Here is a 56,030-nt window from a genome sequence, read left to right on the forward strand (position 1 = left end):
CCTTGCCGCTCTGGTGCGGGACCTCGCCGCGCGCGATCCGCAGCCCGATCAGCGAGGCGGGACCCGCGCCGCCGCTCGCCTCGACGGCGCCGGGGCGCTCGTCCGGGAAGCCGGCCAGGATCCGGGCCGTCTCCTTGTACGTGCACAGCGGCGCGCCCCGGGTCGGCTGCACCGGGCGGCCCGCGAGCAGGTCGTCGACCAGGGCCTTCGCGGACTCGGGGGTCTGGTTGTCGAAGAACTCCCAGTTCACCATCACCACGGGGGCGAAGTCGCAGGCCGCGTTGCACTCGATGTGCTCCAGCGTCACCTTGCCGTCGCCGGTGGTCTCGTTGTTGCCGACGCCCAGGTGCTGCTTCAGCTCGTCGAAGATGGCGTCGCCGCCCATGACCGCGCACAGGGTGTTCGTACAGACGCCGACCTGGTAGTCGCCCGAGGGCTTGCGCCGGTACATCGTGTAGAAGGTGGCCACCGCGGTGACCTCGGCGGTGGTCAGGCCCAGCATCTCGGCGCAGAACCGGATCGCGGTGCGCGAGACGTACCCCTCCTCCGACTGCGTGAGGTGCAGCAGCGGCAGCAGCGCGGAGCGGCTGTCGGGGTAGCGGGCGATGACCTCCTGCGCGTCCGCCGCGAGCCGGGCGTGCACCTCGGCCGGGTAGTCGGGGGCCGGCAGTCGGGGCATCCCCAGGGAGAGGGGGGCCTGGGGGGTGTCCCCTCCGGAAAGTGCGGTCGTCATCGGTCGACGCCTCCCATCACGGGGTCGATGGAGGCGACGGCCACGATGACGTCGGCGACCTGGCCGCCCTCGCACATCGCCGCCATGGCCTGCAGGTTGGTGAAGGACGGGTCGCGGAAGTGGACCCGGTAGGGGCGGGTGCCGCCGTCGGAGACGAGGTGGACGCCCAGTTCGCCCTTGGGGGACTCGACGGCCGCGTACGCCTGGCCGGCCGGTACCCGGAAGCCCTCGGTCACCAGCTTGAAGTGGTGGATGAGGGCCTCCATCGAGGTGCCCATGATGTTCTTGATGTGGTCGAGCGAGTTGCCGAGGCCGTCCGGTCCCATCGCGAGCTGCGCGGGCCAGGCGATCTTCTTGTCGGCGACCATGACCGGCCCGGGCTCCAGCCGGTCCAGGCACTGCTCGACGATCCGCAGCGACTGCCGCATCTCTTCGAGGCGGATCAGGAACCGGCCGTAGGAGTCGCAGGACTCGGTGGTCGGTACGTCGAACTCGTACTCCTCGTACCCGCAGTACGGGTCCGTCTTGCGCAGGTCGTGCGGCAGGCCCGCCGAGCGCAGGACGGGGCCGGTGGCGCCGAGCGCCATGCAGCCGGTGAGGTCGAGGTAGCCGACGTCCTGCATGCGGGCCTTGAAGATGGGGTTGCCGGTGGCGAGCTTGTCGTACTCCGGCAGGTTCTTCTTCATGGTCTTCACGAAGTCGCGCAGCTGGTCCATCGCGCCCGGGGGCAGGTCCTGGGCGAGGCCGCCGGGGCGGATGAACGCGTGGTTCATGCGCAGACCGGTGATCAGCTCGAAGATGTCGAGGATCAGCTCGCGGTCCCGGAAGCCGTAGATCATGATCGTGGTCGCGCCCAGCTCCATGCCGCCGGTGGCGATGCACACCAGGTGCGAGGAGATCCGGTTCAGCTCCATCAGCAGGACGCGGATGGCGGTGGCGCGGTCGGGGACCTGGTCCGTGATGCCGAGGAGCTTCTCGACGCCCAGGCAGTACGCCGTCTCGTTGAAGAACGGCGTCAGGTAGTCCATCCGCGTCACGAAGGTGGTGCCCTGCGTCCAGTTGCGGAATTCGAGGTTCTTCTCGATCCCGGTGTGCAGGTAGCCGATTCCGCAGCGGGCCTCGGTGACCGTCTCGCCGTCGATCTCCAGGATCAGCCGCAGCACGCCGTGCGTGGACGGGTGCTGGGGACCCATGTTGACGATGATCCGCTCGTCGTCGGCGCGGGCGGCCGACTGCACGACCTCGTCCCAGTCGCCGCCGGTGACGGTGTAGACGGTGCCCTCGGTGGTCTCGCGGGAGGAGGCGTGGGAGGTCTCGGGTGAAGTGGACATCAGCTGTACGACCTCCGCTGGTCGGGAGCCGGGATCTGGGCGCCCTTGTACTCGACGGCGATGCCGCCGAGCGGGTAGTCCTTGCGCTGCGGGAAGCCCTGCCAGTCGTCCGGCATCATGATCCGCGTGAGGGCCGGGTGCCCGTCGAAGACCAGGCCGAAGAAGTCGTACGTCTCGCGCTCGTGCCAGTCGTTGGTCGGATAGACCGACACCAGCGACGGGAGGTGCGGATCGCGGTCCGGGACCGACACCTCCAGCCGCAGCACCCGACCGTGGGTGAGCGAGCGCAGGTGGTAGACGGCGTGCAGCTCGCGGCCCTTGTCGTCCGGGAAGTGGACGCCGGAGACCCCGGTGCACAGCTCGAAGCGCAGGGCCGGGTCGTCGCGCAGGGTGGAGGCCACCGTCACGAGGTGCTCGCGCGCGATGTGGAAGGTGAGTTCGCCGCGGTCCACGACCGTCTTCTCGATGGCGTTCTCCGGCACCAGGTCCTGCTCCTCCAGGGCGCCTTCGAGCTCGTCCGCGACCTCGTCGAAGTACGAGCCGTACGGTCGGCTGCTGGCGCCCGGGAAGGCCACGGTGCGCACGAGGCCGCCGTAGCCGCTGGTGTCGGCGCCCTTGGTGGCCCCGAACATGCCCTTGCGGACGCCGATGACCTCGCCCGCGGCGCCGCCACGGGGTGCGGGAACGTTCCCGTCCCCCTCCGGCCCTTCGTGCGCGCGGCCATTGGTCGCGTCGTTCGTCGCGCTCACCGGAGCAGACCCTTCATCTCAATGGTGGGGAGCGCCTTGAGGGCCGCCTCCTCCGCCTCGCGGGCCGCCTCCTGCTGGTTCACACCGAGCTTGGAACCCTGGATCTTCTGGTGGAGCTTGAGGATCGCGTCCATCAGCATTTCGGGGCGGGGCGGGCAACCGGGCAGATAGATGTCCACGGGGACGATGTGGTCGACGCCCTGGACAATTGCATAGTTATTGAACATTCCACCCGATGATGCGCAAACCCCCATGGAAATGACCCATTTGGGAGAAGGCATCTGGTCATACACCTGCCGCAGTACGGGCGCCATCTTCTGGCTCACCCGGCCGGCCACGATCATCAGGTCGGCCTGGCGCGGCGAACCACGGAAGACCTCCATGCCGAAGCGGGCCAGGTCGTACCGGCCCGCTCCGGTGGTCATCATCTCGATGGCGCAGCAGGCGAGGCCGAACGTGGCCGGGAAGACGGATGACTTGCGCACCCAGCCCGCGGCCTGTTCGACGGTGGTCAGCAGGAAGCCGCTCGGCAGCTTCTCTTCCAGTCCCATGAAGAATTCAGCCCCTCAGTCCCATTCCAGGCCGCCCCGCCGCCATACGTACGCGTAGGCGACGAAGACGGTGAGCACGAAGAGCAGCATCTCGACGAGCCCGAAGATCCCCAGGGAGTCGAAGGTGACGGCCCAGGGGTAGAGGAAGACAACCTCGATGTCGAAGACGATGAAGAGCATCGCCGTCAGGTAGTACTTGATCTGGAAGCGACCACCGCCGGCCGGAACCGGGGTCGGTTCGATACCGCATTCATAGGCGTCAAGCTTTGCCCGGTTGTACCGCTTTGGGCCGATCAGCGTGGCCATGACCACGGAGAAGATCGCAAACCCTGCGCCGAGGGCGCCGAGCACGAGGATGGGCGCGTACGCATTCACGCTCCTCGCTCCTTCCAGTCGTCCTTGACCGTTGGACCGCTGCACCGGCGCGCTGTACCGCCTCGCGAAGATCACGCACTCAATCGAACGCTCGCATGTGAGGCAGTTCACAAGCCGGACTGGTGCGCATCTTATGCCCGGCGGTCTGTGATCTGCGACACGGGTAACAACAACGAGTTTGTGATCTCCACCACCTGACGAACGATCATGAAGTCCGATGAGTGGTGATCTTCGTACGCGAAGCATCCACATGATCACCAAAGGTGACATCCGGGCCCGTCATCGCAGGTGGAAGGGGTGTCGCTCTATCAAATGCTGCGCACTGCATGCAAATTGGCGGAGCGTCTGCGCGGGTGATAAAGGGAAGCCGTGTAGCCCGCCCGGGGGACCCCCCGAGGACGGGGGTGGACGCGTGCTTTCGTTCACGAACTTCACGGAGGCATCACAGGCGGGTCACAACGTCCGCATCACGTGACGGTTCTGTGACCTGCGCCACACTAGAATTCCCCCGCCGGAAAGGGGGCTTGGCCATCTGGTCGGGTGGATGGTAGCCACCTGATCAATTCGGACTTTTTACAGAAACCCTATGATCACAGCCTTGCGGCCGCGTGTCCGGTTCGCCCGTTACGGCGTCAATAAGGCCCGCGACGCGCCCGGTTAAACCTCATCTGAAGCAACTGTGGCGCAGACCACGTTTCTTGAAGCGACCCGCAACCCCCTGATACCGGTTGTCCCTATGTCCCACACCGCTCACATACCCAGCCACCGGAAGCCGCGCCGTAGCGCCTCGAAGCTCGCGGTCCGCGCCGGAGTTGCCGGTGGCGTTCTCAGCACGCTGGCGATGGCCGGCACGGCGAGCGCGTCCCCCGCCGCCGAACCCGCCACCGAGACCACCCTCGAGATGCCGGTCCTCAACATGGACCTCGGCTCCCAGGTGTCCTCCGCCGTCATCAAGGCCGCGGACAACACCCGGGCGCAGGCCCTCGTGGGCGAGCTGAACGCCCAGGAGGAGACCGCCCGTACGGGCGCCGCCGCCGAGGCCAAGCTCGCCAAGGCCGACGCACAGGCGAAGGCCGACGCGGAGAAGAAGGCCTCCGACGAGGCGAAGCGCCAGGCCGACGCCGACCGCGCCAACCGCGGCGACGGCCGCACGCAGCTCGCGAGCGCCAAGGGCTCCTCCGGCTCCGGCTCCTCCGCCGGCTCCGCGGCCTCCGACGACGACTCCGGCGTCCGCGCCCCGGCCACCGGCTCCGCCTCGGCCATCATCAACTTCGCCCGCAACCAGGTCGGCAAGGCGTACGTCCTGGGCGGCACCGGCCCGTCCTCCTTCGACTGCTCCGGTCTCGTGCAGGCCGCGTACCGTCAGGCGGGGATCTCCCTGCCGCGCATGTCGCAGGACCAGTCCTCCGAGGGCACGTCCGTCTCGCTGAGCAACCTCCAGCCGGGCGACGTCCTGTACTGGGGCAGCCGCGGCAGCGCCTACCACGTCGCCATCTACTCCGGCGGCGGCAAGTTCATCGGTGCGCAGAACTCCGGCACCGGCATCGTCGAGCGCTCGCTGAGCTACGACCCGCCGTCGGGCGCCGTCCGCATCCTCTGATCCCACCCGGATCAGGACCTCCGCAGGCCGGTACTCCCCCGCTCGGGGGGCGAGTACCGGCCCTCGCGCACCGTCCTGCCACCGCGCCGCCGCGCACGAGGGCCGCCGACGGCCCCTGTGCGCGCCCGCCGCGCCCCCGGGGGACTTCCCGCACCACGCACCCGCCCTGACGGCCCCACGGGCCCCAGGGCCGCTTCGGCGACCCCGCGTACGGAGCCGGACCCGACCCGGGCGCCGAACTGCCCCGGAACCGGCGGCTCCGATGCGTGCCCCCGAGCCCTACCATCGTGGGCAGGAGGTGGCCGGATTGAGCACGCACCACGACGCGCACCACAGCGAGCACGACGGACCCCGCGAGCCGTACCGGCGGCGCGGGCAGCACGGGCAGTACGACCGCGCGTCCGTCCCCGACGCGACGGCGCTCGCGGCCGCCGCCGGCCTCGGCCTCCTCGCCCTCGGCGGCTGGCTGCTGACCACCACGCGCCCCTGGACCCGCCCCGACGGCCCCGCCGTCCTGGCCCTGTACTGGGGTTCCTCGCTCGCCGTCCTGCTGTGCGGGCTGTTGCTGATCCGCCGCGGCGTCCACGCCGTCCACGGACCCGACGCCGCGACGCTGGACGACGTACCCACCGGGAACGGCGCCGTCGCGTCCTTCCCGCAGCTCGCCCCGCCGGACCCCCCGGCGTAACCGAGGAGTTCAGTGAAGCGTCACACGGCCCCCGTCCTGCTCGGCTTACTCGGCGCCGTCATCGCCACCGCGTGCCTCACCGCGTGCGGGAGCGATCAGGACGGCGCACTGCCCCCGGCCCGGACGGGACCCGTCGCGGCGCCCGTGGCCACGCCCTCGCCCCCGCCGGAACCGGGCAAGAACGGCAAGTCGCCCGATCCCAGGGCGAAGACGCCCCCGCCGTTGCCGGACGCGGAGACCCAGGCGAAGTACCTCGCGGCCCTCACGGCCATCGACGCGGACATCGTCCACAACAAGCCCGACAAGGCCGTCGAGCACGGCCGCAGCCTGTGCCAGACGATCGCGCGCTCCCCCGACGACCGCAAGCGACAGGACGACATCGCGGCCGTCCGCTTCACCTCCCCCGCCCACCCGGACGGCTTCGGCCCCACCAAAGCGGCCCGCATCCGCGACACGGTCCACACCCACCTCTGCCCGACCTACTGACGGCCGTACGCGTTCACCGGCGCAGCATCGGGCACCATCCGCCCGCCGCGGCGGCGGGCGGATCGGTGTCCGGTCGGGGGGCTCGGGCGGTCAGGCCTTCGGGGCGACCTTGGTAACTCCTCGTTAGAGATACTGCGGGTAGTCCAAGGGGGAACCATGAGCCTGAGCAGGGAGTACGGAGCGCACGGCACGCGTGACTTGAAGGGTTTGCGCGGGGGTCGGTACGCACGCAAGTCGGAGTACCGCGGGAAGACGCGGCAGAAGGGGCGGTCAGTCCGCGAGCAGCTCGACGCAACGCAGATCGACGCGGACCGCCACAGCGTCGTGATCGTCGAGACGTTCATCGACGATGACCGCTCGGCCTCGCGCCATGCTGGCGGGCGCGAGCGCGAAGAGTTTGAGCGCATGATCGAGTGGATCGAACAGGGGCTGCTCGACATCGTGTACGCGTACGCCTCGACTCGCCTACAGCGCGATCTCGCTGTCTACGCGCGCCTTCGCGATGCCTGCTCAAGGAACGGCGTGCTGTGGTGCTACGGCGGCAAGATCTACGATCTTAGCGATAAAGACGACCGGTTTCGCACTGGCCTCGACGCTCTCATGGGCGAGCGTGAAGTCGATGAGATGCGCGACAACGTATTGCGATCACTTCGCGCAAATGCGGTGAATGGCCAGCCGCACGGCCAGCACGCCTACGGATATCGGCGTGTTTATGATCCGAAGACTCGGGCCTACCTGCGTACGGAATCCGAGGAGTGCGAGGCTGAGATCGTCGAGGAGATTTGCGAGGGCGTCGCTTCGGGGCGGGCTTCGATATCTATACGCCGCGATCTGAACGGGCGAGATGTGACGCCCCCTGCTCGGCACTGGCGGAAAGAGCAGATCTCCGAACTAGCGGTGTGGCACGAGGAACTACCGTCCAACTCCGAAATGCATACTGATTGGGTGCAGCGGCTGATTGGTGCGGAGCCGTTGCGAGCCGAGGCTCGAAAAAGGCTTACGGCCGGTGAGCCCGAGTTGGATATCGCACAGGACTTCAATCAACGGGGCGAGCCGCTGCTGCTCGCACGGTGGCATGCCGCAACAATCACGGCATACGCAATCGATCCGCGCTATCTCGGTTCTCGTAAACACCGTGGCGTCGTCACGGCGGAGGGGGCTTGGCCGGCACTCGTCAAGAAATCAACTCACCTTCGTGCCTGCTCGGTTGTAGCGGAGCGAAAGTCCAGAAAGCATAATTCCCGACCGGGAAAAGCCGTCAACCTGCTTTCCGGGAGCATGGTTTGTGACGTTTGCTCGGTCGCTGTTGGTTCGGGGAGGAACAAATACGGCCCCTACTACAGGTGTGTACAGCCGGGCGTCGAAGGGAAGTTCGGGGGGAAGGGCTACCATGTATCTGCCCTTACCAAAGAAATTGACAGTCACGTCGAGAGCGGACTGTTCAGATGGCTCTCGTCGCCTGAATTCATCGCGGCTTACACCACGAGCGACGATGCAATCATGAGGCAGGTGGAGGAGGCAGAGGCCGAGATAGAGATGCTGCGGGGGCGCTTGAAGGAGTTCCGCACTAAGGCTATTGAGGGCGCCTTGTCGGTAGACAGTTTCGCGGAGATTGAAGCGGGTTTGACACCCAAGATTGCAGATGCAGAATCGAGGGCTCGCAACCTTAAAGTACCCTCGGCTGTCCGCGAGATCGTTGGAGTAACACCCGAAGAGGTCGCGCAAGGTTGGAATAGGCTTGAACTTCCACAGCGCAGGCTGATAGTAGCGTCCTTGCTCAACGTTCGATTGCTCAAGGTTCCACGTGGGCCCGGCGGTCCAGCGGCAGACCATGTGAGTGTCGCGCCTCGAATTTTGGTAGCGAGCTAGCCAACATGTAAGGGCCGCGCGGGTTAAACCGCGCGGCCCTTACGCGTAGACAGCCATCGGAACACTACGGGTATCATGACTTTTTCGCGTCAGATCCACTCAACCCATTGAGGACACGCTCTAGGGCTATGGCCCCTGCCGGAGTGATGTGCTGGGAGTCGATGGCAATCCATAGGGATTCACCCGTCGCTTTGGCGACAGTGACAACGCCATCATCGAGCGGCATGCGTTCTACTGAGATCATTACCGCCCCCGCGGTCGCGGCCTTCGTGGGGCCGCGCCCTTCGATCCAGTTCTCTCGCCTAGTTCCAAGAGGTGTCGTTCAGGGTCCCAACGGGCTCAGGGGACGGCGCGGGGGTCACCGGCACAAGGTTCCAGGATGTGTCTGCGCGCGCCGGAGCGGCCGGGTCAGCGCCAAGTGCGGCGCCCGCACCAAGGAGCAGTCCCGCAAGTGCTGCTGTAGCAAGGCTGCGGCGAATCCATTTCATGATCATTTTGGGGGGTCCCCTCCCGCGACTTGACACATTGGCTGCATAGTCCAATGGCATCTACTCTGATGCGCATACGCTGCTCGATCCAGCTGTGCATATCAAGCGCTGGCGCAGGTCAACATAGGAAATTCCAAGATCCGAAGGGGTGTGGCAGGTGGGCAGCACCTCGGCGTTTGAGGCGCCGCAGCCCTCCGAAAGCGACCTGCGGATCTACCAGCTGATCGCTGCGGGTGAGCCGCTGGGCGAGCAGAGCATGCCCGCGGTCGAGCGCTTGCTCGCCATGGCACTGATCATCCCTGAGCCCTTCCAATCCAGCGGTTTTATGGTGGTTGATCCCGATCAAGTTGAGGCACGTCTCCGGGCAGCAGCACACCGTCAGCTCGAACAGTTGCTCGGTGGGATTCCTTCGCTTGTGGCGGAGTTGCAAGCGCGGCAGGTAAGCGGCATCGAGGCCCGAGCGGGTGCCGTGTCCGTTTTCGTCGAGGGTGTCGACGCCGTCAACGGAGCGATTGCCCAAGCCGTTGACGGCGCGCAGCGTGAGATCCTCAGCTCCCAACCGGGGCCACGGCCTCGCGCGGTGCTACAGCTCTCGGTCGATCGGGATCGAAACGCTGTTGAACGGGGGGTCGACTTGCGGGTGCTCTACAGCGCTAGCAGCCGCGCCAACCGTGCGACTGGCGAGCGCGTGACTGACCTAAGCGCGATCGGGGCCGAGTTCCGCACGCTCAGCGGTCGCTTTCTCCGCGCGATCGTCGTCGATCGCGAGCTGGCCATCGTTGAGGACAGTGCCGATGGACGCCCCAGTGCGGAGGGTGCTTACGTCGTCCGCGATCGTGCCGCTGTGGGGTACATCGCTGAGAGCTTTGCCCTTGACTGGGAGCGAGCCATCGAGTGGCACAGTGTGGATCCCCTAGTCCCTCCGGGTCAGGCCATCACGACGCCGCTTCAGCGAACCGTCCTCAATGGGTTGCGTTCCGGTCAGGATCAGCAGCAGATCGCCAAGTCGCTGGGCTACAGCGGGAAGACCGTGGGGACCGCTTTGGGTGACCTACGGACCAAACTGGGTTTGCGCACCGTATATCAGCTCATGGTGTGGTGGATGGGGCCCGAGGGACTGGCCGAACAGGAGTTGGACTAGCCAGCCTGCCCGGCTTCTCGACTCTTTGCGTCCGCAGCCCATCGCGTGAGCAGCTGCTCGACCTTCGGCATGTCAGTGGCTTTGAGTCCTGGCACGTGAGCAACCACGACGGTTGTCTCCTCGTCACTCGCACCAAAGGGATCCCCTGTCACGAGTCCGCAGTACTGCTGCGCGGCGGCAATGCGTACTGCTCGGTCGGGGTGTCCGATGGCGCGCGCCACGGCCCCGAGTACGAGTGGATCGATCATGATCGACTGATCGTGAACGATCTTGTGGAAGGTTGACAGTCCTACGTGGTGCCCGGTGTGGGGGTCTCGGGAGCGCGCTTCCAGTTGGCGCAGCGTGAGACCTTGCTCGGCCTTGGCTGTGCGCACAAGATCACCAAATGGGGTGCCGTAGGGGGCCTCGACGCTGTCCGACACGGCCACTCCCGCTCTCTGTTGCAGAACTCGAACAAAGCCATCTTGACAGCCATCACGCGAAACGGACAGAGATCAACTGCGTTGACGGTCGTTAAGGAGCCGCTTACGGTTGCCCTTGTTCGAGATCTCGAACAGTCTTGGTTGGTCCCTGGCGCCTAAACGGCGCATCCGGGCCACCCTCGCTGTTCGATTTCTGCAACAGGGAGGAGTGACCGTGAGCACAACCGCTACACCCGCCCCCGGCACGGCGCGCACGTCCCCTGCCCCGACTTCGGAGCAGGTCGAACTCATCCGACGAGTCCTAGCACCCCATGTACTCAGGGCGCGAGCCGGTCAGAGCAGCCAGACACTAGAGCGGCGGGTGAGCCAGTGACCGCCGCCGTTGAGTTCATCGGGCCGCCACCGCGTCAGCGCAACACGAAGCACAACGGCATCGCCTCTGTGCTGCGCGCTCAGCCTCACACCTGGGGCGTGGTTCGTCGGTCAACTAGTCCGAGCCGTGCCGCCTCAGCGGCGCGGGCCATACGGACCGCCCGTCTGTCGGCCTACGGGCCACCAGGAACATTCGAGGCAGTCGCCCGCACAGTCGCGCGGGGCGACAGCACTGAATACCGCGTCTATGCGCGATACGTCGGAAGCGGGCAGTGAGCAGCGCCTCGGCGCCGACGCTAGCCACGCCGACCGGGGTTGTCGTCGCTGCGCCTGGCCTCGACCGCGAGCAGTGGCTGACCGTGCGCCGCGCGGGGGTTGGCGGCTCGGAGGTCGCCGCGATTCTGGGAATGAGCAAGTACACCTCGCCGACTGAGGTCTACCTCGACAAGGTGGGCGAGCTGCCGCTCGACCGCCCGCTCGATCCCGTCCTCGCCGAGGCCGCGTTCTGGGGGCACGAGCACGAGCCGACGGTCGCCCGCGTGTTCTCTGCCCGTACGGGTCTCGGCGTCGTCGAGGGTCCGGGGACGCTTGCGCACGTCGAGCGCCGTTGGATGCTGGCGAACGTTGACCGGTACGTGCTCGCCGCGGGCGACTCGGCGCCGTCGAGCCTGCTGGAGATCAAGACGCGCTCGGCCTATCAGTTCGACGAGTGGCTGCTCGGTGTGCCGGACGGTCCGGCACTCCAGACGCATTGGTACCTCGCCGTCACAGGGTACGAGCACGCGTACGTCGCTGCACTGCTCGGCGGTAACCGGCTGCTGATTCACCGCGTCGAGCGCGACGAGACCCTCGTCGCGCACCTCGTCGAGATCGTTGGCCGATTCTGGCAGGACGTGCTCGATCGCGTTCCACCGGCGATCGACGGTTCCCAGGCGACCGAGTTCCTGCTCGATCACCTCTACTCGGTCACGGCCGGCGGCGTCACCGTCGCCGACCCCGCCGAGGTGCTGCCCCTGCTGGAGCGCCGCCGCGAACTCAAGGCACGCGAGGAACGCACCGCCGACGAGCTGCGCGAGATCGACAACCGGCTGAAAGCCACCGCGGGCGAGGCCGAGGTCGTCAAGACGCAGGGCCGGACCGCGTTCACGTGGAAGCAGAACGGGCCGCTCTCGCAGAAACGATTCACCGCCGCGCACCCGGACCTCGCACAGCAGTACACGCACCGCGTCGACGCGCTCGATACCGCGCGCCTCGCCGCCGAGCACCCCGACGAGTTCCGGGCGCACCGCGCCCGACGCCTCGTCGTCCCGAAAGAGAGCAACGCAGCATGACCAGCAACCTCGCCGACCGCGTCGCCACCCGAGGCACGCAGACCCGTACACCCGCCGTCCCCGCCACCCGCGCCCCGCAACCGGGCACCACGCTCGTGCAGTTCGTGCAGCAGATGCGGCCCGAGATCGAGCGCGCGCTGCCCGCACACATGGGCGGCGCCGACCGTATCGCCCGGATCGCGCTTACCGAGCTGCGCAGGGTCGAGCACCTCGCCGAGTGCAGCCGCGAGAGCTTCGCGGGCGCCCTGATGACCTGCTCAGCCCTCGGGCTGGAGCCGGGCGGCGTGTCCGGCGAGGCGTACCTGCTGCCGTTCTGGAACAAGAAGATCCGCGGGTACGAGGTACAGCTCGTCATCGGCTACCAGGGCATGATCAAGCTGTTTTGGCAGCACCCGCTCGCCGCCGGCCTCGACACCGGCACCGTGCACGAGGGCGACACCTTCGAGTACGAGTACGGACTCGACCCCAAGCTGCGCCACATCCCGACGCGCGGCTCGGCCAGGGGTCCGGCGACGCACTACTACGCTGTTGCCCGACTGGCCAACGGGGGAAGCGCGTTCGTGGTCCTCGACGTCGACGACGTCGAGGCGATCCGCCAGCGGAGCAAGGCGAAGGATTTCGGTCCGTGGTCCACGGACTACGACGCGATGGCGTGCAAGACCGCCGTACGGCAGCTCTTCAAGCTGCTGCCCAAGTCCGCTGAACTCGCTCGCGCCGTGGCCCACGACGGGACCGTGCGGCGCGACGCCTCGCCGGAGGGTCTCGACGCGCCCGGGGAGTACATCGAGGGCGAGGTCGTCGAGCAGCCGTCCGTGCAGGGCGGCGAGCAGCCGACGGTCGAGGACGTGCCCTCTCAGTTCGCCGGTTGGCCCGAGGCCGCCGAGGCGAACGCGCAGTGACCCCGGGGCCGGTCATCGACTACCGGTGCCGGCACTGGAGCGGGGCGGGGCGCCGTTACTGCGGCGCCCCGGGCGCCCGCCGCTACCTGCCCGGCTACCGCTGCCCGCTGCACACCCCCGCGGCCCTCGACGGTCGGCCCGAGCCGGGCACCCCACCCCCCGCAGATCAGGAAGGAGTCACCCGACGTGGCGTGGTTCAAGATCGACGACAGCTCGCACATGCACCCGAAGATCGTTAAGGCGGGTAACGCCGCCCTCGGTCTGTGGGTACGGGCGGGCGCCTACTCCGCGCAGCACCTCACCGAGGGCACCGTGCCCGCCGTGGTCGCCCGGCAGTACGGGACCGCCCCGCAGGCCCGCAAGCTCGTCGCGGTCGGTCTGTGGCACGAGCACGGTCACACCTGCCCGCGCTGCCCGCAGCCCCCCGTCGGCGACTTCATGGTGCACGACTTTTTCGAGGGCGGGCGGAACTCGACGAGGGCGCAGGTCGAGGCCAACCGGTCCGCCGCCGCGGAACGCAAGGCGAAGAGCCGCACGCGAAACGAGACCCGAATCGGCGGCGAATCGGCCGCGGATCGTGCGCGAAACGAGCGCGGATCGGCGACGAATCAGACCCGAAACGCACCCCCATTTCAGGAGGAGTCCGCAGGTCAGGAGGGGGTGTCACACCGTGACGCCGTCGATAGCGTCACAGGCCCCCAAGCCAGCACCAAGCCTTACCCCTCTACTTCCTACGGAAGTAGAGGTGAACAAGCTAGCCCGGACGGGCCCCGGATCGCCGAGCCTGTACGGCCCCTCGTGGACGCCATGAGCGCCGCAGGAATGGTCGTCTCCTGGGAACTCTCCTCCGGCGAGTGGCTGCTGCTGCACGCCCTGATCGAGCGGTGCGGCGTACAAGTCCTCGTCGATCACGCCGGCGGTGCCTGGCAGGCCGCCCGCACCCGCCCCCGCTCCGCCCGCTACTTCGTCTCGGGATGGCGCTCCCTGCCCACACCGCCGCCGCGCGCCCCCGGGGCCGGCCCGAACGTCGTACCGCTCAACCCCGGCGCCGCCCGCCCCTCGACCACCGATCAACGGGTGCGCGCCGGCCTCGACCTCGCCGCCCAACTCCGAGAACAGGAGAACGCCCAATGACACCCGCAGACGCCGCCGAAGTCCTCGCCCTGTGCGCCGCGTTCGACCTGCGCACCATCGGCGAGGCGGACGCCCGCGCATGGGCCTACGCCCTGCGCGACTTCCCCCTCGACGACGACACCCGGCAAGCAGTCGCCGACCACTACGGCGTGACCGAGAAGCGAGCCACCCCCGCGGACGTGCGCAGGATTCGTGTCCGTATCCGCGAGGCCCGGATCGGCGCCGCCCACCCGGTCTACGACGGCAACCCGACCGAGACCGGAGCGCAGTTCACCGCACGCCGTCGCGAGCAGCTTGCCGCCGCGGCCGAGGGACACCTGCCCGCCCGGTCGATCACGCAGGCACTCGACGCCGCCCCACCGGCCGACGTCCTCGCCCTGGTCGCCGGGGTCGGCCGATCCGTCGACGACGAGCCGCGCCCGTACATCACGCCCGAGCAGCGGTCCGCCCTGCGCGCACCCCTGCCCAACCAACGGGCCACGCTGCCCGCGCTCGCCGTGCCGTGCCCGGTCGAGACCTGCCGCGCCGGCCGCCGCCGACTGTGCAAGCGGGGCGCAGGGATCGAGCTGCGCAACAACGTCCACGGTCGCCGCCGCGACGCCTACGCCGTCGAGGTCACCACCTGCCCCGACTGCGGCGCCGACCCCGGGCAGCACTGCCTCGCCCCCGAACCACACCCCGCCCGCATCCGAGCCGCACAGGAGGCCGCCGCGTGAACGATCACCTTCGACGCATCGTCGAGCAGGACGCCGCCCGCCGCGCCCGCGCCGAGGCCCACCTCGCCGAGCTGACCGCCGCGTTCTGCGACCGCATCCTCGCCGACCACGCCGAGGGCGAGCACGACCGCCTCGTGCGCCTCATGTGCACCCCGCCCTCGCCCCGAGCAATCCGAGCCCGCCACACCTCAGGAGGACAGCACCGATGACCCCGCCCGCCGCCCGCGCCTCAATCGCCGCCCACCTGACCGACACGCTCGACGTGCACCCCCACCTCGCCACGCTCACCGCCGCATCCCTGCTCGACCGCCTCGCCATCGACGGATGGGAGATCAACAGCAACCACTACGCGCGACCGGTCGCGCCTCGCGCGCGGGAACCGCGCGCTCGGCGCTCCCTGTCCCGCTGGTTCCGCCGTGCCCGTACGGACGGAGACAGGACCACATGACCGACGCCCTGCTCGCCCTCGTCGCCGCGCTCGCCCTCGCCGTGGTCGCCGTCCTCGTCGGCGCCGTGCGGCTCGACGGCCGCCTCGACCGCGAGGCCCGCGCCCTCGTCCGCCGTCCCTGCCCGATCCACTGCACCGCCTGCTCGTCGGCCGCCCGCCGAGCCTCGAACGGAGACACGCCCGCATGACACTGCACGCCCGTACCCGTACCGACTCCCGCCGCGGCCGAGTCCTCGTCCGCGAACTCACCCGCGAGGCCCGGCGCGAGCGCTTCCTGCTGCTGCTCGCCCGCGCCGACCGCGGAGTGCTCACCCCCGAGGACTGCGCGGCCCTGCGCGCCGACGTCGAGGCCGAGGTCGCCGAGAGCGACACCCACCGACGCAGCGCCGCCGGACAGCAGGCAGCAGCGATGCGCCTGCACACACGGATCGAGGCCGCCGAGCAGGCCCTCGTCGAGACCGAGGCCGACCGCGACCGCGCGCTCGCCGAGGCCGAGGCCCTGCGCGAGCAGCACGTCGAGCAGCACGTCGCCACCGAGGCACGCCGATGAACGAGACCCGAGCCCTAGCGCAGACCGTCGCCGCCCTGCGCCTCGTGCGCGAGAAGTGGGGAGACCTGCGCGCCGCCGTCGAGGCGCCGCCCACCCCGGCCGACTGGCCCCCAAGGGAGCGAGCCGCGTTCCTCGACAAGGTCGCCGAGCAGCCCCTGCTCGTCGCCGACCGGGAGCCGTACGCCCTGCGCGCACACCCCGCCCCGCTGAATCTCGACGCGCACGATGCGGCGGTCGCCGTCGAGGAATGGCTGTTCGACCTCGCCGACACCTGCGCCGAGGTGACGCAGGAGCACACCCCCCTCGACGAGCTGCACCGATGGAACTACAGCACGCAGCGCGGGCCCGGATCACGGACGCAGGGCGCCCACTGGGCAAGCGTGTTCGTCGAGGGGCGCGTGCTCGGCCAGTTCACCGCCGATGACGACGAGACGCTCGACGAGCCTCTGTTCGCCCCCCTGCCCGAGTGGGCGCTGCACGAGGCGCACCGCGTCGCCCGCCAGTGCGCCGACCGCGTACTGCGCACCCTGCGCCACGACGAGCGGTCGGCGAGCAGCCGCTACCCGTGCCCGTGGTGCGCGTCCCTGCTCACCTCGTACTCGGCGTCGGGGAACGTGCAGCGCATCACCTGCTCGGGCGGTCCGTCCTGCTCGGCACCGGTACCCCTCGACCTCGACGGACACCGCGTGTGGGAGCGGTCCGACATGGGCCCCCTGCTCGCTCTGATCGCCGCCTTGATGGAGTCGGGCGAGGTCGCCGCGGAACAGGCTTGCGCCGTTATCAGTTCGTGACCTATTGTTCGAGGCGTCTCCGGCGTGCCCGGAAACCCCCCGAACTGTCCGCCCCGCCACATCCCCCCCGTGGCGGGGCGGACGCATGTCCGCCGGGAGGTGAGCAGGTGCCCGAGCCGATCCGCGAGCGCGACCGCGAGCAGGTGCGCCGCCTCCACTCCGAGGGCAAGAGCCGCAACACGATCGCCCGACTCACCGGGCGCAGCGCCGCAACGGTAAGCAAGATCGCCAAGGCCGAGGGGCTCACATTCGCAGGGGGCGCCCGCGTCGCCGCCGCGACCGAGGCCCGACGAGCAGACGCCGGCGCACGCCGCGAGCAGCTCGCCGACGAGGCCCTCGACGGCGCCCTCGGCCAAGTCGCCCGCACCGTCGGTGCCGAGTCCGCACGCGATGCCCGCGACCACGCCACCGCCGCCCGCGCGCTCACCGAAGTGCACGCCCGCGTCGCTGAACTCGCCCGCCACAGCAGCACCGGGAGCAGCGGCGGCTCGATGCTCGACCGCCTCGCCGACGCCCTGCTCGGGCCCCCGGCCGGAGGTGACCACGAGGGGGGTTAGTGACCGCCCTCGCCCCGCTCTCCCCCAAACAGGTTGCCTCGATCCGGGGCGCCACCCGCCGTATCAACATCTGGCACGGCTCGGTGCGGTCCGGAAAAACGATCGCCTCGCTCGTCTGCTTCCTGCTCATGATCCGGCGCGCGCCCGCCTCGGGCCTGATCGTGATCTGCGGGCGGTCGCTCCAGACGATCGAACGGAACTGTCTCGACGTCCTCGCCGACCGCGCGCTGTTCGGCGACGTCGCCGCCGAGGTCCACCACACCCGCGGAGCCACCACCGCCGTGATCCTGGGGCGCGTCGTTCACCTCGTCGGCGCCTCGGACGCGCGCGCCGAGGGACGCCTGCGCGGCATGACCGCCTCGCTCGCCTACTGCGACGAGGTCACGCTGCTGCCCGCCGCGTTCTTCCGGCAGCTCCTCGCCCGCCTCTCCGTCCCCGGGGCAAAACTGATCGGGACCACGAACCCCGACTCGCCCCGGCATTGGCTGCGGACCGACTACCTCGACCGCGCCGGCGACCTCGACCTCGCCGCCTTTCACTTCCGCCTCGCCGACAACCCCTCGTTGAGCGAGGCGTACGTCGCAGCCTTGGCCGCCGAGTTCACCGGCCTGTGGCGCCGGCGCATGATCCTCGGCGAGTGGGTCGTCGCCGAGGGCGCGATCTACGACGCCTACGACGAGCAGCAGCACGTCGTCGACGAGCTGCCCCCGATGCGCCGCCATTGGGTCGGCATCGACTACGGCACGGCGAACCCTTTCTCGGCACTGCTGCTCGGCCTCGGCGACGACGACCGGCTGTACGTGGTGAGCGAGTGGCGCCACGACTCCCGCACTGCACACCGCCAGATGACCGACACGCAGTACAGCCGCGCCGTCCGCGACTGGCTCGGCGAACTGGACGTCACCCCCGAGTGGACGTTCATCGACCCGAGCGCCGCCTCGTACTCCACACAGCTTTGGGCCGACGGACACCCCGGCGTCACCCGCGCGGTGAACGACGTGATCGACGGAATCAGGTCCGTCTCGAACGCCCTCGACGCCGGCCTGCTGCGCATCCATCGCTCGTGCGAGGGGCTGCTCGGCGAACTGCCCAACTACGTGTGGTCAGAAGAGGCCGCCGCTCGCGGTGAAGACAAGCCGGTGAAGAAGGACGATCACTCGGTTGACGCCCTGCGCTACGTGATCCATTCGACGGCGCACGAGTGGCGCCCCCTGCTGACACAAGCCGCATAACCCAACCCGACCGACCACGGCCCCCGCCGCCGAGTCGGCGCGGGGGCTTTGCCATGCCCAAGGGGGGCCGCCCGTGCGCGCCGACTTCACCGACCGATTCCTTGCCCGCATCACTGACACCCCGGCCGGCTGCTGGCAGTGGACCGGCTACCTCATGCCCAACGGATACGCCCGGATCAGCATCGACGGCGAACGACAGTACGCGCACCGCGCCTCGTACGAGGCCCTCGTCGCGCCAATACCCGCCGGCCTCGTGATCGACCACCTGTGCCGTAACCGCGGGTGCGTGAACCCCTCCCACCTTGATCCAGTTACGCAGCGAATTAACGTCCTGCGGGGCGAGTCGCACGTCGCCGCCCGCGCCCGACAGACCGAGTGCATCCACGGCCACCCGTTCGACGAGGCCAACACCTACCGAGCAGGCAACGGCACCCGTAAATGCCGCACCTGCCGCACGGCCGCCCGCGCCCGCGCCCGCGCACGGAAGCGAACAGGGGTGAGCTGTGCCGCTGCCTGACAACAATGTTCCCTGGCCCCCGCCGTACCTCGCCCGCCCCCTCGCCGAGATGCACATCGATGATGCTTGGTACTCCGGCGACGCCGCCAAGCTGACCGCCGTCTACGCCAACAGCCCCACGCGCAAGAGTGGAACATCCCGCCTGTGGGGACGCCACCGCGCACCGCAGCCCGGCAAGCGCGACAACCGTCTGCACATCCCCCTCGCCGGCGACATCGCCACCGCGAGTGCCGACCTGTTGTTCAGCGAACCGCCCGTGTTCACCGTGGGCGACTCTGCAACACAGGACCGGCTGAACGAGTTGAGCGACGCCGACGGCATCGCGAACACGCTGCTCGAAGGCGCCGAGGTCGCCGCCGCCCTGGGGGGCGTGTACCTACGGATCACGTGGGATCGCTCGCTCGTCGATCGGCCGCTGCTCACCACCGTGCACGCCGATTGCGCAGTGCCCGAGTTCTCGTTCGGTCTGCTGCGCGCCGTGACGTTCTGGCACGAACTCGCCTCGGACGGCGCGAGCGTGCTTCGCCACCTTGAACGGCACGAGCGCGGTCGCATTCTGCACGCTCTCTACCAGGGCACCGCCGACAACCTCGGCCGACGCATCCCGCTCACTGAACACCCCGCGGTCGCACCGCTCGCCGAGGCACTCGGCCCCGACGGCGAGTCGATCGAGACCGGCATCGACCGCCTGACCGCCGCTTACGTCCGCAACATCGGCCCCAACCGCCGCCACCGCGGCTCAGACCTCGGGCGCTCCGACTACGCCGCCCCGCTGTACGACTTGCTCGACGCGCTCGATACGACATGGACATCGTGGATTCGCGACATCCGCCTCGCCCGCGCCCGCCTGATCATCCCCGACGCCTACCTGCGCGACCACGGCCCCGGCAACGGTGCGAGTTTCGATTCCGACCGCGAGATCTGGCAGCTCCTGAACATCCCGCCCACCGAGCAGGGCGGCATCACGCTTTCGCAGTTCGCGATCCGGGTCGAGGAGCACGAGAGGAGCGCCGAGGCCACGACACGGCAGGCCGTACGCTCGGCCGGCTACGCCGCGCAGACCTTCGGCATTGACGACCAGGGCGCCGCGATCACCGCGACCGAGGTCAAGGCCAAGGAACGCCGGAGCATGACCACCCGCGGCAAGAAGATCCGCTATTGGTCCCCGCCCCTCGGCGAAATGCTGCACGTCATGCTGCTGCTCGACCGGCTGCTGTTCGGCCGCGGCATCGTGCCCGAGCGCCCCCGGATCGCGTTTGGCGGCGCCGTGAGCGAGGACCCGACGACCCTCGCGCAGACCCTTTCCCTCTACCAGCAGGCGCAGGCCGTCAGCGTCGACACCAAGGTACGGATGATCCATCCCGGGTGGGACGAGGACGCAGTGCAGGCCGAGGTCGCCCGCATCCTCACCGAGACCGGGCAGGCCGTGCCCGACCCCATGCAGGCGGGCGCCCTCGTCTAATCGTGTGAGGGGGTGCCGATGCCCATCCACCCCGGCATGGTCGAGGATCTCTCGGCCGGCGTCCGCGACCTCTACGCGGACGCCGAGCAACGGCTGCTCGGCATCGTTGCCCGGCAGCTCGCCGACGGGTTCGAGGCCCCGGGGTGGGCGACCAACAAACTCAGAGACGTGCAAGCCCTGCGCCGCGGCGCGCAGGGCGTCGTCGACGCCCTCGCCGAGGCCGTGCGGCTGGACGTGTTCGACGCGGTCGCCGAGGCGTACAGCATCGGCGCCCGCTCGGGCCTCGCCGAACTCGGCGCGCTGCACGATGCTGATCTGCGCCGGATCGCCGACACCACGCCGAACACGCGCGCGGTCGACCGCCTCGCCGCCGAGACGCTCGATCTCGTCACCGCCACACATCGCGGGATTCTCCGAGGTGTCGAGGACGGGTACCGGCAGGTGATCGCCGAGGTGTCGGCGACACCCCTGCTCGGCATCGACACCCGCCGTCAGGCAACCCAATCCGCGATGGAGCGATTCAGCGATCGAGGGCTACGGACTTTCGTCGACCGCGTCGGGCGCGCGTGGCAGATGACGAGCTATGCCGAGATGGCCGTACGGACGGCGACCGGCAGGGCCGCGGTCGAGGCACACGGCGACAAGCTGCGCGCCGCCGGCCTCGACCTCGTGATCGTCAGCAACGCCCCGCACGAATGCCCCCTGTGCAAGCCGTTCGAGGGCAAGGTGCTGTCCCTCGACGGACCGGGCGGCGCCCGCTCAATCGAGGTCGAGCACGCCGTCGAGGACGGGCGCACCGTGCGGGTGAACATCGCCGGCAGTCTCGTCGAGGCCCGGCAGCACGGTTTCCAGCACCCCAATTGCAGGCACTCGGTCGCCGCCTACCTGCCCGGGGTGACCCGGCCGGCGGTCGAGGCGTCCGAGGACCCCAACGGGTACGAGGCCACACAGCGGCAGCGCGCGATCGAGCGCGGGATCAGGAAGTACAAGAACCGTGCCGCCGCCGCGGCGACGAGCCCCGAGGCCCGTCGGGCGGCCGAGGCCAAGGTGCGCGTCTGGCAAGCCAAGCAGCGCGAGCACCTGGCCGCGCACCCCGAGTTGATCCGCCGTCGTGAGCGCGAGCAGCCCGGGGCCGGCAACCTCCCCTCGACCGCGCCGCGCCCACCGCAGGATGCGTTCGAGGCTGCGCGCGTCCGCTCCGGCGACGAGCGCACCCTGCCGGAGATGACCGACGAGCAGCTCGGCGCCGCGATCCGGCCCGGGGTCCTCGATCAGCGCGACCTCGACCGCATCCGCGGCGAGGCCGGCCGGCGCGACGAGCAGGTGCTGCTCGACCGCATCCGGCCGCAGGGCCGCCTCGTCGAGAACCTCGCCGAGTTCAGCGACGACGAACTCGCCGCCGTCGCCGGCCACCTCGGCGACGACGACATGCTGCGGATCATGGGCGAGATGGACCGGCGCGACATCGACGCCGCCATGCCCGGTATCCGCCGCGATCTCGTCGGCATGTCCGAACGCGATCTCGCCGCCCGCGCCCGCAACGTCGAGGGCGACCGGGCGGCGATCGGCGCCGAGATCCACCGCCGCCGCGCGCTCGGCGAACTGTTCCCCGAGGGGCGCCTCGCCGGCGACCTCTCCGCCCTCGGCGACGACCTGCTCGTCTGGGGGGTGCGCTACGCCTCCCCCGAGGACGCCGCCCGGATCTCCGCCGAGATCGACCGCCGGTACCCGGCCGCGCCGCCGCCCGCCCCCGCGGGCGCACGGGTCGCCGACACCCTCGCCGCGCGCAACGCGCTCGACGAGGCCATGCCGCCCGTACGCCTCGACGACCCGCCGCCGGCGGACCCCGACGAGTGGGGCGCCTACGGCCGCGACCTCGAAAAGGGCCCCGACGGAACCGAGCACATGTCCGCCGCCGAACGATGGGTATACGAGCGGGAACTTGAACAGCGGTCGGCGCGCTCGGCGTACAGCCGCGAAGAGATACGCGAGATGTATCAAGAGCACATCTACTTGCAGTGGCTCGCCGCGGAGGATGCGACGCGAGGCCACATGCTCAGTCGCGCGGCCGAGGCCGCCGACGTCGACCCGCGAAGTCTCTTCACCGGTCCGGCGCACGTCGCCTACGCCCGAGCAAGCGAGGACCTGATCAGGTGGTGGGCCGACACCTCGCCGCGCGTCACGCTCGCCGAGTTCACCGAGCAGGTGACCGGCGTCAAGAACGCCGCCGCCGAGACCGCCCGCCAGTCCGCACACGGCCAGCAGCTCAAGCAGTAGAGGGGGCGCTGATGGGATTCCGCGAGGCCGCGGTGCGCGCCCGACAGGCCGGCGCGAGCGCCGCTCTGACCGGGCGGCCGGCAACGGACTGCCCGCACCGCGGCGACGAGCCGCTGCTGCGCGCCGCATGGGTGCGCGGGTACGTCGCCGCCGAGCAGCAACTCGCCCCACCCGAGCCGTAGCCGCTCTCCCCTACATAGGGCCGCCGATCCGGTGGCCCTTTTTTCATGCCCGCACGAGCCCCGGAGGGTCACCATGCCCGAGAACCCCGTCGACCCCGGCACCGTCACACCGCCCGCCGGCGACCCGGCCACCCCGCCGAACCCCGCCCCGAACGGTCCGCCCGCCCCGACCACGGGCACCGAGCAGCAGCTCGCCGACGCGACGACCCGCGCCGAGCAGGCCGCGGCCGAGCGCGACGAACTGCGTACGGCGCTCGATGCCGTGACCAAGGCACTCAACCCCAACGGGGGCGAGGCCGAGCAGGACCCGACCAAGCTCGCCGCCGCGGTCGCCGAGCGCGACCGGCTGCTCGCCGACCACGCCGCAGAACTGCGCTCCGCCCGCGTCGAACTCGCCGTCGCCCGCGCTGCCGCCGATGCCGGGGCCCGCGGCGACCGCCTGCTCAACTCCCGCTCCTTCCTCGCCTCGGTCGCTCAACTCGACCCGGCCGACGTGACGTTCGAGACCAAGCTCGGCGCCGCGATCACCGCGGCAGTCACGGCCGACCCCGACCTGTACCGCGCCGCACCGGCAGGGCCGCCCCGCGGCGGAGCCGAGTTCCACGGCGCACCGGCCGGCGAGCGCCGCGCCGCATCCCTGCACGACGCCGTCGCCGCCCGCCTCGGCGGCTGAACGATCTAGGAGAAACCTTTGCCCACCTCCCTTAGCGAGGCCCGGAACAACGCCACCGACGACGTAGACGTGCAGGTGATCGACGAGTTCCGGAAGTCGTCCGACATCCTCGACCGCCTCACCTTCGACAACGTCGTCTCGCCAACCGGCGGCGACACCCTCACCTACGGATACCGGCGCCTGATCAGCCAGCGGTCGGCCGACTTCCGCGCGATCAATGCCGAGTACGTACCGGCCGAGGTCACAACGCAGCGCTACACCGTCGATCTCGTACCGCTCGGCGGTAGCTTCCAGATCGACCGCGTGATCGCCCGGATCGGGCCGGCCGCCTCGGGCGCCGTCACCCTGAACATGCAGCAGCTCATCAAGGCGAGCCGCGCACGGTTCGCCGACGCCGTGATCAACGGCGACAAGGCCACCGACACGAAGAGCTTCGACGGCCTGTCGAAGATCCTCACCGGATCGAGCACCGAGTACCTGCCGCTGAACAACGGCGTCACGGCCGGATTCGTCGACTGGACCACGATCACCGACAAGGGCTCGGCGCTCGCCGCGCAGCGCCACATCGACGACTGGCTCGCCACGATGGATGACGCCCCCGATGTCATCTACGGCAACCGCAAGACCCTGAGCCTGTTCAAGACCATCGCCGCCTGGACCGACCAGCTCGACAAGGGCACCGACGTGTTCGGGCGCCCGGTCACCGCGTACAACGGAATCCCGCTCGTCGACCTCAAGTCGAAGGCCGGCGCGAACGTGGACGTGATCGGCCTGGTGACCCGCGACCCGGACGGCGCCGGAACCGGCGGGAACGTGACCGGCCTCGGCGACCTGTTCGCCGTCCGGTACGGCCTCGACGGATTCCACGGCGCATCGGTCGGGGGCGGCGCCCCGCTCGTATCCACGTGGCTCCCCGAGTTCGACCGCTCCGGCGCCGTCAAGACCGGTGAAGTCGAAATGGGGCCCGTCGCGCCCGTCCTCAAGGCGACCAAGGCCGCCGCCGTGTTCCGCAACATCAAGAGCGCGTGATGCCCGTGATCATGCGCATCACGGCCCCGGTCGCCGACTTCACCGGGGAAGGGCCCGGCGGCGTCCAGTTCACCGAGGGCACCGCGACCACGAGCGATCCGGCAGTGATCGGCTACTGCCAGGGGGCCGGCTACAGAGTCGAGCCCCTCGGCGACGATCCGCCGGACATCGAGCAGAGCAGCGAGCAGAACGGCCCGCCCGACGAAAAGTCGGCGGGCCGTTCTGCTGCCCGCAGCAAGAGGGGGTGATCGTGGCCCGTCAGCCCTACGCGACCCCCGAGCAGCTCGCCACCTACACCGGGCAGCCCGCCCCCGCGGACGCCGAGCGACTCCTCGCCAGGGCCGGCGAGGACATCGACTCGGCACTCCTCACCGCCGTCTATCCGGTCGACGAGGACGGCGACCCCCTCGACCCGAAGACCGCCACTGCCCTGGCCGCGGCGAGCTGCGCGCAAGTTGAATATTGGGTCGCCGCCGGCGACGACGGCACAGGGGCGCAGGGCCGATGGGACTCGGTCTCGATCGGACCAGTGTCCCTGTCAGGGCGCGCCGCCTCGACCGCGGGCGCATCCGGTGTCGAACTCGCTCCGCGCGCGGCCCGAGAGCTGCGCCGCGCGGGACTCACCCCGGGATGGGTGATGGCGTGGTGACCCGCGTCCCGCCCTCCCTGCTCCGCCACCGCATCGGCGTCGAGCCCTACCTCGGCGACGGCGCATACGGCCCCTCATACGGGCCGCTCGTCGTGCACGCGGCGCTCGTCAGCAGCACGGTGCGGATGGTCCGCGCGGCCGACGGTCGCGCGCTCAACAGCACCGCGCAGATCATCGCCGCGCCCGGTCTGGACTGCCCGCCCGGATCGCGGATCACCCTGCCCGGCGGGCGGATCACGACCGCGCTCGTCTCCACCGGCCACACCGCCCCGGGCCTACCGGTCCCCACATCCACGGAGGTGATGGCCGAGTGAGCCGTGCCCGTCTGCGTTGGAGCGGGGACGCTGCCAGCGCGGCGATCCACTCGGGCCTGCTGCGGGGGCTGACCCTCGCCGGCGAACTCACCCTGCAAGCAACCCGCCAACGGGTCCCGATCGCCGAGGGCACCCTCGAACGATCGGGGGCGACCTCGGTCGACGAGGCCACCATGACCGCCGCCGTCAGTTACGACACCCCGTACGCCGTGCGCATGCACGAGGACATGACCGCCCAGCACTCCCCCGGACGAACCGCGAAGTACATCGAGGCCGTGTTGCCCGAGGTCGCCGGCGAGGTGCAGGCCGTGATCGCCGCGCAGGTTCGGCGCGAGCTACGCGGATGACCTACACCGTCGACCTGCTCGACGGTCTCGCCCGCCTGCTGCACTCCGCCGGTGTCGGTATCTACCGGCCCGATGGCGTGTACGCCGCGGGCGAGACCGCGATCACCATCGCCGCGCTTCCCCCGGTCCCCGACCGGGTGATCTGCCTCGCCGCCTACCCGGTCACCGACTCCCCCGTGCTCACCGACACCACCACCGGTGTGCAGGCGCGCACCCGTGCGGGGGCCGACCCCCGCGAGGTCGACGCCCTCGACGACCAGGTGCACGAGGTGCTGCACGGCAGCGGCCCGCACCGCTTCGGCGCCGTCCCCGTCTCGCTGGTCTACCGCGTCTCGGCCGCCCCGATCGGCGCCGACTCGGTCGGCCGCTGGGAGCGCTCCGCCAACTACTACGTCCGCGCGCACCGCGTGCACCCCCACCTCGAATAGGAGGCGCCTTGAGTACCCCGACGCCGCCGGCCGAGACCGTAACCGCGCTCGCCCGCAGGTACAGGCTTGAGCTGGACATGGGCACCGTGCCCAACACCCCCGTGTGGACGCTCGTTCCCGGGGTCACCGAGTTCACGCCCAAGGTGGAACCCACGCAGCAGGAGGTGACGACCTACGACGCCGAGGGCTGGAGCGAGCAGGCCGTAACGATGCTCGCGTGGTCCATCGAAACCACACTCGCCCACCGCCACCACCCGACCACCGGTGCCTTCAACGCAGCGCAAGAGGCGCTGCGTCGGGCCTCCCGCAGTTTCGGCGAACGATCCTACGTTCGCGTGCGGTACTACGACCGCAACGGCGCCCCAGACGCCCAACAGGGAACGGCCCTGGTGACGTGGGAACCCTCAGGCGGGGGCCCCGAAGACGTCGACACGGTCAAGGTCACGCTCACCGGGTCCGGTCCGCTCGTCGAGATCGTCAACCCCGCCGCCGGGGGCGCCGTCACCGCCAAGTCAGGGGGTGGTGCGTAGTGGCGTTCGAAGACCTGGGCGAGCTGCTCGCCGAGTCGATCGAGCTACCGGTCGCCGGCCGCCTCTACACCGTGCCCGCCCCAACGGCCGAGATCGGCCTACGGACGCAAGCACTCATCCATGCCGCTGCGGTCGCCGCGGACGGCGGACGGGCCGACGAGCAGGTGCTCGGCGACGCCGCCGAGCGCAACCTGTACCGCGACGTACTCGGCCCCACTCACGACGAGATGATCGCCGACGGCGTGACGTGGCCGACGCTCAAACACTGCGCGATCACCGCCATGGTGTGGATCGCGCAGGACAAGACGGCGGCCGAGCGGTATTGGACGGCGGCCGGCGACCCTTCTCGTCTGGCCCCGAACCGAGCGGCCCGCCGCAGCCCGTCGGGTGCGGCGAACTCGACCCGGTCTCGGGGCTCTACGAGTGGTACGAGTACCCGCCCGGCGCCCGCCCGCGGCGCGGGCAAGAAGGCCCGCAAGCCTCGCTGACATGGGCGGCGATCCTCGCCGAATGGCCGCTCGTCGAGGCTGATCTACACGAGGTCTACGGCATCGACGTAGGCGCCCCCGGGCTGCTGCAAGCCCGTTCCTGGCGATGGCTACGCGTGCGCATCCTCGCTCTTCTCTCGGCCGAGTCTCGCCTCGCCCGGGTGCTCACCCCTCCGCCCGACTCCTCCCCCACGGGAGGTACGACCGCCAGGAGGTGAGTCCCCGTGGCCCTCATGGTCGGTGAACTCGCCGCCACCATCACTGTTGACGATTCCGGCGCCGCCGCCGGGATCGCCCGCGCCGAGCAAGCCATGCGCCAGGGCGGCGACCGGATCGCCGCCGAGGCGGACCGCGCAGGCGAGCAGGCGGGCGACGCCCTCGGCGACGGGCTCGCCGACGGAGCGGCCGACGGCGGGGCGAAAGCCTCGCGCAGCCTGGGCACCGCCTTGAAGGGGTTCGCGGCAGCGGCGGTCGGCGCTGGTATCGGCGCTGCCCTCATGACCGGGCTCGGCTCGGCCCTCGAACAGTCCAAGATCACGGGGCAGTTGCAGGCGCAGCTCGGGACGACCGGCCCGGTCGCCAAGACATACGGCAAGGTCGCCGGCGATCTCTACGCCGGCGCGATCGTCGACTCGGTCGAGGATGGCGCCGAGATCGTCAAGGGCATCGCCCGCGGCGGTTTGTTGCCCCCCGATGCAACGCAGGGGCAGATCAAGACCTTGGCAACGCAGGTCGCAAGCGCCGCGACGGTCATGGGCGAGGACGTCTCGAACGTCACTCGCTCCGTCGGCACCATGCTGAAAAATGGCCTCGCCCAAAATGCCGAGGAAGCCCTCGACGTACTCGTCAAGGGAACACAGAACGGCACGGGCGCCGCCGAGGACCTCCTCGACACGTTCAACGAATACCCGACTGAATTTCGGCAGCTCGGGCTCGACGCTCAGACGTCAATGGGGCTGCTGCAACAGGGACTCCAAGGCGGGTCACGCGACGCCGATATCGTCGCCGACAGCCTCAAGGAATTCACCTTGATGGCGCAGGGCATGAACGAGGCCACAGCGACCGCCTACGACGATCTCGGTTTCAGCTCCGAGAAAATGCAGAAGATCTTTCAGAAGGGCGGACCGGAAGCAGCGAAGGCACTCGACCAGATCCTCGACAAACTGCGCGAAGTCAAAGACCCCGCAGAGCAGAGTCAGATCGCTGTCGGGCTTTTCGGCACCAAAGCCGAAGACATGCAAAAGGCGATCTACTCACTCGACCCATCGAATGCCGTTAAGGCACTCGGGGATGTCAAGGGCGCCACCGACGCCGCCGGAAAAGCACTGCACGATAATGCGGCGACGAAAATCGAAGCGTTCAAGCGAGGGATCGAGCAGAAGCTCGTCAACACCATCGGCAACTACGCGATCCCAGTCATTGAGAAGCTCGCGGATTGGGTCGGCGCAGGCGGACTCGGTAGCGCGTTCCGCGCGGGTACCGCGTTCATCTCCGATCACTCGACGGCGCTCTCGATCGCCGCCGGCGTGATCATGCTCCTGATGATGCCGACGCTCGTCGCGCTCAGCATCACTGCTTGGACGACGACGACAGCAGTCGTGACCGGGTGGGCTACCCAATCCGCGGCCGGCGTCACAGCAGCAGCGAAGTTCGTCGCGCTCAACGCCGTAATGCTCGCCGGGTGGGTGTCGCAGGGCCTAAGCGCCGGCGCCGCCGCGCTGCGGGTGGTCGGGGCATGGGTCCTCATGGGGACACAGAGCATGATCCAGGGCGCCCGGATGGCCGCTGCGTGGCTGCTCGCCATGGGCCCCGTAGCCCTCATCATCGCCGCCGTCATCGGCATCGTCGCCCTCGTCGTCGCCAACTGGGACGCGATCACCTCGGCAACCGAAGCCACATGGAATTGGGTGCGGGGAAAGCTCCTATGGGCCGGACAAGCCATCCTCAATTTCTTCCTGAACTGGACGCTCGTCGGCCTCATCATCACGCACTGGGCGGCGATCAAATCCGGCACCGTCAGCTTGTGGAATTCGACCGTTGAATGGGTCAAGGGCGTCCCGGGCCGGATCCTCGACTTCTTCCTGAATTGGACATTGGTCGGGCTCATTATCAAGCATTGGGATGCGATCAAGCTCGGCACCATCCGCAAGGCTGGCGAAATGCTGAGTTGGGTCCGTGGTCTGCCTGGAATGATCGCCGGATATTTCGGTAATTTCGGCTCGATGCTGTACGGCCAAGGCCGTGATTTGGTCATGGGATTGTGGAACGGCATTCGAGCCATGGGCGGTTGGCTGCGCTCAACCCTGATGTCATGGGCGAAAAACATGATTCCGGGGCCGATCGCTAAAGCGCTCGGAATTCATTCTCCGTCGCGTCTCATGCGCGACAAGATCGGCCGGTTCATTCCTGCGGGCATCATCGCGGGCATCGAATCCGGCGCCCCTGCGATCGACCGCACCATGCGGCGCCTCGTCGCGGTCCCCGACGCCCCGCAGTTCGCCACCGCCGGCGCCCCCGCCAACAGTGCTAGCGAGGGCGGGGGTTGGGGCGCGGGAGGTCCGACCGTGCACATCGAGAACTGGAACGCAGGCAGCGCGACCGCGGATCAGACCGCGGCGGCGCTGGCCTGGCACGCCAAGGGCAGGGGGTAACGATGGCAGGTTCACGCGTCGTCGCCCCCGGGCACGTGCAGTTCGGCGACGACCTGCTGCTCGGCCCTCACACCGCCTACGGGTGGCGGACCCTCACCGGTTGGGAGGACTCGCCCGGCCTCGACTCGGGCACCGTCGCCCGCTCGGGCGCGCACGGCGCCTACCTCGGCCGGCTGCTCGCACAGCCGCGGACCATCACGCTCGACAACATCGTGATCCGTACCGAGCCTCGCCGGATGGGCGCCGCCGTGCGCGCCCTGCGCGCGGCGACGGCCCTGCGGGACGACGAGGAGGCGCTCGTCATGCAGCTCGACGACGAGCCGCCCCTGCTTGCGTTCGCCCGCTGCATACGTCGCTCGATCCCCGTCACCGCGGGCGGGTACGCGCTCGGCATCGTCACCGGGGCCGCGCTCCAATTCGAGGCGAGCGATCCGCGGCGGTACTCGCTGATCGAGCAGCAGGCCACCACCGTGATCGGTGGCTCGCTGCGCGCGGTGAACGACGGCGACGCCCCCGCGCACCCCGTGATCACGATCCGGGGCCCCCTCTCCCTCCCCTCACTGACCGACACGCTCACGAAGCAGGTACTCGAATACGACGTCGACCTCGGTCCTGCCGACACGCTGCTGATCGATACCGCCGCCTCGACAGCCACCGTGAACGGTGAGAGCTGCCTCGGTACGGCGACCGCCCGCTCGACCCTGGAGGAGCTTTACGCCCTCCCCCCGGGCGCATCCACGCTGTCCCTTCGCGCGGCCCCCGGGTCCGTCGACCCCCGCGCACAGCTGGCCATCCGATGGCGCTCGGCCTACTGGTAACCCCTAGCCGGCGCCCGCGTACTCATCCCTCGGGGAGGTGCCCCTCTGCCCGCCATCGACTACCGCATCACGCTCTGCGACCTACGCACCGACGAAGTACGTGACGTCCTACCCGCCACCGATGTGGCCTTCGACGACTACATCGGCCGGACCGGAACAGCCTCGGTCACCGTCCCCCTGCCGAACCGGCAGATCGCCGCCCGCGTCCGCGCCGCCCTGGACCTCGGCCGAACCGCACTGTGGATCACGCGAGGCAATGACCTATGGTGGGGCGGGATCCCCTGGACGTCCGCCCTGGCGAGTGACAGCCGCGGCCGGCTCAGCATGAAGATCCAGGCCGGAGGATGGGCGTCCTACCTCGACCATCGCGCCGTCTTCCACACGCAGCAGGCGACCGGGGTCGATCAGTTCGACATCGTGCGGGGGCTGCTCGCCTACTCGGCCACTCTGGCCGGAGGCGACATCGGGATCGAGTCCGACTCCCGGATCCTGTCCGGTGTCCGGCGCGACCGCACGTTTCGCCGCTACGACCAGCCGCGCATACGAGAGCTGATCGACCAACTCGCCTCGGTCGAGGGCGGGTTCGAGTGGCGGATCGCCAGCAGACGCGACCAGACGACCGGGCGCCGAATCAAGGAACTGCAACTCGGATCGCCCGTGATCCGCGCCGGCACTTCCGCCGTCGTGCTCGACCACCCCGGTCCGATCCTCACCTACGACTGGCCCCTCGACGCGACCGTGCGTGCCAACGTGTGGCAGAGCAGGGGCGCGAGCGACAACAAGAACCAGGCCGCCGAGTCCCTACCGCTGATGACCGAGCTGCTCGTCGACGACGCGCAGCTCGCCGCCGGATGGCCGCGACTGGACGGCACCTCGGACTACACGACCGTGAGCGACCTCGGCACGCTCGCCGCGCATGCCCGCGCCGACCTCGCCGCCGCAGCCACCCCGCGACCGATTCCCCAACTCACCGTCGCGCTCGACCGTACGCAGCTCTCGCCCGCGCTCCTCGGCGCCACCATCCGGATCCGCATCCGGGATCTCTGGTGGGCCGAGGGCCTCGACGCGCGATACCGGCTCATCGGCCTCGCCGTCGACCCGCCCACACGCGGCCGACCCGAAACCGCACGCGTCTACTTGGAGGCCGCTTGATGGCAGCGATCCCCCTCGACCTACTCGACCGCATCCGCGCACTCGAACGCCAACTGCGCGAGCTGACCGGGCGCACGCAGATACGCCCCGCGATGAGCGAGATCACGCACGGACTCGTCAAGATCGCCGAGGGCGGCAGCCTCGAAGTGTGGGCGCCCAACGGCATCGGCCTCGTCCGCGTCGGCGCCATCGTCCCCGACGCCGAGCACCCCGGCAACGCCGAGCAGCAGGGCGTCGTCATGAACAGGCAGGACGGATCGACCGCTTTCTCAATCTTCGGCGCCCGCTCGGAGGAGACAGGCGCCGCGGGACCGCAGTCCATCAGCCTGTGGGACCGATCCGGGAATCAGGTGCTGTCCGACGAGACCACGACCGGGTGGGGCGTCGGCACCCCCTACCTGCCGCTGCCGCTCTACCCCGTGGGCATCGACCCCATCGTCACCGAAAGCACCTTCATCAACCGGTGGTTCGGCACGTTCCCCGCGCAGCAGCCCGTCGCCTCGATCCTGCTCGACATCGGAGCAGGCGGCGGCTCGACCGCCGAGGTCACCGTGCAGTACCGAACAGCAGACGAGCCCTCGTTCACGGACGTGGCCACCATGTCCGTCACCGCACCAGCGTCCACCGCTCGGTGGGAATCGCGATGGATCACCTTCCCGCTGCACGGCGCCGACTGGCTACTCGATGTGTTCGTGCGGGTCCGGGTCCGGCAGACGTCCGGCTCCAACGGCGTCACCGTCAACTACTCCGGCGGCCACACCCACGAGGCCCGCTCGCCGCAGGAAATTCCCCGCCCGCGCCCCACCCGGACAGCCACCCGGCGCAGCAGCACGCCCGCCACATCCGGCCCCGCGCAAGGCACCAACAACCCCGCCGCACGCCCGCCCGCCGCCGCCCCTGCGTTCGATGCGCCCGCGGCCACCACCCCGCCCGAGCCGCCCATCGGACTCCACACGATCGACGACTAGGAGGCGCACCCTGCTCCCCCCGTCCATACCCACCGTGACCGTGCGCGGTCGCTACCTCGCCCCCGACGGCACACCACTGTCGGGGGCCCTCGTATTCCGGGCCCCCGCCACACTGACCTTCCCGCAGGCCGACGTGATCCTCGGCGGACCGGTGACCGTTCCTCTCGACGCGCAGGGAGGCATCGAGGTCACCCTGCCCGCCACGGACTCACCGAACATGGACCCGTCCGGGTGGGCGTACGTGGTGGCCGAGCAGCTGTCGGGCATCCCCGTGGGCCGCTCCTACAACGTGGTGTTGCCCCGGGCGTGGCCCGCGGTCGACCTCGCCGACATCGCCCCGACCGACCCCTCGAAACCCAACTACGTCGGGATACCCGGACCGATCGGGCCGCAGGGTGTGCCTGGCACCGCCGGATCCCGGATCCACACCGGGACCGCCGCGCCCGCGGCGAGCCTCGGCGTCGATGGCGACCTCTACGTGCGGTACGAGACCGACACCGTCCTCGGCATCCCCACCACAACCGTCTCAACATGGCAGCGCGCCGCCGGCATGTGGGCGCTGCTCGGCGGCACCCTGCGCGGCACCGCCTGGTACGTGACCACGGGGGCGCTGCCGAGCAGCGGCGCGCGCCCCGGCGACATGGTGCTCCGCGCCGATACCGGGGACATCTGGCAGCGCGGCGAGGCCGGGTGGGGAACCTCGGTGGGAACGCTGCGCGGCCCGACCGGTGCGACCGGTGCCACGGGCGCAGCCAGCACGGTCCCCGGGCCGCAGGGAACAAAGGGCGACACGGGCCCGGCCAGCACCGTCCCCGGACCACAGGGCCCAAAGGGCGACCCGGGCGCCGGATCGGTGTCCACCGTCAACGGCGACCACGGCCCGAACATCGTGATCACCATCGCCGGCAAAACGGGGACCACGATCGACCTTGCCGCGGCCGACGTCGGCGCGCAGCCCACCGGAACCGCCGTCCTACTCACCGGCGCGCAGACCATCGCGGGCGCCAAGCTTTTCAGCACAGTCCCCTCGGCCTCGGCCGCGCCGACCGCCGATAACCACCTCACCCGCCGGAGCTACGTCGACGGCCTCGGGGGCGGCACGTGGCTCCCCACCGATTTGGGGTTCGCGGCCTGGACATTCGACCCGGCCACCAGTAACAGCGGGCAGGCCCTACTCGCCGGATACGTGTACCTGTGCGGGATCACCCTCCGCGTGCCCACCACGGTGGCCAACCTGTGCTTCTACTCGTGCGGGTACGGGGGCGGGACGCTGACCTCGTCGAGCTTCGCGGGCCTTTACACGGCCGCCGGCGCCCGCGTCGGCGTCACCGCCCCTCTCTCCGGCATCGTCACCGCGAACGAGGGCGCGACCGTGGTCTGCCCCCTCACCACCGCCTACTTGGCGCCCGCCGGTAACTACTGGGTGGCCATCGTCACCAACGGGCAGGTAGCGAGCCCCTACAACGGGCCCGTGCTCGCCCGCGGCGCCAACCTCGGCACCTCGCCCGCCGGCGCCGCCGCCATGCCAGGCGCCTTTCGCCGCGCCGCACGGCTCACCGCCACCGGGCAGACCAGCCTGCCCGCCGCTTTCACCCCCGGCACGGCCCTCACCTTTGACGCCAATGCGCTGTGGGCCGCGGTCAGTTAACCCGAGGCCGAGGTCGCCCGCCGGTAGACCCGCTCCCCACCCACTTCACCCGCAGCCCCCACATGGGGCTCTTCTTTATGTCTGGAGACACCCCACATGGCACAGCCTCTGTCCCCCGATCGTCTCGTCGCCGCCCTGCGCGCCGAGGGCGTGCGCGTCGTCGAGTACGGCTCGTGGCGCACCCACAACCGCGACCACAAGGGAGCATTCGGCCCGATCAACGGCGTGATGATCCACCACACCGTTTCGAGCGGCACAGACTCCTCGGTCCGCCTCTGCTACGACGGATACGCGGAACTCCCCGGACCGCTCTGCCACGGCGTGATCGCCAAGAACGGCGACGTCTACCTGATCTCGGCCGGCCGCGCGAACCACGCCGGCGGAGGCGATCCGAGGGTACTCAACGCCGTGATCGCCGAGGGCGCCCTGCCCTCGACTGCCCAGCACGAGGGCTCGGCCGGTGCCGCGGACGGCAACGCGCACTTCTACGGGTTCGAGTGCGTCAACCTCGGCAACGGCAGCGACCCTTGGCCGACCGAGCAGCTCGACGCGATCGAGCGGACCTCGGCCGCGATCTGCCGCGCGTACGGGTGGTCGGCCGCATCCGTGATCGGCCACAAGGAATGGTCGGATTGGAAGCCGGACCCGCGCGGGTTCTCCATGACCACGATGCGCGAGCGCGTCGACCGTCGACTCGGCACCAAGCCGGGCACCGAAGTACCGGCCCCGCAGTACGAGCCTTTCCCCGGCGTCGAGTTCTTCCGCAGCTACCCGCGCAGCCCGATCGTGACCGCGGTCGGCCGGCGCCTCGTCGAGGTCGGGTGCTCGGCCTACGCGTCCGGTCCCGGCCCGCAGTGGACCGCGGCCGACATCGCCTCGTACGCCACGTGGCAGCGGCACCTCGGATACTCCGGCCGCGACGCCGACGGGATCCCCGGCCGCTCGTCCTGGGACGCGCTCAAGGTCCCCAAGGTCTGATCCCGCCCCCGGGCCCGCCCGCGACCGCGGACGGGCCCTCCCCTTCCTAATGAAAGAGGTACCGCTCATGACCGACGCCGCCCGCCGCACCGCCCGCACCATCGTGCAGACCGTGCTCGCCCTCGCTGCCGGACTCCCCCTGATCATCGACGCCGCAGGCATCCCGCAGACCGCGGCCGGCATCGGTCTCGCCCTCGCCGTCGCCGGCGCGATCACCCGCGTAATGGCCCTCCCGGTCATCGACACCCTGCTGCCCGCGTGGCTGCGGACCGGCCCCGACCGCGACGCCGAGCTGCTCGCCCTCGACCGGGACGGGCGCCCGTGACCGACCCGACCCCCAGCGACGTCGCCCTCGAACTCGAACGCCTGCGGGCGACGGTCGAGACCGGGTTCGCCCGCCTCGACGGCGCCCTCGCCCTCCTCGTACAGCGCTCCGATCAACTCGACACCCGCCTCGCCGACCACGAGCAGCGGCTCGACGCCCTCGAACGAAACCGTTGGCCACTCCCGAGCGTCCTCGCCCTGGTGGCCGTGATCGGCCTCGCCCTCACCCTCTGGCAGACCGCCGCCCGCTGAACAACGCGCGCCCCCGCCCCGGCCTCGTGCCGGTGGCGGGGGCGCCCCTTTCTCGTTTTGGGGACAGGCGAAGGGGGCTCTCGACGGTGCACTCGTCGAGAGCCCCCTGCCCGGGGTCACCGTGCAGACGATCTATGCGACCGCGCGCACGGGAGGCGCTCCCCTTCCACCGCCGCCCGCCCCCGCGTGGGAGGCACTATCCGGGCGGGCGGCGTGGTCTGCGGAGGGCTTGGCGTGGCGCCGGCGTGCCGATGGCTGCGCTCCGGCTTCCTGCGGCTCTCGCGACTCGACGAGCACGAGCACCGGTTCCGCCCAGCAGTAGCAGCGGTACTTGCGTCCGGGGCGATCGGGGGCGGGCGTCACCGCGCGCCGAGCGCTCGGCAGCGAGGCCCACACCGCGGTCAGCACGAGCAGGGCGAGGCTCACAGCAATCGAGATCACGCCGACGACTACGGGTCCGATCCTCATTCGGTCACCTCGGTCATCTCCCGTGGGTCGAGCACGACCCAACCGAAAAGGTCTGCGAGTTCGAAGCAGAGGCTGTGCGCGTCCTCCTGCGACACCTCGCACAGCGGTGTACTCAACTCGTCTACCAGCCAGACCACTTGACCGCCCGACGCTTCCCCAGGGCGAAAGACAGCCTCGACACGACCGACCCTCACGCCGCCCCCCTGCCGTAGTCGATGCTGAACCCGAGCCGCTTACCGGTACCGGTGGCCTCGACGTCCCATCGGTCCGCGAGCCGCGACACGAGGAACAGACCCCGCCCGTGATCGGATCGCCACGGCGGCGCAACGTGCGGCGAGCGGGGCAGCCACTCGGGTCGATCGTCGGTCACCCACACCGTGACCGCGGTCGAGCCGAGGGACACATCGACCGTGATCAGGTCGGTACGCGTGTGGAGGTAGGCATTCGTGACTACCTCGGACACACACAGCCGAAGCTGCTCCACAATCTCCTCGTGCCCGAACGTGCACAGCAGCAGCACGAGCCAGTCGCGCACGATTCTCGGCGTAGTCGCGGCGCGCGGCGCCGTCAGCCGGTAACTCACCCCCAGCTCAGGGGGCGGTAAGGGGCTCATCTTCATTTCGTCGTCTCCCAACGCGGTCGGGGCGCGTAAGGGCAACGGTCCGTGTCCCTGACCACCATCCCCGGGGCGCCCTCAACAGGCGTACAGGTGGCTGCACTTCGGACCGCCACACGCAGTGAGGCGCCGCCTCGAAGCTAGGGCACAACATAGGGACGGCGCAACAGTGGGACGGCCGTCGCATCAAGACGGGTGGACCGGGATGCCATCGGGACGGCACACTCATACGCGGAAGAGAGGGAGGGCCATGCCGCCAAGGAGTTACCCAACCGCCCGGCAGAAGAGGTTGGGCGCCGAGCTGCGCAAACTGCGCGAGCGCGCCGGCATGAATGGAGCCACCGCCGCCGCCTTCCTGGGAGGCGAACGCGCGCAGATCAGCCACATCGAATCCGGGCGTTACGGCGTCAGCGATGAGCGCGTTCGGCGTCTCGCAGCCCACTACGGCGCAACGGATCGCCACCTTATCGACGCTCTCGCGAGAATGGCAGAGGAGCGTTCGAAGGGGTGGTGGGATGACTATCGCGGCATACTCTCACCGGGATTCTTGGACGTAGCCGAGCTGGAATTCTGGGCCTCATCCCTTGACATTATTCAGATGCTTCACGTTCCTGGCCAAATCCAGACCGAAGCATACGCAGGGGGGCTTATCCGTAGCGGCGTCTCCGACCTTGCGGCAAGTGAGGTCAGCACTCGCGTAGAGCACCGAATGCGACGTCGCGTCATCTTCGATCGGCCCAACCCGACACCGTTCACGGCGTACATTCACGAGGCGGCCCTGCGCATGCGGTACTGCGACGCCTCAACCATGAGGGAACAGCTCGCATTTCTCTGCGAAGTTTCAGAGTGGCCATCCGTGAAAATTCACGTCATCCCCTTCGAGCGTCAGATCACTGGATCAGTACATTCCATCCTCTACGCCGGAGCAACCATTCCGGCGCTCGACACAGTTCAGATTGACAGTGCTTTCGATAGCGGCTTTCTGGACGCCGAACCTCAACTCGCCCGATACCGAGAGCTACTCGAATCAATCAAGTCGATCTCCCTCGGGACCGAGGCGTCGCGTAAATTCATTCACCGCATCGCTCAGGAAATGTGAGTCAAGGCGCATGACCGACCAAATCAACTGGCAGAAGAGTTCGTTCTCGGGAGCCGACGACAATCAGAGCTGCGTCGAGCTGGCCCCCGTCGCCGGCGCAATCGCGATGCGGGAGAGCGACGACCCGGACGTGATCGTCACGACGTCCGTCGAGAAGCTCCGCGCGTTCATCCTGGGCGTGAAGGCGGGGGAGTTCGACCACCTGATCTGACAAGCCCAAGAGCTGGCGCCCCTCACCGACTTCGGTGGGGGGCGCTTGTCATATGCCGGTACAACTTTGGGACGGCGCATCATTGCTACGCCCGTCCCAATGGCGCTACCGTCGTCCCGATGTTGCATCGGTGACCGCCCGTAAGTCATCGGTGACGACGCTCCCTTGCCGTGCCCCGGACAGGGGGCGATGGACGGGATCTATCGCGCCGCGGAACTGCGGCGATGGACGCCCCACCGCCGCGGAGGAGGTAAGCCGTGCTTGCTCAACTCGCCACGACAGAACGACCAATGCTCGCTGCCACCCGCGGATATTGGTGTGAGGCCCTGCTTCACCACTCCGACGCGGGGCTGCCACCCGACCCGCGGTCGTTGAGCCTGCTGCCCGATCCGATGTCCGCGAGACGCCTGCTGTGCCTACAGCTCCACCAGAATGCGCCGTTCGGCCTTGATGGCGACGAACTCGCCTGCGCTGCCACTTGGTTGGAAGACGGATGGGTGCATGCCCTCGGTGCTCTCGCACGAAATGAGCCGTGCGGATTCACCGTGAAGCTCCCGCGAGGCGAGTACCTCGAATGGGCCATACGCCCCGTGCACGTGTACCTCGCCACTCCGATCGGCACCCGCAGCCAACACCCCATCGCACGTAGGGAATTAAGCCGTTGAGTACCACCCTCGTAACTGATCACCCGGCATGGGTAACGCCCCCGAGCCTCAACGGGGAAGCGCTGCGAGTCGTCGAGTTCAAGGGAGTTCCTTGGCTCGCCCACTGGCAGGGCGCCGGCCTCGTACTGCGCCCCCTCGGGACGGACGACGCCGAGGCACCGACCATCAGTTACACCTCGGCGATCATGCTCCCCCGTCAACGCGAGCAGGACCGACTCGCGCAGACCCTCGCGCAGCTCGGCACAGTCGCCCGACTCACCACGCCGGACCTGTGGGACTCAATCACCGCGGCGATCTTCCATCACTTCGGCCGAGCCAAACAGGGCGCCGCGCTCTACCGCAGGTGGTGCGCGACGTTCGGCCGCTCTCACGACACGTTCACCGGTCCCCTGGCCATGCCCCCCACAGCACCTACGGTTCTGCACCTCAGCGATCAAGGGTTCGACGCGATCCGCATCCGGTTTTACAAGCCGCTCCTGCGCGCCGCGGCTCGGGCCTACGTCAACCACGCCGACGAGTGGCAGGCCCTCGAACCCGACCGCCTGTTCAAGGCTCTCTGTGGAGTGCGCCGACTCGGCGAGTGGACCGCAGCCGCGGCCGTCGCCGACTACACCGGCGACTTCTCCCTGTACCCGCACACAGACCGCGCCCTGCGTACCCGCGCCCGCCGTGCGCAGCCTGATCTCAACCTACCCAAGGACGAGGCCGAGTTCGTCGCCCTCTGGCGCTCATGGGCGCCGGATCGCGTCGAGCTGCACACCCTGACCCTGTTCACTCTCACGTGGGGGGCCCATGCCGGAACCTACTCATAACCTCGTCGTCTCGCCGTTCCTCGACGAGTACCTCGTCTTACGCCCCGGGCACGACGACGGAGTGCAGATCCCGCTCGCGCGGTACCTCGAACTGAGCAAGGCAGCGAGCACGGGGGCCGAGGCGCCCGCGTGGCTCGTCGACGGCGCCCGTCAGGCATGGGGGCTCGACCTGCCCGAGCACCGCCCCTTGCGCGACAAGGTGATCGTGCGTGCCCCCTCGACGTACGGCATGTCGCGTGCCTCGTGGGAGATCAATAAGGGGTGCGACTACGACTGTCCGCACTGCTACCTCGGCCCTAAGAAGTTCGAGGGGATGCCGGGCCCGGACAAGATCCGGTTGCTCGACATCATGCGCGACGCCGGCGTGCTCTGGCTCCAGATCACGGGCGGCGAGCCCCTGATCGACCGCGAGTTCCCCGAGATGTACTCGTACGCCTACGACCTCGGGATCATGCTCACGATCTCGACGAACGGCTCGCAGCTCCACAAGCCGAAGATCCTCGACACTCTCACCGCTCGCCCCCCACACCACCTGTCCTTGAGCGTCTACGGCGCCACCGAAGAGACCTACGACGGTTTCACCCGGAACCGGGGCGCATTCGGCCGCTTCATCGCCGGACTCGACGCCGCCCGCGAGGCCGGCCTGCGCTTGCAGTTGAACATCGTCATCTCGAAGGACAACGCCGACGAGTTCGCCGCCATGGAGCAGCTCGCCGAGCAATACGGGCAGGTGTACGTCTTCACGAACATGTCGCCCACCATCCAGGGTGACGCGACGCCGATCCCCGAGCAGGCCCTCAAGTACCTCCGCGCGCGGAAGCCCTTCACCGCCTGCAACGCCGGACATACGTTTTTCCACGCGGACCCGTTCGGCCATGCGTCCATCTGCAAGATCGGCCGCGAGCCGCACATCCCCCTCATGCATGAAGGCATCGAGGGACTCAAACGCCTCGGCGGCATCGCCGATGGCCTACAGCTTCGTTCCGGGGGCTGCGCCGGCTGCTCGTTCGGTCAGAAGGACGCCGACGGCAACCCGGGCGGCTGCACTACCTGCCGCCCCATGGCCAAGCTCTATCAGGAGGCGAAGGCACCGCGAAACATGTACTGCCAGCATCCCGACCCCGAACCCGTGAGGTGAACCCATGGCAACCGCCCTTGAGCCCCGCACCACCAGCCGCGTGCCCGTGATGCTCTCGATCACGCCGCGCCCGACCGAGTCGGCCGCCGGCCCGCTCCCCGTCGCGATCACGTCCCGCCCGATCGCCGACGACGGATTCAGGATCACCAAGGACATCGGCTCGTTCTCCGAGGCCCTCGGCTGCTCCTGCCAGGCCGACGACGACCAGCCGTACTAAACCGCACCTGCGCACAGAGCCGCCCCCGCCCGCGTAGGGTCGGGGGCGGCTCGCTGTCCACCCCCAGGAAGCCCCCATGCCCGTAGACCGCATCCACTGGGACGACCTACCGCTCGCCGCGCGCGCCGCCGTCGAACAGCACACCGGCCCTGTCCTGCACGCCGCAACCGCCGACGGCGGCGCTAACTCCGGCATCGCCGCCACCATCACGACCGGCGACGCGACTTTGTTCGTCAAGGGCGTGCCCACCGATCACCCGCAGATCCGGACGCAGCAGCGCGAAGCGTCGATCAACCCGTACCTGCCTCCGACGTGCCCCCGGCTGCTGTGGCACGTGCAAGCCGCCGGATGGGACCTGATCGGGTACGAACACCTCGTCGCCCGTCACGCCGACTACGCCCCCGGCTCCCCCGACCTACATCTCACCGCCGACGCCCTGCGCGATCTCCAGAGCACCCCCTGCCCGGACATCCCGCTTAAACGCGCCGAGGACCGATGGAGCGGCTACGCCGGCCCCGCCGGCGTCGAGCAGCTCGCGGGCGACACTCTGCTGCACACCGACCTCGCCCCGCACAACGTGCTCGTCACCGACCGCGCCCACCTGATCGACTGGGCATGGCCCACCCGGGGCGCGGCATGGATCGACCCCGCCGTGCTCATCCTGCGACTCATGGAAGCCGGGCACACCGTGGAAGCCGCGGACGCATGGGCGCGCGAAGAGTTCCCGTCATGGGCCGCCGCCCCGCACGCGGCCATCGCCGCATTCTCCGACGCGAACGCGCAAGCGTGGGACGAGATCGCCCGCCATGACCCGCAGGACTGGAAAAAGCACATGGGTCGGCTCGCGCACGACTGGGTCACCTACTGGCGTACCCGGGCCTCGTAGGTCACCGCCCGCCCGTCGGCGCCCCTGGCGTCGGCGGGCGGAGTCATGCCTACGGCGCGAAAGGACTCGCGCCGTAGGCTGTGACACCACAGATCAGCGAATGTTCCGCCATCCCGGTTGAATGATCACGAACGCGGAGCTACCTTGCTCAGGCCGTTGATGATGCGGTCCATCGCGTCGCCGCCCTGGGGGTCGGTCAGGTTCGCCAGCATCTTGAGCGTGAACCGCATCAGCACCGGGTGGGTGAGGCCGCGCTGGGCGGCGATCTTCATCACCTTCGGGTTGCCGATCAGCTTCACGAAGGCGCGGCCCAGCGTGTAGTAGCCGCCGTAGGTCTCCTTGAGGACCTTCGGGTAGCTGTGCAGCGCCAGTTCGCGCTGCGCCGGGGTGGCGCGGGCGTGGGCCTGGACGATGACCTCGGCCGCGATCTGGCCCGACTCCATCGCGTAGGCGATGCCCTCGCCGTTGAACGGATTGACCAGCCCGCCCGCGTCGCCCACCAGCAGCAGGCCCTTGGTGTAGTGCGGCTGCCGGTTGAAGGCCATCGGCAGGGCCGCGCCGCGGATCGGCTGCGTCATGTTCTCCGGGGTGTAGCCCCAGTCGGCGGGCATCGACGCGCACCACGCCTTCAGCACCTCGCGCCAGTCCAGCTCCTTGAAGGCGGAGGAGGAGTTGAGGATGCCGAGGCCGACGTTGGACGTGCCGTCGCCCATGCCGAAGATCCAGCCGTAGCCGGGGAGGAGCCGGTCCTGCGCGCCGCGCCGGTCCCACAGCTCCAACCACGACTCCAGGTAGTCGTCGTCGTGGCGCGGGGAGGTGAAGTACGTGCGGACGGCGACGCCCATCGGGCGGTCCTCGCGCCGGTGCAGGCCCATCGCCAGGGACAGCCGGGAGGAATTGCCGTCGGCCGCGACCACCAGCGGGGCGCGGAAGGTGACGGAGTTCTTCTCCTCACCGAGCTTCGCGTGCACGCCCGTGATGTGCCCGGTACGGGCGTCGCGGATCGGCTCGCCGACGTTGCAGCGCTCGTACAGCCGGGCGCCGGCCTTCTGGGCCTGCCGGGCGAGGGTCTCGTCGAAGTCGTCGCGCTTGCGCACGAGTCCGTAGTCCGGGAAGGAGGCCAGCTCGGGCCAGTCCAGCTGGAGCCGCTGCCCGCCGCCGATGATCCGCAGGCCCTTGTTCCGCAGCCAGCCGGCCTCTTCGGAGACGTCGATGCCCATCGCCACGAGCTGCTTGGTCGCGCGCGGGGTCAGGCCGTCGCCGCACACCTTCTCGCGCGGGAACGCCGTCTTCTCCAGCAGCAGGACGTCGAGTCCGGCCTTGGCGAGGTAGTAGGCGGTGGTGGAGCCGGCGGGCCCGGCCCCGACGACGATCACATCCGCGGAGTGTTCGGAGAGGGGCTCGGTCACTGCGGGATCTCCCGAAGGCTCGATAAGGGGTGCCGAACGGCACGAGACATGTGCAGTCTAAGCAGCGAGAGAGATCACGATCCGAAGGGCTGCCCACGATGACCGTCTCGCCGACCCGGCCACTGCCCGATGTACAGCTGCGCGTGCCCACCGATGAGGACGCGCACGCCTGGCACCGGGTGTTCGGCCATCCCGACGTCATGGAGTTCCTGGGCGGTCCCGCCGAGCTCTCCGTGTACGAGGAGTTCACCGCCCGCCAGCGGATGCACGACGCCCGGCACGGCTTCTGCCTGTGGAGCCTGCTGGACCCGGACGGCGCCGTCATGGGCTTCACCGGCGCCCAGCCGTGGCCCAAGCCCTGGGGGCCGCCCCTGGGGGAGATCGAGATCGGCTGGCGGCTCGGCCGCGAGTTCTGGGGCAAGGGGTACGCCTACGCCGCGGCGCTCGCCACCGTCGAACGGGTCCGCGCGGCGGGCGTCCCGCACGTCATCGCGATGATCGACTCCCGCAACACCCGGTCGATCGCGGTCGCGGAACGGCTCGGGATGGACCTGGCCGAGGAGTTCACCTCTCCGGGTGGCAACCCGGGCCACAAGTACACCCTCGACTTCCGCGGGACGGCGTAGTCGACGCACCCTGGACGCACCGCGGAGGCGCCCTGGAAGCGCGCCCTAGAAGACCGAGAGACCGGTCAACGTCGTGAACCGGTCCAGGGCCGCCACGCCCGCCACCGAGTTGCCCTGGGCGTCCAGCCCGGGGCTCCACACGGCGAGCGTGCACAGGCCCGGGACCACCGCGACGATGCCGCCGCCGACCCCGCTCTTGCCGGGCAGGCCGACGCGGTAGGCGAACTCGCCCGCCGCGTCGTACGTTCCGCACGTCAGCATCACCGCGTTGACCTGCTTGGCCTCGCTGCGGGTCAACAGCCGCGAGCCGTCGGCGCGCAGCCCGTGCCGGGCCAGGAAGCGGGCGGCGAGCGCCAGATCGGCGCAGGTCAGCTCGATCGAGCACTGCCAGAAGTAGTGGTCGAGGAGGGCCGGGACCGGATTGTCGAGGTTCCCGTACGAGGCCATGAAGTGGGCCAGCGCCGCGTTGCGGTCGCCGTTCTCCTGCTCCGAGGCGGCCACCTCGGCGTCGAAGGCGACGTCCGGGTTGCCGCTCTCCTCCTGGAGGAACTTCAGGAGTTCGCTGCTCGCGTCACCGGTGAGGGTCTGGAGCCGGTCGGTGACGACGAGGGCGCCCGCGTTGATGAACGGATTGCGCGGAATGCCGTTCTCGTACTCCAGCTGCACCAGCGAGTTGAAGGGATTGCCGGAGGGCTCGCGCCCGACCCGCTCCCAGAGGCTGTCGCCGCCCTCCGCGAGGGCGAGGGCGAGCGCGAACACCTTGGTGATGGACTGCGCGGAGAACGCCGTCCGCCAGTCGCCGACCCCGTGGACCTTCCCGTCGAGGTCGGCGATCGCCATGCCGAACTGCCGCGGCTCCACGGCCGCCAGCGCCGGTATGTACTCGGCGGGCGTCCCGCTGCCGATGAGCGGGGCGATGTCCGCCTCGATCCGCTCCAGCAGCTCCTGGTATTCCACGGCCCGTTCCCTAGGCCTTGGTGCCGCGGTGCAGCGCCACGATGCCGCCGCTGAGGTCGCGCCAGGCGACCTTGCCCCAGCCGGCCTTCTGCAGCAGCTGGGCGAGGGCGGCCTGGTCCGGCCACTCGCGGATGGACTCGGCGAGGTAGACGTACGCGTCGGGGTTGGAGGACACCGCGCGGGCCACCGGCGGCAGGGCGCGCATCAGGTACTCGGTGTAGACGGTCCGGAAGGGGGCCCAGGTCGGCTGCGAGAACTCGCAGATGACGACCTGTCCGCCGGGCTTGGTGACCCGGTACATCTCGCGCAGGGCGCCCTCGGTGTCCTGGACGTTGCGCAGCCCGAAGGAGATCGTCACGCTGTCGAAGACGTCGTCCTTGAACGGCAGCTTCGTCGCGTCGCCCGCCGTCAGCGGCAGCCACGGGTTGCGCTTCTTGCCCTCGCGGAGCATGCCGAGGGAGAAGTCGCAGGGGACGACGTACGCACCGGTCGCGGCGAAGGGCAGCGACGAGGTCGCGGTGCCGGCGGCCAGGTCGAGCACCTTCTGGGCGGGACGCGCGTCGACCGCCTTGGCGACCTCCTTGCGCCACAGCCGGGCCTGCCCGAGGGAGAGGACGTCGTTCGTGAGGTCGTAGTTGGCCGCCACTCCGTCGAACATGGAGGCGACTTCGTGCGGCTGCTTGTCCAGGGATGCGCGGGTCACTGGTTGGCCTCGCAGAGCTCGGGGTGCGGTGCCGCTGCGCGGGGCGCGGGCGGCGGGCACGACGCGGTGGGGGTGCCCCCTCATTCTCGCAGGCCCGCCCCGCCCCGCAGCGCCGGGCCCGCACCCGTCCGGGGGCGGGAGGGCCGCAGGTCAGCGGCGGCGGTGCAGGAGGCGGCCGCCGATGACCGTGGCCACGCAGGTGGTGGCGCCGCGCGCCAGCAGGGCGTCCAGGTCGGCCGCGTCGAAGGCCGCGAAGCGGGCCGGGCCGCCGCGCTCCAGGGACCCGTGGAAGGCGGCCGCGGCCGTCTCCCGCCCCGCGAAGGGATCCAGCGAAGGGGCCGGAGAAGGGTCCGGGGAGCCGGGGGCCGCGGCCCCCGCGGGCGCGGGCAGCAGCGCCAGCCCCGAGCGGGTGACCGCCGTGCGGACGGCCGGCACGCGCAGCCGGCCGCTGACCGCGACCACCCCGCGCGACAGCAGCTTCTGGGTGGCCCGCCGGGCGCTGTTGCCCCGGCGGACCTCGGTCAGCTCCAGGGCATCCAGGGCCTCGGCCCCGGTGATCGGGTCCGCGCCCAGCTCGGCGATCTCGTACGGATCGTCCGGGTAGTACGTCCGCTCCAGCAGCACGTCCGCCCCGCGCACGACCAGCCCCGGGGTCAGCACCCCGGGCCAGCGCCGCGTGCGGGCGTGCGGGTTCCGCTCGGCGAGGTCCTCGTACGCGCCCACGGCGGCGATCCGGTCGCCCTCGACCAGGACCGCCCCGCCCGGCAGCGCGCCCGCGCCCGGCCCGGTGACGAGCAGGTCGGCGGTGTGCAGCGTCAGCATCGGTTCGCCATCGGTTTCGCCGGGCTCAGTTCGCCTGGATCAGCTTCAGCTCGGGGTGCGCGGTGCCGCCCTCGATGGCCGTCGAGGAGATGTGCGAGGCCACGCGGTCGTCGACCGGGTCGTTCGCCGGGTCGTCGTGGACCAGCAGGTGCTCGTACGTCGTCGCGCGCTGCGCCGGGGTCCGGCCCGCCTTGCGGATCAGGTCGATGATCTCCTGGCGGTTCGAGCGGTGCTTGGCACCGGCCGAGGAGACGACGTTCTCCTCCAGCATGATCGAACCGAGGTCGTCGGCGCCGTAGTGCAGCGCCAGCTGGCCCGCTTCCTTGCCGACCGTCAGCCAGGAGCCCTGGATGTGCGCGATGTTGTCGAGGTACAGGCGCGCGATCGCGATCATGCGCAGGTACTCGAACACCGTGGCCTGCGTCCGGCCCTTGAGGTGGTTGTTCTCGGGCTGGTAGGTGTACGGGATGAAGGCGCGGAAGCCGCCGGTGCGGTCCTGCGTGTCCCGGATCATCGCGATGTGCTCGATGCGCTCGGCGTTGGTCTCGCCGGTGCCCATCAGCATCGTGGAGGTGGATTCCACGCCCAGCCCGTGGGCGATCTCCATGATCTCCAGCCAGCGCTCGCCGGACTCCTTGAGCGGAGCGATCGCCTTGCGCGGCCGCGCCGGGAGGAGTTCGGCGCCCGCGCCCGCGAAGGAGTCGAGGCCGGCGGCGTGGATGCGCTTGATGGCCTCCTCCGCCGAGACGCCCGAGATGCGGGCCATGTGCTCGACCTCGGACGCGCCGAGGGAGTGGATGACCAGCTGCGGGTACGCCTTCTTGATCGCGGCGAAGTGGTGCTCGTAGTACTCGACGCCGTAGTCCGGGTGGTGCCCGCCCTGGAACATGATCTGCGTGCCGCCCAGCTCGACGGTCTCCGCGCAGCGGCGCAGGATGTCGTCGAGGTCCCGGGACCAGCCCTTCTTGGTGTCCTTCGGGGCCGCGTAGAAGGCGCAGAACTTGCACGCCGTGACGCACACGTTGGTGTAGTTGATGTTGCGCTCGATGATGTACGTCGCGATGTGCTCGGTACCCGCGTAGCGGCGGCGGCGCACCGCGTCGGCGGCCTGGCCGAGCGCGTGCAGCGGCGCGTCGCGGTAGAGGTCGAGGGCCTCTTGCTGGGTGATCCGGCCCCCTGCGGCGGCACGGTCGAGGACAGACTGGAGAGCGGCCTGGTCGGTCACCGGTGCGTCACCTTTCGGCGGTGTGTCAAGGGTTGTCCGGACCGATCCAGCCTACGCCAGCGCCGCGGTGCGGTTGCGGGGGGCCGCCGCGAAGGGACGGCCCCCCTGCGAGCTAGCCCTTCGTCAGGTCGCCCTCCGGGTTTCCGGCGGCCTTGTCGCCCGAGCGGTAGTGGAGGGTGCCGCCCTCGTTGAGCGTGAAGCGCTCGTCGGCGGAGCCGGGGGCGCAGACGCCCGGGTGCGGGTTGGGGCCGCCCGCGGTGTCCAGGACCAGGGCCCGGTCGGTGGCGACGGAGAGCTTCCAGTCGCCGCTGCAGTCGTACGCCGTGCCCAGGATGTCGACGACCGAGTGGTCCCGGGCGACCACCGCCCCCTTGTTCCCCTTCCGGATGGTGATCTCGAACCGGGTGGGGAGACCGAGGTTCGTGGTGAGCGACCCCTTCCAGGTGCCGACGAACTCCTCGGGCACGTCCTCCCGCGTGCTCCGCGTCGGCGGCGCGGACGATCCGTCGCCGGAGGCGGACGCGGAGGGGCGCGGCAGGACCGACGGCGGGCCGGAGGGCGAGCGGCTGCCGCCCGGCGTCGAGGCCGGCTGGTTCGGGTTGCCCGACGCCGAGTCGCGCACGTCGCCGCTCCCCGGCAGCAGGCCCAGCCCGTACAGCCCGCCGCCCAGGCCCAGCGCCAGCGCCGCGCTCACGGCCAGCACCAGCGTGCAGCTCATCCGGCGCCCGGCCGCCGTGAAGCGGACCCCGCGCCGGTCCGCGTCCCCGCGGTCCCCGTCCCCCGTCCCCCGGGCCGTGGCCGCGCCCCCGGCGGCGCCGCCGGCCGCGCCGCCGGTGCCCGTCTCGGTCGGCGGCCCCGGGGGGACCGCGGGCCCGGCCGGGCCGTACGGGCCCACCGGACCGACCGGGGCCCGCTCGGCCTCGTAGGAGGAGTCCGCAGGCCCGAAGCCGCCCAGCGCGTCCGAGCTGTAGGGCGACGCCCCGAAGGGCACCGGCCCGGAGGCGTAGGGCCCCTGGTCCGCGTCCGCGTCCAGGTCCAGCAGCCGCGCCGCCGCCCGGCTCACGTCCTCCACCAGCGGCCCCGGCAGCCAGCCGGGCGCGCCCAGCGCCCCGCCCAGCGCCACCGCGATCGCCTCCGGAGCGGGCCGCTCGCCCGGCGCCTTGGCCAGGCAGGCACCGATCAGGTCGCGCAGCTCCCCGGCCGGGATCCCGTCGAGGTCGGGGTCCTCGTGGACCACCTTGTAGAGGAGGGTGGCGGCGTTGTCCCCGCTGAAGGGGGGCTGGCGGGTCGCGGCGAAGGCCAGGACCGCGCCGAGCGAGAAGACGTCGCTGGCCCCGGTGACCCCCTTGCCGAGGATCTGCTCGGGCGCCATGTAGCCCGGCGAGCCCACGGACACCCCGGTGGAGGTCAGCGAGGCCGTGCCGTCGCTGGCCCGGGCGATCCCGAAGTCGATCAGCCGCGGCCCGTCGAGGGTCAGCATCACGTTCGAGGGCTTCACGTCGCGGTGTACGAGGCCCAGCGCGTGCACCGCCACCAGGGCGCGGGCCAGCCCCGCGCCCACCGCCCGTACCGAGTGCTCCGGCAGCGGTCCGTGCGCGGCGAGCGCCCGGTCCAGGGAGGGCCCGGCGACGTACGCGGTGGCCACCCACGGAACGGCGGCCTCCGGGTCGGCGTCCAGCACCTCCGCGGTCCACTCGCCGCCCACCCGGCGGGCGGCCGCGACCTCGCGCCGGAAGCGGGCCCGGAACTCGTCGTCCGAGGCGAAGTGCGGGTGCACGATCTTGACCGCGACCGTCCGGCCACCGGCGCTGCGCCCCAGGTAGACCCGGCCCATGCCGCCCGCGCCGAGCCGGCCCAGCAGCCGGTACGACCCGATCGTGCGCGGTTCGCCGGCTTCGAGCGGCTGCATCGCGTCCCCCCGTCCTCTGCTCCCCGTGCATGACTGACGGCTCAGCACACTAGGCCCTGTCGGCCCACGGAGGCGCCGAATCCGTGGCACGGTGATCGGCATGAGACCGCGCACGACCACGGCGGAACCGGCGTTCAGGGCATCCGCCCTGCTCACCGCCTGCCTCACCGCCTGCCTCGCCCTCACCCTCGGGGGCTGCTCCGGCCAGGGCGGCCGGGTCCGCTTCGACGCCCCGAGCTCGGCGCCGACGAGCGCCCCCACCAGCAGCCTCACCCCGCACCCGGTGGCCGAGGCGGAGCGGCTGACCCAGCTGCCGACCGGCCCGGAGGCGGAGTTCCACGAGGAGAGCAGCCTCGCCGACGGGACGACGATCGGCGTGACCACCCTGGAGGGTCAGAAATCGGGCTTCACGGGGAAAGTCTGGGTGTGGGCCCCGAAGCAGTACTTCGAATCCCAGTACGCGCACAGCGGCTTCCCGGTGCTGATCGCGCTGCCCGGGGGCCGTGGATTCCCCAAGAACTACTGGATGGCCGCCGGCCTCCGGCTGGAGAGCAGCATCGCCGCTTGGTCGAAGGACGGCCGGAGCCTGCCCTTCATCGTGGCGATGCCGGTACTCAATCCAGACAAATCACACTTCTATGACGGCAGCGACATCCCCGGGCAGCCGAAGATGGGGACCTGGCTCACGGAGGACGTGCCGGACCTGGTCCGCGCGAACTTCCGCACCTTCCACTCCCGGGACGGCTGGGCCTTCATGGGCTCCTCCTCCGGCGGCTTCGCCGCGCTGAAGGCGGTTCTCCAGAAGCCGGAGCAATTCAAGGCGGTGATCGCCTCGGGCCCGGACACCGTGCCCGACTCCCCCTTGTGGAAGGGATACGAGGAGGAGCGGCAGGCGAACAATCCGGAACGCCTCGCCGCGGAACTCGCGACGAAGGACGGACCCGATGTCTATCTCGCCTTCCAGGTCGGCAGCAACGAAAGCGGAAAGCCGAACGTGGAGAAATTCATCAGGAATTACGGAAAGGGTCCCGTAAAGACCCATTTGCAGGTCATCGCCGGTGGCGAGCACAACGCGAAGACCTACATCCGGGGCATGGGCGAGGGCACCATGAAGTGGATCAGCGCCCACCTCCAGGCGCCGGTCCCCACGGGCTGAGGCGGAGCCGGGGCCCCGCCGCGGCCCGACCCGTCACGGGGCCAGCAGCTCCACCACCACGTCCTCGGCGAAGCCGGTGTCCGCGGCGGTCCGGCGCGCGAACTCCCGCACGCCCGCCAGCTGCTCCGCGCCGAAGCGGAAGTCGAGCGTGGTGAAGTACCGCTCCAGCAGCTCCGCGTCGAAGGCCTCCCAGCGGGCCGCCTGCTCGGCCACCTTGGTGACCTCCTCCAGGGACACGTCCCGGGAGGCGAGGAAGGCCTCGTGGACCTCCTTCACCATGGCCGGCTCGCGCTCCAGGTAGTCCTTGCGGGCGGCCCAGACGGCGAAGACGAAGGGCAGTCCGGTCCATTCCTTCCACATGAGCCCCAGGTCATGCACGGTGAGACCGAGCCGGGGCGCGTCGTGCAGGGAGGCCCGCAGGGCCGCGTCACCGATCAGTACGGCCGCGTCGGCCTCCTGCATCATCAGCCCGAGGTCGGGCGGGCAGGTGTAGTAGTCGGGCTGCACGCCGTACTGCTCGGCGAGCAGCAGCTGGGCCAGTCGTACGGACGTGCGCGAGGTGGACCCGAGCGCGACCCGGGCCCCGTCGAGCTGCTCCAGCGGCACCTGCGAGACGATCACGCAGGACATCACGGGGCCGTCGCAGCCGACCGCGAGGTCGGGGAAGGCGACGAGCTGGTCGGCGTTGCGGAGGAACTCCACGAGGGTGATCGGAGCGATGTCGAGCTCGCCCCGGACCAGCCGCTCGCTCAGCTTCTCGGGGGTGTCCTTGGTCAGCTCCAGGTCGAGCAGGGTGCCGGTTCTTGCGAGGCCCCAGTACAGCGGCAGGCAGTTCAGGAACTGGATGTGGCCGACCCTGGGCCGGCTGCGATAGACGTCCACATCGCGAGACTAGCCCCCACCCTCCCGTCAGCCTTCGGACGGGCCTCAAACGTCCGGGTGACGTGATCTTTCCCTCTGGTCGACCCCGCAGTCTGCGTGCTAGGCTCGACGCAAGTTGCAGTTTGGTTTCCCTTGCAGTACGAAGCCTGCGGAGCATGTGACCCGCAGGCTTTTGTAGTTTTCAGACTTCTTAGCAGGTTCTGGAGCAGGGCGACCCTTTGGCCCATAGGAGGGCTCATGGCTACCGGAACCGTGAAGTGGTTCAACGCTGAAAAGGGCTTCGGCTTCATCGCCCAGGACGGCGGGGGCCCGGATGTCTTCGTCCACTACTCCGCGATCAACGCGGCTGGTTTCCGCTCCCTTGAGGAGAACCAGCTCGTGACCTTCGACGTCACCCAGGGTCCGAAGGGCCCGCAGGCGGAGAACGTCGTCCCGGCCTAGTCGCCTGGGCCAGCCCGATCGCGGGTTGGAGATGCAGTACCCAAGGAGCCCTGTCTCCTCCGTGCGAGCGGAGGGGCCGGGGCTCCTGCCTTTGGCGCCCCGCCCCCGAGGACGGAACCGGGGACGGAGCCGGGGGTGTGCGAGAGGGGCGGGACCCGATGGGTCCCGCCTCTCTCGTGTGCCCGAGGTCTACGCCGCCTACGCCGCCGGGGCCGCCGGGGCCGCGGTGACGATCAGGTCCAGGATCCGCTCCACGCCGTTCTCGGTGACCAGGCGCAGGTGGTACGTGCCCGGAGCGACCGGGGCCGCGGCCGTACCCGGAGCGGAGGCGGTGAACAGGTCCGGCACGGTGACCAGGCCGTCGGCCCCGGTCGGCGCCAGCGCCACCGTGTGCAGCTCCTTGCCGTCCGCGCCCTTGAAGAACGGGGTGCGCGCGGTCGGGTCCACCGGGACCCACTTGCCCTTGTCGTCCTGCTCGACCAGCGCGGCCGTGACCTTCGTCCCGGCGATCGGGGCGCCCTCGGCGGTGGCCTTCAGCTCGATGCGCACGAAGCTGGAGCCCTGGACCGCCGTGAGCGGCTTGGTGTCGGTGGGGGTCAGCGCGTCCACGACGGGGGCGGGCTTGGGCTTGGGGGTGACCGTCCCGGTGAACTTCACCGTGAAGGGCTGGCTGCCCGCGGCGCTGCCCTTGCCCTGGCTGTAGAGGGTGGCGCGCAGGGTGAAGGCGCCCTCCTTCTCGCCGGCCTTGGCGCCGGCCTTCAGGGCGGGGGCGACCGCGATGCCGTCCTTGTCCGTCTTGACCACGGCGGAGGTCTTGCCGTCGGCTTCGAAGACCGTGCCCGAGGTGTCGCCGTCCTCGACCTCGAAGTTGACCGTCTCGCCCGCGGCGGGCTTGCCGTCGCTCAGGACCGCCTTGACCTTGGGGGCGGACCCGAAGACCGAACCCGCCTGGGCGGTGATCTTCGGCTCGCCGACCACCGCGAGCTCGCTCACCGTCGCGGGCGTCGGCTTCGTCGGGTCGGGCTTCGTGGGCGGCACCGTCGGTGGGACCGTGGGCGGCACCGTCGGCGGCTTCTGCGGAGTCACCGGGGCCGGCGGGGTCACGGGCGGGCGCGGCGGGGTGGGCAGCGACCCGGGCGGCGGGGTCGGGAAGTTCCCCGGGGGCGGGTTCGGGACGCCGGCGACCCCGGCCTGGTACTGGCGCATCCAGCCGAGCACGGAGTTCACGTACTCGCGGGAGCTGTTGTAGCTCAGGATCGCCTTGTCCAGGTCCCCCGGGTCGGAGAGGTTCCGGTCGCCCGCGCAGAGGTAGAGGCCCGCGCCGAGCGCGGCGTCGTAGATGTTGTTCGGGTCCCGGTTGCCGTCGCCGTTGCCGTCGGCGCCCCAGGTCTGCCAAGTCGAGGGGATGAACTGGAGCGGGCCCACGGCCCGGTCGTACTCGGTGTCCCCGTCCCACGCGCCCTTGTCGGTGTCCTTGATGGTCGCGAAGCCGTTGCCGTCCAGGCGGGGACCGCGGATCGGCTTCTCCGTGGAGCCGTCCGCCTTCAGGCCGTATCCGGAGGCGTGGACGGACTCGATCCGGCCGATGCCCGCGAGCAGCTGCCAGGGCAGCTTGCAGTTGGGCAGCGCGGACCCGACGGCTATCTCGGCCCGGCGGTAGGCGTCGAGGGCGGTCGCGGGTATCCCACTGGCCCCTTCGGGGGCACCGGAACCGGGCTGCGCGGGCGGGTCGGCCACCAGGTCGGGCAGGTCGAGACGCGCGTTGCCGCGGTCGTTGGCCTGCGGACTGTCCGGTCCCGGCTCGGCCTCCCCCGCGTCGGCCGTCGGCGCGGTGGTGACGACCGCCGCCGTGGTCAGACTGGCGGCAAGTGCGGCAGTGCACAGGACCTTGCGCGACGTGCTGACAAGATGACGGTGAAGAGGCTTCACAGTGCGGCAATCCCCCCGAGGCAGCCGTGGACATGTGAGTGCGCGGCCGGACGACCCATGAATATTCACTGTCTATCAGGTATTCGCGCACGACTCGCCGTCACCCCACCAATATGTGACAGACCATTCGCCTCTTCTTCACCCGCGGATCGTTCGACCCCCGCCGAGGGCCTTAGGTCCCGGACAGAAAAGTCCTAATGACCCAGGTATGTACCACTTCTCCTACCTAGGCTGTCTCCATGGCCAAGAGCAGCAGGAAGAACCAGCAGAGCCGCGACGCCCGGGAGCGGCTCCGCCTGGAGCGCGAGACCGCAGCGCGCAAGGCCAAGCTCCGCGGACGCCTGATGGTCGGCGGCGCGCTGGTCGCCGTCCTGGCCATCGCGGTGGGAGTCGGCATCTACTCGTCCAAATCGGGCAGTTCCGCCGCCGACGACTCCGCCGAATCCAGCGGCAAGCCCTTTGTCCAGCCCGCCAACACCTCGGGCAAGGACGGCGTCGTCGTCCCGTACGGCAAGGCGGACGCGAAGGACGTCGTCAGCATCTGGCTCGACCCCCGCTGCCCCTACTGCGCCGGGATCGAGATCGGCCTGGGCAAGACCCTCAAGGAACAGGCGAACGCGGGCACTTACCGCGTCGAGTACCACTTCGCCACCTTCCTCGACAAGATGCTGGGCAACGGCAAGGGCTCCAAGCGCGCCGTGAACGCCCTGGGCGCCGCGGTCAACGAGAGCCCGGACAAGTTCATGGACTACCTCCAGGTGCTCTACAAGAACCACCCGGAGAAGGAGGCGGACGACAAGTTCGCCTCGACCGCCACCCTGCTGGAGCTGGCGGACCAGGTGCCTGGCCTGCGTACCCCGGCCTTCAACAAGGCCGTGAAGGAACTGACCTACATGCCGTGGGTCGACAAGGTCTCGAAGACCTTCTACGAGAGCGGCAAGAAGGGCACTCCGGAGGTCGACATCAACGGCAAGCAGGTCAACGTCTCCTCGGGCAAGGGCATCGACTCGATCACCGGAGACGAGTTCAAGCAGCTGGTGGCGGACACCCTGAAGAAGTAGGGGCTTCGGGCTTCGGGCTTTGGCGGGGGGTGGGGTGGGGTGGGGCGGTGGCGGGCGCGGCTTCGCCGCGGGTTGGCGGGTGCTTCGGCGGGGCGGGGTCGGGGAGGTTCCGGGGGCTGCCCGTCAGTTCCACTGTCTCTCCGTGCCGGGGCGACCTGTCAAGGGCGCTCCCTGCGGTCGCGTCGCTGCGCGATGTCGCTGCGCTCCACCCTTGACAGCCCACCCCGTCACGGAAAGCCAAGAACTGTCGGGCGGCCCCCGGGGGAAGGCATGGGGGACCTGGACCACCGATCGGGGTTCCGATCGATGAGCCGGAGGCTCTGAGTACGCCCCTGCCGCGCCCTCCGGGCGAACAAGCCACAAGAGCGCCTTCAGATCGCTACGCGCTTCTCCGAGAGAAGCGTCTGCGGGTTGATGTGGGCTGGTGGGGGGTGGCGAGTGGTGCGGGAGGGGGATGCTCGGCCCCACCGAGCAGCAATCGGGTCAAGAGACGGCGAGAACTCAACACCCCTCCAAGATGCGCCTTTTGTGGGCATTTTGAGCCCTCGTGTGAGGGGCGGACGGCCTCAGACCCGCCCATTGCTCGGCCTCGCCGAGTTCCCACCCCGAGCAGCCCCCGGCCGGCACCCAACAGCCCTCATCAGCCCC

At 69.9% G+C, this 56,030-nt stretch carries 62 protein-coding genes (1 of these 62 cut by a window edge); 47 read left to right on the forward strand and 15 right to left on the reverse strand.

What is annotated here, in order from left to right; genetic code table 11:
* The 5 genes in view from nuoE to ACIQWR_RS32340 are tightly spaced (at most 50 nt apart) and all read right to left on the reverse strand, a layout consistent with a single transcriptional unit that may run on beyond the window.
* On the reverse strand, positions 1-679 hold the 5' portion of the coding sequence (gene nuoE, locus ACIQWR_RS32320) for an NADH-quinone oxidoreductase subunit NuoE (protein ID WP_404017064.1). 44 nt of this gene lie to the left of the window's left edge; only the first 679 of its 723 coding nucleotides appear in the window; the start codon lies at positions 677-679; its stop codon lies beyond the left edge, outside the window.
* A gap of 50 nt (positions 680-729) precedes the next feature.
* Complete coding sequence (locus ACIQWR_RS32325; RefSeq protein WP_404016896.1) at positions 730-2,064, reverse strand: NADH-quinone oxidoreductase subunit D; 1,335 nt, start codon at positions 2,062-2,064, stop codon at positions 730-732.
* Entirely contained in the window at positions 2,064-2,813 is a 750-nt protein-coding gene (locus ACIQWR_RS32330; RefSeq protein WP_399267752.1) for an NADH-quinone oxidoreductase subunit C, read from the reverse strand. Before ACIQWR_RS32330 ends, ACIQWR_RS32325 begins: the two co-directional genes overlap by 1 nt.
* The gene (locus ACIQWR_RS32335; protein ID WP_330331952.1) at positions 2,810-3,364 is read right to left on the reverse strand and encodes an NADH-quinone oxidoreductase subunit B family protein; all 555 of its coding nucleotides are present in this window, start codon (positions 3,362-3,364) and stop codon (positions 2,810-2,812) included. Before ACIQWR_RS32335 ends, ACIQWR_RS32330 begins: the two co-directional genes overlap by 4 nt.
* Positions 3,365-3,379: 15 nt before the next feature.
* On the reverse strand, positions 3,380-3,739 hold the full coding sequence (locus ACIQWR_RS32340; RefSeq protein ID WP_404016900.1) for an NADH-quinone oxidoreductase subunit A: 360 nt from the start codon (positions 3,737-3,739) through the stop codon (positions 3,380-3,382).
* A 736-nt stretch (positions 3,740-4,475) separates the two neighbouring features.
* On the opposite strand from ACIQWR_RS32340, the gene ACIQWR_RS32345 reads away from it, so the two are divergent.
* The 5 genes from ACIQWR_RS32345 to ACIQWR_RS32365 all read left to right on the forward strand — a co-directional run bounded on the left by ACIQWR_RS32345 (position 4,476) and on the right by ACIQWR_RS32365 (position 10,011).
* Complete coding sequence (locus ACIQWR_RS32345; RefSeq protein ID WP_404016902.1) at positions 4,476-5,339, forward strand: C40 family peptidase; 864 nt, start codon at positions 4,476-4,478, stop codon at positions 5,337-5,339.
* Between the two features lie 307 nt (positions 5,340-5,646).
* Positions 5,647-6,027 carry a hypothetical protein gene (locus ACIQWR_RS32350; protein ID WP_404016905.1) on the forward strand — a complete coding sequence of 127 codons (381 nt, stop codon included), beginning with the start codon at positions 5,647-5,649 and terminating at the stop codon, positions 6,025-6,027.
* A 12-nt stretch (positions 6,028-6,039) separates the two neighbouring features.
* A complete protein-coding gene (locus tag ACIQWR_RS32355; protein ID WP_404016907.1) occupies positions 6,040-6,513 on the forward strand; it encodes a DUF732 domain-containing protein in 474 nt (157 codons plus the stop codon).
* A gap of 156 nt (positions 6,514-6,669) precedes the next feature.
* Positions 6,670-8,382 carry a recombinase family protein gene (locus ACIQWR_RS32360; RefSeq protein WP_404016910.1) on the forward strand — a complete coding sequence of 571 codons (1,713 nt, stop codon included), beginning with the start codon at positions 6,670-6,672 and terminating at the stop codon, positions 8,380-8,382.
* 645 nt (positions 8,383-9,027) lie between these two features.
* Positions 9,028-10,011 carry a LuxR C-terminal-related transcriptional regulator gene (locus ACIQWR_RS32365; protein ID WP_404016912.1) on the forward strand — a complete coding sequence of 328 codons (984 nt, stop codon included), beginning with the start codon at positions 9,028-9,030 and terminating at the stop codon, positions 10,009-10,011.
* Here ACIQWR_RS32365 and ACIQWR_RS32370 read toward each other — a convergent pair.
* Positions 10,008-10,433: a hypothetical protein gene (locus tag ACIQWR_RS32370; protein WP_404016915.1), complete on the reverse strand. Its 426-nt coding sequence runs from the start codon at positions 10,431-10,433 to the stop codon at positions 10,008-10,010. The genes ACIQWR_RS32365 and ACIQWR_RS32370 overlap by 4 nt on opposite strands.
* A gap of 644 nt (positions 10,434-11,077) precedes the next feature.
* Here ACIQWR_RS32370 and ACIQWR_RS32375 point away from each other — a divergent pair.
* The 32 genes from ACIQWR_RS32375 to ACIQWR_RS32530 all read left to right on the forward strand — a co-directional run bounded on the left by ACIQWR_RS32375 (position 11,078) and on the right by ACIQWR_RS32530 (position 36,150).
* Positions 11,078-12,136, forward strand: coding sequence for a YqaJ viral recombinase family protein (locus ACIQWR_RS32375; protein ID WP_404016917.1), 1,059 nt, complete (start codon positions 11,078-11,080; stop codon positions 12,134-12,136).
* Positions 12,133-13,035, forward strand: coding sequence for a recombinase RecT (locus ACIQWR_RS32380; RefSeq protein ID WP_404016920.1), 903 nt, complete (start codon positions 12,133-12,135; stop codon positions 13,033-13,035). The genes ACIQWR_RS32375 and ACIQWR_RS32380 overlap by 4 nt, the downstream gene beginning before the upstream one ends.
* Before the next feature lie 807 nt (positions 13,036-13,842).
* On the forward strand, positions 13,843-14,169 hold the full coding sequence (locus ACIQWR_RS32385) for a hypothetical protein (RefSeq protein ID WP_404016923.1): 327 nt from the start codon (positions 13,843-13,845) through the stop codon (positions 14,167-14,169).
* Positions 14,166-14,885, forward strand: coding sequence for a hypothetical protein (locus tag ACIQWR_RS32390; protein WP_404016927.1), 720 nt, complete (start codon positions 14,166-14,168; stop codon positions 14,883-14,885). Before ACIQWR_RS32385 ends, ACIQWR_RS32390 begins: the two co-directional genes overlap by 4 nt.
* Positions 14,882-15,094: a hypothetical protein gene (locus tag ACIQWR_RS32395; RefSeq protein WP_404016930.1), complete on the forward strand. Its 213-nt coding sequence runs from the start codon at positions 14,882-14,884 to the stop codon at positions 15,092-15,094. The genes ACIQWR_RS32390 and ACIQWR_RS32395 overlap by 4 nt, the downstream gene beginning before the upstream one ends.
* The gene (locus ACIQWR_RS32400; RefSeq protein ID WP_190088016.1) at positions 15,091-15,333 is read left to right on the forward strand and encodes a hypothetical protein; all 243 of its coding nucleotides are present in this window, start codon (positions 15,091-15,093) and stop codon (positions 15,331-15,333) included. The genes ACIQWR_RS32395 and ACIQWR_RS32400 overlap by 4 nt, the downstream gene beginning before the upstream one ends.
* Positions 15,330-15,521: a hypothetical protein gene (locus ACIQWR_RS32405; RefSeq protein WP_404016933.1), complete on the forward strand. Its 192-nt coding sequence runs from the start codon at positions 15,330-15,332 to the stop codon at positions 15,519-15,521. The genes ACIQWR_RS32400 and ACIQWR_RS32405 overlap by 4 nt, the downstream gene beginning before the upstream one ends.
* Positions 15,518-15,883 (forward strand): hypothetical protein, encoded by a 366-nt coding sequence (locus ACIQWR_RS32410; protein WP_404016936.1) that lies wholly within the window; start codon positions 15,518-15,520, stop codon positions 15,881-15,883. The genes ACIQWR_RS32405 and ACIQWR_RS32410 overlap by 4 nt, the downstream gene beginning before the upstream one ends.
* The gene (locus tag ACIQWR_RS32415; protein WP_404016937.1) at positions 15,880-16,674 is read left to right on the forward strand and encodes a hypothetical protein; all 795 of its coding nucleotides are present in this window, start codon (positions 15,880-15,882) and stop codon (positions 16,672-16,674) included. The genes ACIQWR_RS32410 and ACIQWR_RS32415 overlap by 4 nt, the downstream gene beginning before the upstream one ends.
* 107 nt (positions 16,675-16,781) lie before the next feature.
* Positions 16,782-17,231, forward strand: a complete 450-nt coding sequence (locus tag ACIQWR_RS32420) for a helix-turn-helix domain-containing protein (RefSeq protein WP_404016940.1) — start codon at positions 16,782-16,784, stop codon at positions 17,229-17,231.
* The gene (locus ACIQWR_RS32425) at positions 17,231-18,463 is read left to right on the forward strand and encodes a PBSX family phage terminase large subunit (protein WP_404016942.1); all 1,233 of its coding nucleotides are present in this window, start codon (positions 17,231-17,233) and stop codon (positions 18,461-18,463) included. Before ACIQWR_RS32420 ends, ACIQWR_RS32425 begins: the two co-directional genes overlap by 1 nt.
* Before the next feature lie 73 nt (positions 18,464-18,536).
* Positions 18,537-18,980 carry an HNH endonuclease signature motif containing protein gene (locus ACIQWR_RS32430; protein ID WP_404016945.1) on the forward strand — a complete coding sequence of 148 codons (444 nt, stop codon included), beginning with the start codon at positions 18,537-18,539 and terminating at the stop codon, positions 18,978-18,980.
* On the forward strand, positions 18,967-20,442 hold the full coding sequence (locus ACIQWR_RS32435) for a phage capsid protein (RefSeq protein ID WP_404016948.1): 1,476 nt from the start codon (positions 18,967-18,969) through the stop codon (positions 20,440-20,442). The genes ACIQWR_RS32430 and ACIQWR_RS32435 overlap by 14 nt, the downstream gene beginning before the upstream one ends.
* 18 nt (positions 20,443-20,460) lie before the next feature.
* Positions 20,461-22,719 carry a phage minor capsid protein gene (locus ACIQWR_RS32440; protein ID WP_404016952.1) on the forward strand — a complete coding sequence of 753 codons (2,259 nt, stop codon included), beginning with the start codon at positions 20,461-20,463 and terminating at the stop codon, positions 22,717-22,719.
* A gap of 11 nt (positions 22,720-22,730) precedes the next feature.
* Positions 22,731-22,901, forward strand: a complete 171-nt coding sequence (locus ACIQWR_RS32445) for an Rmf/CrpP fold protein (RefSeq protein ID WP_404016955.1) — start codon at positions 22,731-22,733, stop codon at positions 22,899-22,901.
* 73 nt (positions 22,902-22,974) lie between these two features.
* Entirely contained in the window at positions 22,975-23,574 is a 600-nt protein-coding gene (locus ACIQWR_RS32450) for a hypothetical protein (protein ID WP_404016957.1), read from the forward strand.
* Between the two features lie 18 nt (positions 23,575-23,592).
* Positions 23,593-24,603, forward strand: a complete 1,011-nt coding sequence (locus ACIQWR_RS32455; RefSeq protein WP_404016960.1) for a major capsid protein — start codon at positions 23,593-23,595, stop codon at positions 24,601-24,603.
* On the forward strand, positions 24,603-24,851 hold the full coding sequence (locus ACIQWR_RS32460) for a hypothetical protein (RefSeq protein WP_404016963.1): 249 nt from the start codon (positions 24,603-24,605) through the stop codon (positions 24,849-24,851). Before ACIQWR_RS32455 ends, ACIQWR_RS32460 begins: the two co-directional genes overlap by 1 nt.
* A gap of 2 nt (positions 24,852-24,853) precedes the next feature.
* Positions 24,854-25,252: a hypothetical protein gene (locus ACIQWR_RS32465; RefSeq protein ID WP_404016966.1), complete on the forward strand. Its 399-nt coding sequence runs from the start codon at positions 24,854-24,856 to the stop codon at positions 25,250-25,252.
* Complete coding sequence (locus ACIQWR_RS32470) at positions 25,246-25,566, forward strand: hypothetical protein (RefSeq protein WP_404016968.1); 321 nt, start codon at positions 25,246-25,248, stop codon at positions 25,564-25,566. Before ACIQWR_RS32465 ends, ACIQWR_RS32470 begins: the two co-directional genes overlap by 7 nt.
* On the forward strand, positions 25,563-25,913 hold the full coding sequence (locus ACIQWR_RS32475) for a hypothetical protein (RefSeq protein ID WP_404016971.1): 351 nt from the start codon (positions 25,563-25,565) through the stop codon (positions 25,911-25,913). Before ACIQWR_RS32470 ends, ACIQWR_RS32475 begins: the two co-directional genes overlap by 4 nt.
* On the forward strand, positions 25,910-26,341 hold the full coding sequence (locus ACIQWR_RS32480) for a minor capsid protein (RefSeq protein WP_404016974.1): 432 nt from the start codon (positions 25,910-25,912) through the stop codon (positions 26,339-26,341). The genes ACIQWR_RS32475 and ACIQWR_RS32480 overlap by 4 nt, the downstream gene beginning before the upstream one ends.
* Positions 26,342-26,349: 8 nt before the next feature.
* Positions 26,350-26,871 carry a phage tail tube protein gene (locus ACIQWR_RS32485; RefSeq protein ID WP_404016976.1) on the forward strand — a complete coding sequence of 174 codons (522 nt, stop codon included), beginning with the start codon at positions 26,350-26,352 and terminating at the stop codon, positions 26,869-26,871.
* Positions 26,871-27,359: a hypothetical protein gene (locus ACIQWR_RS32490; protein ID WP_404016979.1), complete on the forward strand. Its 489-nt coding sequence runs from the start codon at positions 26,871-26,873 to the stop codon at positions 27,357-27,359. Before ACIQWR_RS32485 ends, ACIQWR_RS32490 begins: the two co-directional genes overlap by 1 nt.
* Positions 27,360-27,592: 233 nt before the next feature.
* Entirely contained in the window at positions 27,593-30,010 is a 2,418-nt protein-coding gene (locus ACIQWR_RS32495) for a phage tail tape measure protein (RefSeq protein ID WP_404017067.1), read from the forward strand.
* A gap of 2 nt (positions 30,011-30,012) precedes the next feature.
* Positions 30,013-30,828, forward strand: a complete 816-nt coding sequence (locus ACIQWR_RS32500) for a phage distal tail protein (RefSeq protein ID WP_404016982.1) — start codon at positions 30,013-30,015, stop codon at positions 30,826-30,828.
* A 123-nt stretch (positions 30,829-30,951) separates the two neighbouring features.
* Complete coding sequence (locus tag ACIQWR_RS32505) at positions 30,952-31,980, forward strand: hypothetical protein (RefSeq protein ID WP_404016985.1); 1,029 nt, start codon at positions 30,952-30,954, stop codon at positions 31,978-31,980.
* A complete protein-coding gene (locus tag ACIQWR_RS32510) occupies positions 31,980-32,948 on the forward strand; it encodes a hypothetical protein (RefSeq protein ID WP_404016988.1) in 969 nt (322 codons plus the stop codon). Before ACIQWR_RS32505 ends, ACIQWR_RS32510 begins: the two co-directional genes overlap by 1 nt.
* Before the next feature lie 34 nt (positions 32,949-32,982).
* Positions 32,983-34,596 carry a phage tail protein gene (locus tag ACIQWR_RS32515; protein ID WP_404016990.1) on the forward strand — a complete coding sequence of 538 codons (1,614 nt, stop codon included), beginning with the start codon at positions 32,983-32,985 and terminating at the stop codon, positions 34,594-34,596.
* Positions 34,597-34,692: 96 nt separating this feature from the next.
* On the forward strand, positions 34,693-35,574 hold the full coding sequence (locus ACIQWR_RS32520; protein ID WP_404016993.1) for a peptidoglycan-binding protein: 882 nt from the start codon (positions 34,693-34,695) through the stop codon (positions 35,572-35,574).
* Positions 35,575-35,641: 67 nt separating this feature from the next.
* Entirely contained in the window at positions 35,642-35,899 is a 258-nt protein-coding gene (locus ACIQWR_RS32525; protein WP_404016996.1) for a hypothetical protein, read from the forward strand.
* Complete coding sequence (locus tag ACIQWR_RS32530; RefSeq protein WP_404016999.1) at positions 35,896-36,150, forward strand: hypothetical protein; 255 nt, start codon at positions 35,896-35,898, stop codon at positions 36,148-36,150. The genes ACIQWR_RS32525 and ACIQWR_RS32530 overlap by 4 nt, the downstream gene beginning before the upstream one ends.
* A 658-nt stretch (positions 36,151-36,808) precedes the next feature.
* Here ACIQWR_RS32530 and ACIQWR_RS32535 read toward each other — a convergent pair.
* Positions 36,809-37,153, reverse strand: a complete 345-nt coding sequence (locus tag ACIQWR_RS32535; RefSeq protein ID WP_404017001.1) for an ATP-binding protein — start codon at positions 37,151-37,153, stop codon at positions 36,809-36,811.
* Positions 37,154-37,523: 370 nt separating this feature from the next.
* Between ACIQWR_RS32535 and ACIQWR_RS32540 the strand changes: the two genes are divergently transcribed.
* From ACIQWR_RS32540 to ACIQWR_RS32565, 6 genes are all read left to right on the forward strand, one after another.
* Complete coding sequence (locus tag ACIQWR_RS32540; RefSeq protein ID WP_404017002.1) at positions 37,524-38,333, forward strand: helix-turn-helix domain-containing protein; 810 nt, start codon at positions 37,524-37,526, stop codon at positions 38,331-38,333.
* A 10-nt stretch (positions 38,334-38,343) separates the two neighbouring features.
* Complete coding sequence (locus tag ACIQWR_RS32545) at positions 38,344-38,544, forward strand: DUF397 domain-containing protein (RefSeq protein WP_404017005.1); 201 nt, start codon at positions 38,344-38,346, stop codon at positions 38,542-38,544.
* 661 nt (positions 38,545-39,205) lie between these two features.
* Positions 39,206-40,021, forward strand: coding sequence for a hypothetical protein (locus ACIQWR_RS32550; RefSeq protein WP_404017008.1), 816 nt, complete (start codon positions 39,206-39,208; stop codon positions 40,019-40,021).
* 61 nt (positions 40,022-40,082) lie between these two features.
* Positions 40,083-41,159, forward strand: coding sequence for a radical SAM protein (locus ACIQWR_RS32555; protein WP_404017010.1), 1,077 nt, complete (start codon positions 40,083-40,085; stop codon positions 41,157-41,159).
* A 4-nt stretch (positions 41,160-41,163) separates the two neighbouring features.
* A complete protein-coding gene (locus tag ACIQWR_RS32560) occupies positions 41,164-41,376 on the forward strand; it encodes a hypothetical protein (protein WP_404017012.1) in 213 nt (70 codons plus the stop codon).
* A gap of 76 nt (positions 41,377-41,452) precedes the next feature.
* Entirely contained in the window at positions 41,453-42,262 is an 810-nt protein-coding gene (locus ACIQWR_RS32565) for an aminoglycoside phosphotransferase (RefSeq protein WP_404017015.1), read from the forward strand.
* Between the two features lie 125 nt (positions 42,263-42,387).
* On the opposite strand, the gene ACIQWR_RS32570 is transcribed toward ACIQWR_RS32565, so the two are convergent.
* The gene (locus ACIQWR_RS32570) at positions 42,388-43,671 is read right to left on the reverse strand and encodes a geranylgeranyl reductase family protein (RefSeq protein ID WP_404017017.1); all 1,284 of its coding nucleotides are present in this window, start codon (positions 43,669-43,671) and stop codon (positions 42,388-42,390) included.
* Between the two features lie 98 nt (positions 43,672-43,769).
* On the opposite strand from ACIQWR_RS32570, the gene ACIQWR_RS32575 reads away from it, so the two are divergent.
* Positions 43,770-44,297 (forward strand): GNAT family N-acetyltransferase, encoded by a 528-nt coding sequence (locus ACIQWR_RS32575; protein ID WP_404017020.1) that lies wholly within the window; start codon positions 43,770-43,772, stop codon positions 44,295-44,297.
* A 45-nt stretch (positions 44,298-44,342) separates the two neighbouring features.
* On the opposite strand, the gene ACIQWR_RS32580 is transcribed toward ACIQWR_RS32575, so the two are convergent.
* The 5 genes from ACIQWR_RS32580 to ACIQWR_RS32600 all read right to left on the reverse strand — a co-directional run bounded on the left by ACIQWR_RS32580 (position 44,343) and on the right by ACIQWR_RS32600 (position 49,913).
* Positions 44,343-45,254: a glutaminase gene (locus ACIQWR_RS32580; protein ID WP_404017023.1), complete on the reverse strand. Its 912-nt coding sequence runs from the start codon at positions 45,252-45,254 to the stop codon at positions 44,343-44,345.
* A gap of 10 nt (positions 45,255-45,264) precedes the next feature.
* On the reverse strand, positions 45,265-45,957 hold the full coding sequence (locus ACIQWR_RS32585; RefSeq protein WP_404017025.1) for a demethylmenaquinone methyltransferase: 693 nt from the start codon (positions 45,955-45,957) through the stop codon (positions 45,265-45,267).
* Between the two features lie 150 nt (positions 45,958-46,107).
* Positions 46,108-46,779 carry an imidazolonepropionase-like domain-containing protein gene (locus ACIQWR_RS32590; protein ID WP_404017028.1) on the reverse strand — a complete coding sequence of 224 codons (672 nt, stop codon included), beginning with the start codon at positions 46,777-46,779 and terminating at the stop codon, positions 46,108-46,110.
* A 25-nt stretch (positions 46,780-46,804) separates the two neighbouring features.
* Positions 46,805-48,004: a cyclic dehypoxanthinyl futalosine synthase gene (gene mqnC, locus ACIQWR_RS32595; protein ID WP_404017030.1), complete on the reverse strand. Its 1,200-nt coding sequence runs from the start codon at positions 48,002-48,004 to the stop codon at positions 46,805-46,807.
* Between the two features lie 112 nt (positions 48,005-48,116).
* The gene (locus tag ACIQWR_RS32600; RefSeq protein WP_404017033.1) at positions 48,117-49,913 is read right to left on the reverse strand and encodes a serine/threonine-protein kinase; all 1,797 of its coding nucleotides are present in this window, start codon (positions 49,911-49,913) and stop codon (positions 48,117-48,119) included.
* Between the two features lie 100 nt (positions 49,914-50,013).
* On the opposite strand from ACIQWR_RS32600, the gene ACIQWR_RS32605 reads away from it, so the two are divergent.
* Entirely contained in the window at positions 50,014-51,069 is a 1,056-nt protein-coding gene (locus ACIQWR_RS32605; protein ID WP_404017036.1) for an alpha/beta hydrolase, read from the forward strand.
* A gap of 33 nt (positions 51,070-51,102) precedes the next feature.
* Here ACIQWR_RS32605 and ACIQWR_RS32610 read toward each other — a convergent pair whose 3' ends face one another.
* Entirely contained in the window at positions 51,103-51,951 is an 849-nt protein-coding gene (locus ACIQWR_RS32610) for a menaquinone biosynthetic enzyme MqnA/MqnD family protein (protein WP_404017039.1), read from the reverse strand.
* Between the two features lie 237 nt (positions 51,952-52,188).
* Here ACIQWR_RS32610 and ACIQWR_RS32615 point away from each other — a divergent pair, with 237 nt between their 5' ends.
* On the forward strand, positions 52,189-52,392 hold the full coding sequence (locus ACIQWR_RS32615; protein WP_404017042.1) for a cold-shock protein: 204 nt from the start codon (positions 52,189-52,191) through the stop codon (positions 52,390-52,392).
* Positions 52,393-52,590: 198 nt separating this feature from the next.
* Here the strand turns inward: ACIQWR_RS32615 and ACIQWR_RS32620 are convergent, their stop codons facing one another.
* Positions 52,591-54,321, reverse strand: a complete 1,731-nt coding sequence (locus tag ACIQWR_RS32620; RefSeq protein WP_404017045.1) for a hypothetical protein — start codon at positions 54,319-54,321, stop codon at positions 52,591-52,593.
* A gap of 239 nt (positions 54,322-54,560) precedes the next feature.
* Here ACIQWR_RS32620 and ACIQWR_RS32625 point away from each other — a divergent pair, with 239 nt between their 5' ends.
* On the forward strand, positions 54,561-55,382 hold the full coding sequence (locus tag ACIQWR_RS32625) for a thioredoxin domain-containing protein (protein ID WP_404017048.1): 822 nt from the start codon (positions 54,561-54,563) through the stop codon (positions 55,380-55,382).
* Positions 55,383-56,030: the final 648 nt, after the last annotated feature.

The sequence above is a fragment of the Streptomyces sp. NPDC098789 genome, from assembly GCF_044759975.1.
Taxonomy (GTDB): Bacteria; Actinomycetota; Actinomycetes; order Streptomycetales; family Streptomycetaceae; genus Streptomyces.

Excerpts from the sequence above, each read along its gene's own strand:
- ACIQWR_RS32325 (WP_404016896.1), bottom strand. The coding sequence starts at position 2,064 with ATGTCCACTTCACCCGAGACCTCCCACGCCTCCTCCCGCGAGACCACC.
- ACIQWR_RS32335 (WP_330331952.1), bottom strand. The coding sequence starts at position 3,364 with ATGGGACTGGAAGAGAAGCTGCCGAGCGGCTTCCTGCTGACCACCGTC.
- ACIQWR_RS32345 (WP_404016902.1), top strand. The coding sequence starts at position 4,476 with ATGTCCCACACCGCTCACATACCCAGCCACCGGAAGCCGCGCCGTAGC.
- ACIQWR_RS32360 (WP_404016910.1), top strand. The coding sequence starts at position 6,670 with ATGAGCCTGAGCAGGGAGTACGGAGCGCACGGCACGCGTGACTTGAAG.
- ACIQWR_RS32380 (WP_404016920.1), top strand. The coding sequence starts at position 12,133 with ATGACCAGCAACCTCGCCGACCGCGTCGCCACCCGAGGCACGCAGACC.
- ACIQWR_RS32385 (WP_404016923.1), top strand. The coding sequence starts at position 13,843 with ATGAGCGCCGCAGGAATGGTCGTCTCCTGGGAACTCTCCTCCGGCGAG.
- ACIQWR_RS32390 (WP_404016927.1), top strand. The coding sequence starts at position 14,166 with ATGACACCCGCAGACGCCGCCGAAGTCCTCGCCCTGTGCGCCGCGTTC.
- ACIQWR_RS32400 (WP_190088016.1), top strand. The coding sequence starts at position 15,091 with ATGACCCCGCCCGCCGCCCGCGCCTCAATCGCCGCCCACCTGACCGAC.
- ACIQWR_RS32405 (WP_404016933.1), top strand. The coding sequence starts at position 15,330 with ATGACCGACGCCCTGCTCGCCCTCGTCGCCGCGCTCGCCCTCGCCGTG.
- ACIQWR_RS32410 (WP_404016936.1), top strand. The coding sequence starts at position 15,518 with ATGACACTGCACGCCCGTACCCGTACCGACTCCCGCCGCGGCCGAGTC.
- ACIQWR_RS32415 (WP_404016937.1), top strand. The coding sequence starts at position 15,880 with ATGAACGAGACCCGAGCCCTAGCGCAGACCGTCGCCGCCCTGCGCCTC.
- ACIQWR_RS32440 (WP_404016952.1), top strand. The coding sequence starts at position 20,461 with ATGCCCATCCACCCCGGCATGGTCGAGGATCTCTCGGCCGGCGTCCGC.
- ACIQWR_RS32445 (WP_404016955.1), top strand. The coding sequence starts at position 22,731 with ATGGGATTCCGCGAGGCCGCGGTGCGCGCCCGACAGGCCGGCGCGAGC.
- ACIQWR_RS32450 (WP_404016957.1), top strand. The coding sequence starts at position 22,975 with ATGCCCGAGAACCCCGTCGACCCCGGCACCGTCACACCGCCCGCCGGC.
- ACIQWR_RS32460 (WP_404016963.1), top strand. The coding sequence starts at position 24,603 with ATGCCCGTGATCATGCGCATCACGGCCCCGGTCGCCGACTTCACCGGG.
- ACIQWR_RS32480 (WP_404016974.1), top strand. The coding sequence starts at position 25,910 with ATGACCTACACCGTCGACCTGCTCGACGGTCTCGCCCGCCTGCTGCAC.
- ACIQWR_RS32495 (WP_404017067.1), top strand. The coding sequence starts at position 27,593 with ATGGTCGGTGAACTCGCCGCCACCATCACTGTTGACGATTCCGGCGCC.
- ACIQWR_RS32500 (WP_404016982.1), top strand. The coding sequence starts at position 30,013 with ATGGCAGGTTCACGCGTCGTCGCCCCCGGGCACGTGCAGTTCGGCGAC.
- ACIQWR_RS32510 (WP_404016988.1), top strand. The coding sequence starts at position 31,980 with ATGGCAGCGATCCCCCTCGACCTACTCGACCGCATCCGCGCACTCGAA.
- ACIQWR_RS32520 (WP_404016993.1), top strand. The coding sequence starts at position 34,693 with ATGGCACAGCCTCTGTCCCCCGATCGTCTCGTCGCCGCCCTGCGCGCC.
- ACIQWR_RS32525 (WP_404016996.1), top strand. The coding sequence starts at position 35,642 with ATGACCGACGCCGCCCGCCGCACCGCCCGCACCATCGTGCAGACCGTG.
- ACIQWR_RS32545 (WP_404017005.1), top strand. The coding sequence starts at position 38,344 with ATGACCGACCAAATCAACTGGCAGAAGAGTTCGTTCTCGGGAGCCGAC.
- ACIQWR_RS32560 (WP_404017012.1), top strand. The coding sequence starts at position 41,164 with ATGGCAACCGCCCTTGAGCCCCGCACCACCAGCCGCGTGCCCGTGATG.
- ACIQWR_RS32565 (WP_404017015.1), top strand. The coding sequence starts at position 41,453 with ATGCCCGTAGACCGCATCCACTGGGACGACCTACCGCTCGCCGCGCGC.
- ACIQWR_RS32575 (WP_404017020.1), top strand. The coding sequence starts at position 43,770 with ATGACCGTCTCGCCGACCCGGCCACTGCCCGATGTACAGCTGCGCGTG.
- ACIQWR_RS32590 (WP_404017028.1), bottom strand. The coding sequence starts at position 46,779 with ATGCTGACGCTGCACACCGCCGACCTGCTCGTCACCGGGCCGGGCGCG.
- ACIQWR_RS32600 (WP_404017033.1), bottom strand. The coding sequence starts at position 49,913 with ATGCAGCCGCTCGAAGCCGGCGAACCGCGCACGATCGGGTCGTACCGG.
- ACIQWR_RS32605 (WP_404017036.1), top strand. The coding sequence starts at position 50,014 with ATGAGACCGCGCACGACCACGGCGGAACCGGCGTTCAGGGCATCCGCC.
- ACIQWR_RS32615 (WP_404017042.1), top strand. The coding sequence starts at position 52,189 with ATGGCTACCGGAACCGTGAAGTGGTTCAACGCTGAAAAGGGCTTCGGC.
- ACIQWR_RS32625 (WP_404017048.1), top strand. The coding sequence starts at position 54,561 with ATGGCCAAGAGCAGCAGGAAGAACCAGCAGAGCCGCGACGCCCGGGAG.